Raw genomic sequence first — 57,671 nt, 5'->3', positions numbered from 1 at the left:
TAATACTCTATCGCATGGCGAAGTTCTCACCAAAGAGAGAGTCGATACGCTCATAGAAGAGTCGAAAGCAAATCTGGGCGCTGTGCTCGAAGATTTCGCAAAGAACACTCTCACATATGTCACCAAAGAAAAGTCACTGCTGCTTGACCCCGCTACGCTGCCCGACGTAAAAACGGATATCAATAACCGTCATGTGCTTGTGGTCGTTCGGGGTGAAACATACAAGCAGGACCTCGCAATTATCAGGCACTATATCCGCGAAATGAAGCCCGTTCTGATCGGAGTCGACGGCGGCGCTGATGCCCTTCGTGAGATGGGCCTCAAGCCTGATATCATAATAGGAGACATGGACAGTGTCTCTGATGCAACGCTCAAATGCGGAGCCGAACTCATAGTTCACGCTTACACCAGCGGCAAAGCTCCGGGCCTGCCCCGCGTGCAGTCACTCGGGCTAGAACCTCATGTGTGTGCGATACCGGGCACGAGTGAAGACCTGGCGCTGCTGTTGGCGTATGAGAAGGGCGCCGAGTTGATAGTCGCCGTAGGCACTCACTCGCACCTGATCGACTTCCTGGACAAAGGCCGCAAAGGTATGTCGAGCACATTTCTTGTCAGGCTTAAAGTCGGAAACAGGTTAGTCGACGCAAAAGGTGTAAGTAAGTTATATCGGGCACAGCCCAGCGTTAAGTATGTCGGGATTCTGGCGCTGGCGGCACTGGTTGTAATGGCGACCGTTTTTGCGCTATCACCCACAATGCAAGAGCGGGTCCAGGCAATGGTAGACAACTTAAGGTCGCAGTTCTGGCAGTTTTATACAAAAACCCGCCCATGGGAGTGGAAAAGATAAAATGATAGATATACGCTATCACATATACAGTCTGGCCGCAGTTTTCTTCGCGCTGGCAGTCGGAATAGTCATTGGAACGTCTTTTGCAAAGAGGACTCCAATCACCGGCACGGAGCGCAGCACAATTACGCGCTATGAGAATTCCATGCGCCTGCTCAAACGTGAGATCGATATGGCCGCAGACGATGCCTCAAAAAAAGCTGAACTCGCCAAAAACTGTGAAGAGCTGTGCAGAGTGGTCCTGCCGACGGTCGTAAAGGACAGACTGGCCTGGAGAAATGTAGCGATAGTCCAGACCGGTGATTATGACGAACTCTCAGGCAATGTGAAACTTGCTCTGGAGATGGCTGGAGCGCGAGTAAACTCGGTCACTGATATCAACCGTTCATTTCCGTTTGACGATGATGCAAAGATCAGCGCAGCGTTGATAAACTGTGGTATAACCCCGCCTGGCGACCCAAAAGAAGCGAGAGATAAAATATTTTCCATGCTTGCAAACCTGCTTTATACCGGTGATTATCAGCATTTGCTCTCAAAGCTGGAAGACTCGGGCATTGCGAAGTTTACGGGTGAATATAACAGACACAACCGGTTTATTGTATTGGTCGGCGGCGCCGAATCACGGACCACTTTTAGCCCTCAGTACATTGATACTCAGTTGATTTCGCAGTTCGCGGCACCGGATGTCACCATAGTTGGGTGTGAGGGAACCAAATGCGAAGGCTCATATGTTCCGGTCTGGCATAAATCGGGAATCGCGACAGTCGACAATGTAGATTCGGCTATAGGCCAGATTGCATTGATCTGTGCGCTTAACGGCGAAAAGGCTCAGTTCGGTGTCAAAGACACAGCCGATAGACTCATCCCTCAAAGCCTGGAGAAGAAGTAATTGGCCGGAATAACAGTGCTCATACCTGCGTATAACGAGCAGGACACAATAGGCCAGACTGTGCAGGCGGCGCTCGGCATGCCCGGCGTAGATGAAGTGGTTGTAATCGACGACGGCTCTGAGGACGAAACACCTTTCGTTGCATATGATGCAGGCGCGCGCGTAATCCAGATGAACCGGAACCTCGGCAAAGGCGCGGCTATGAATCGCGGCACCGCTGAGACAGACTCCGATATTTTGCTGATAATCGATGCGGACCTGGGGCCAAGCGCGGCTGAGACATACAAACTGCTCGAACCGATTTTAGCCGACCAGGCGGACATGTCCATTGCAGTTATGAAAGCTCCACCGGGTCATAAGGGCGGGTTCGGATTTGTGTTGAAACTGGCGAGGTGGGGAATCAAGAAATACGGCGGAATGCTGGTGACAGCTCCCATCTCCGGCCAGAGAGCTATCAGGCGCAAACTGATTGAGGACATAGGCGGTTTCGAGAAGGGCTTCGGTGTCGAGACCGCTCTCACTATCGATGCTCTGAGAAAGGGCTACAAGATAGTAGAGGTTCCCCTGCCCTTGAATCACAGGGTGTCGGGACGCACCTTTAAGGGTTTTATGCATAGAGGTCAGCAGTTTATCGATATTACCAGGGCTCTTTGGAAAAGAAGACGACCGTAAATTTTGAATTCTGAGTTGTTGGAGCAGTTATGCGAGGATACACAACAAGCGATAAGATAAGATATTGGCTTTTTGAAGATAGAATACCGCTGACAAAGCTGATTATCATAGCGAATGCGGCGACTTTTATCGCGATCACCCTGTTTAAACTCGGTATATTTACATACCTGCTAGGATTCAACTCGGCAATAGCCCTGAAGATGCCATGGACATTTGTTACCTATCCCCTGGTGGCCGTCGGAGGGGACATTATCAGCCTGCTCTTTGGAGCATACTGGTTGTGGGTTGCCGGAGGCAGCCTGGAGAGGTCATGGGACACCGGCCGGTATGCGCTGTACTTTTTCCTAATGTGCGCAATAACAGCATGCGGACTTTGGATAGGCTATGTCCTATTGAACATACAAATCTCGCTTATCGGCTTATGGCTTCCGCTGGCGGGTGTCACAATTGCATGGGCAATGATGAACCCCGAACAGCAGATATTGTTCTTCTTTATCATCCCTATGAAGCTCAAGTACCTGGCGCTGCTTGATGTCGTGCTTGTGCTGATATCCTATGGTCAGGTTAACTTGCTCTTGGGCCTGTTTGCTTTGCTGGGCTGCGCTTTTTCATATTGGTATATCCTGCCTCACGACTTCGGCGTGCGGACCAGGCAAGACAGGGGTCAGGTCGTGCGTGTCCACAGGCGCCAAAGCATAATGCATAAGTTAAACCCATTCGGATGGATCAAAGAGAAGCGCGACAAAGACCGCCTGCGCAAGCTCTTTGATGATTCGTATGGTGATGATGACACGAGGAACCGGTAGCGCGCTTTGAACCATATCATTCCTGCAATTTTAGGGCTGTTCGCCATACTATGGTACGCTGCTGTCTTCAGCCTTGCTCCCAAAGTCGGACTTGTAAAACTCAATTATAAAAAGACCCCGATCATGGCCTCGTACGGAATAGTATCGTTCGTTTATATGGCGGCCGTAATGATAGGCCTCGCCCAAATGCATTACGTCCACATGAAGAGCGTTTGGACCTATCTTGCACCTATGGGCGCGATGTGGGCGCTTGGGATAATCGATGACATATGGGGCACGCGCGAAGTCGGCGGGTTTAAGGGTCACTTCAAACGGCTTCTCTTTGAACGCAGGCTCACCACGGGGGCAGTCAAGGCAATCGGCGGCGGAATCGTAGGGATAGCGGCCGGCTGGTATATCTCCGGCGGCGCTCCGCTGAAGTGGGTTCTAGCAGCCATACTGGTCCCTCTGGCATCGAACATTCTCAACCTGTTTGATCTGCGCCCGGGCAGGGCTGTGGCTGTATTTTTTGTCGGATTAGGTGTAATATGTATTGCAGTGGGTGGCCACATTGCGGACCCCTGGCTTGTGGGAGCCGTAGTCGCCGTCACACTAATGTTTTCGGTCATCGATTCTAAAGGCAAGGCAATGATGGGCGATTCGGGGTCAAACACCCTCGGCGCGGCTTTGGGGCTGATAATGGTCCAAAGCACCGGACCCGTTTTTCAGGCCTGCGCTATTGTCATTATTATTGCAATACATCTTTACTCAGAAAAGCATTCTATGTCGGCGCTGATCGAGCGCAATAGCGTGCTTAGATTTATCGACCGTAGATTGGGGGTGCGCTGATTGGCAGGCACAATCAAGATCGACCGCGAAAGATGCAAGGGCTGTGAGCTGTGCGTTCACTTCTGTCCTAACGGCTGCATCACGATGGAGGATTCATTCAACCACAAGGGTTACCGTCCATCGTGTTTTATCAAAAAGGACGAGTGCACAGGCTGCGCCATATGTGCGCGCATGTGCCCGGATGTCGCGATCGAGGTATGGAGATAACTTATGGCGACAAAGAAATTGACTAAGGGCAACGCTGCCCTGTGTTACGGAGCGATAGCAGCAGGATGCAAAGCATTCTTTGGCTACCCGATCACTCCACAAAATGAAGTTCCCGAGTATATGTCCGAACTTATGCCCGCAAATGGCGGAGTATTTATACAGGCCGAAAGTGAAGTCTCGGCCATCAACATGGTCTACGGCGCGGCATGCGCCGGCAAGAGAGCTATGACTTCATCCTCAAGCCCGGGAGTCAGCCTCAAACAGGAAGGAATCTCCTATATAGCCGCATGTGAGCTGCCGTGCGTTATTGTCAATGTTCAACGCGGTGGACCGGGTCTGGGAAACACACTTCCCGGCCAGGCGGACTATTTCCAAGCAACAAAGGGCGGCGGGCACGGAGACTATAAGCTGCTGGTTCTAGCTCCATGGAGCGTGCAGGAGTGCTATGAGTTCATGCCGCTTGCATTCGACTTGGCGGATAAATATCGCAACCCGGCAATGATCCTTATGGACGCCATCATCGGCCAGATGCTCGAACCGTTGGATATGCATGATAACTTCGATATAGTCGAGTATCCGAAGCCATGGGCCACAAACGGCGCCAGAGGACGCGCTCATAATATCATCAACTCTCTCTGGATCGACCCTGAGGTGCTGGAAGGCCTTAACCAGCGCATTCAGGCAAAATATGCTGCCGCGCAGATGCATGAGGTCAGGTTCAAGGAATATCAGACCGAAGATGCCGAGCTTGTAATGGTTGCATACGGCTGCCCTGCGCGCATTTGCCGAAGCGTGGTCGACATGGCGCGCGACGAAGGAATGAAAGTCGGGCTGCTGCGCCCTATCACTCTCTTCCCGTTCCCTACCCTGCAGATCGCCGATCTCGCCAAAGACGGCAAGCGATTCCTGGTGGTCGAGATGAACTGCGGTCAGATGGTAGAGGATGTAAGGCTGGCTGTGAACGGAGCGTCCGAGGTAGAGTTCTATGGACGCAGCGGCGGAGCTGTCCCGACGCCGACCGAGATACTAAACGAAGTGCGCGCAAGGTTCGGCAAGCCGCCTGTAGTATCGCACTATTCGAGCAGGAAGGAGACAGCCAACTGATGCAAAAGGTATTTGAACGACCAAAAGGACTTACGGATGCTGAGTTCTCTTACTGTGCTGGATGTCTCCACAGCACGACCCATCGCCTTATAGCCGAGGTCATGGACGAACTTGATATCATTCACCAAACCGTCGGAGTATGTCCCGTCGGCTGTGCGGTTTTCATGTATGAATATATGTCGTGCGATATTATTGAGGCCTCTCATGGCAGAGCGCCATCTGTTGCGACGGGTGTAAAGCGGATGCTGCCGGACAGAGTCGTATGGTCATATCAGGGTGACGGCGACCTGGCATCTATAGGCACCGCTGAGATCGTCCATGCGGCAGGCAGAGGCGAGAATATATCGGTTATCTTTATCAACAACACTACATACGGTATGACAGGCGGGCAGATGGCTCCGACCACACTGATCGGCCAGAAGACGACTACCTGCCCGACCGGTAGAGACCCGCATGTGAACGGCTACCCAATACGTGTATGTGAGATGCTGGCGACTTTGGACGGACCGTCTTATATCGAAAGAGTCGCGCCTACAAGCCCGGCGGGTCTTGTCAAGACAAAAAAGGCGATCAAACACGCATTTCAGAATCAGATCGACGGCAAAGGCTTCTCTCTGGTGGAAGTGCTCAGCAACTGCCCCACAAACTGGAGAATGACACCTATCGAATCATTTAAGTGGATCGATGAGAAAATGAGTGAAGTCTTTCCTGTCGGAGTATTTGTAGATAGATAATTAGAGCTGGAATTAATTTATCACGAAAACACGAAAAGACGAAATCACGAAATTTATTTTCGTGTTTCCTTTCTTTCGTGATTTCGTGTGAAGAATTCCATTTGTCTTGCATTGGATACACACGGAGAAATATATGCATCAGGAAGTTAGAATAGCGGGCATTGGCGGCCAGGGAATTATGTTGATAGGTCAACTCCTGGCATACGCGACAGTGCTTGAAGATAGAAATGTGGTGTGGTTTCCGTCATATGGTCCCGAGACCAGAGGCGGATCGGCTGAGTGCACGGTTATAATGTCGACTGACGAAATCGGTTCGCCGGTCTCATCATCGCCGCACACTCTCATAGCGCTGACCCAGGATATGCTTGATAAATTCGCTCCGTCTGTTCGGCGAGAAGGGTTGATAGTAGTCAACACATCCCTTGCCGAAAAACCAGGCTATCGTGATGACTGCGATATAGTCGGAATCGACGCTGGCAACATTGCAGAAGAACTCGGCAGCTCAAAGGCTGCAAATATGGTGATGCTTGGAGCTTATGCGCAGCTTGTCAAACCGGTTTCGCTGGAATCCATAGCAAAATCCATGGCCCAGGCGCTGCCCAAGCGTAACCATAAGTTCATACCTTTGAACACAGCCGCGCTTGAAAAAGGCGCACAAATTATCGACGCAACTATGCGTTGACACAGGCTCCCACATGCTGTTAAAATATCTTTAGGTGAAACACGCTTATGCCATCGATAAGACCAACTAATTTCGTCGGCGGCTCCAGGGCGCACTCGCTGCGAGTCCTGGAAGACGGCTTGTGCGTGCGTGAACACTATCAACATTGGCTGTACGGCATTAATAATAAAAGCCCACGCTGACTTCGTGTCAGGCGTGGGCTTTTTTATTGGGAGAGATCGGTATTATGAATCATGAGGTCCTCGTCCTAAACAGCGACTACGAGCCGCTCAATATCTGCAACATCAGGCGGGCGATATCGCTTGTGTTTCTCGGCAAAGTCGATGTGCTCCATGAAAGTCCAAGAGAATTGCACACGATAAGCACCGCATATGTGGCGCCTTCGGTCGTCAGGCTCAGAAACCATGTCAGACGGCCGATGCCGCAGATCAAGCTCTCCAGACGCAGCATCCTCGCGAGGGATCACTATACCTGCCAGTATTGCGGGCATAAGGGCAGCGATCTGACGGTGGACCACGTGATTCCGCGCAGACTAGGAGGCCAAAATACTTGGGACAACCTTGTGGCATGCTGCAAGAAGTGCAACACAAAGAAAGGCGATAAGACCCTCTCGCAGCTAAATTATACTCTCAATCAGCAGCCCAAAAAGCCGAAGTATGTGCCGTTCATAAGCCTGACCAAGTTCATGGCGGGCGCAAACAATGAGGTTTGGAGAGATTATCTGCCCGTATTTGACCACCCGTCAAACACTCAGACGACTGAAAGAGAGACTGTGCCGACCGCAGCAGGATAAGAAGTGTGATGTATGGTGGAGTGGTAGCGGAGGTCGGGCTCGAACCGACGACGCCCCGGGTATGAGCCGGGTCCTCTAACCAACTGAGGTACTCCGCCACGCAGGAATATTTTACCAGGGAAAGCCGTTATTAGTCAATAGGCGCAACTTGCCAAAAATGTTCCGTATGCTGCATGGAACGGCTTTATTGATTCAACGCGGTCAAGAGTTACCGCAACATGTCCAATCCACGATCAACGAATAGACGATACACGATTACGAACCTCAAAGCCACTTGATCCGTCTGAACCACCACAGCATTCCCAATGTTATGGCAATCATCAGGATCGTGATGTTACGAAATGCGTTCGGCGCGTGAAGCCACGGCAGATGCGTGAAGTTCATGCCATAGAAGCCGGTGATGAATGAGAGCGTCATCAGGATCGTAGCGGCGACTGTCAGCGCCATCATCACCTGGTTGAGACGGTTCGAGACAGTGGATAGATATATATCCAAACTCCCGCTCAATATCTCACGTATGGTATCCAACATATCGAAAATACGTATCATCCGGTTGTATACATCCTGAAAGTATACCTGGTTCTCACCCTCGATAAATGAAAAGTCTCGTCTGGCCAGCTCACTAAAGATATCCCTCTGCGGACCAAGCAGCCTCCGAAGCTCAAATGCATTTCTCTTTAGCCCAAAGAGCCTGTGCAGCGATTTTTTGGTCGCATTGTTGAGCATTTGAGACTCTATCTCATCCGCCTGATTGTCCAGGTTCTCTACAATTGGAAAATAGCTCTCTACCAAATCCTCCGCAAGCAGATACACGCCGTACATCGGTCCGCGCGAGCAAAGCCCCGGCGTATCCTGATACTCTTTAATCGCATTGTTTACGGCGTCGCTGGTCTTCTCTTTCGATGCGGTAATGATAAACTTGCCGCCTACAAATAAATGCATTTCACCCGGCTTTATGCCATGGTTTTTATGATTGCGCGGGCTGATAAGGGTCATGTTGACGTAGAAATGGTCTTCGAACTCATACAAATGCGGCCTGCGGTATCCATCCAGGCACGACTCAATAGCTAACTGGTGCAGACCGAACTTGCCTGCGATATCTTCGATTTCATTCTTGTCAAACTCGCTTATATCGACCCACAGCAGAGCGCAATCACCGCTGACCAGTGAGCGCCAGTCATCAAGAGGCACATCCTGCTTGAACTTGCCTTCAGTGAATAGATATGTTTTGATCATCGCCCATCTCCCAAGAATAACAAATAGCAGATAGCCAAGAGCGCGGAACTCTATTGCCCAGAGCTCACTCGTAGGATCGCTAAGATTTCTTCCACTGTCTCCTCAACCGATAGTTGCGTCGTATCAATTACCGGATTTCTCAAATTCTCATATAGATGACGTGTTTGCAAACCCCTTTGTATTCTCTCGTCATTTCTTCCGTCTTGAATCATCCGCCATACATTCTCTTCTTCGCTGCAAACAAGTGTAATCGGCAATAGGTGAAACGATATATCCTGAAGATTGCTGATTACATTGTCGAAGATACGTTTCCTTGGCCCATGAAGGCCATAACTAAAGATAACATAGTCCACAAGACTGCACTGGAGATAGTTTCTCAGCAGCGTTGACATATTGTCTTCAGTCATCGCTGCAATCTCCGGCGTTAAGTCAAACGGATTAATACACCTGCACCATTCACTCTCAAGCCAGCTCGTATGAGGCAGCCGCCTTAATAACGCCGCACAGACTGTGGACTTTCCGACACCGTTGGGTCCATTTATAAAGATTATTGTTTTCATCAGTTAGATATGCTACATGTTCGAGCCGCTGAGACTACGTCTGCAGTTGTTTCATTCGCATTCTGCTTTTCTACTTTCAGCTTTCAACTCTCCACCCTCCAGAAGTCTCAGAGCATCGAGATAGGGTCTACATCCACACTAATTTGCCTGCGCAGAGCAGGACTAGACTCGAATGTCGCATTCAACAGATCGAGCATCTTTTGACGGTCTGCCGAACGCAGCACCATGTGCCAGCGATACTCACCGCGCAACTTAGAGAGCACCGCCTGCTGAGGCCCCAGTATCCTGATTCCCATTCGCTCAGCCATCTTGCCTGACTTGATCGCAGCGAGGAGCCGTTCTAGTCTCACCTTGGCTTCATTGTCATCCTTATCACGAGAGAGAATATTGACTAATGAGCCGAATGGCGGGTAACCCAGTTCGCGCCTGTTTTCCAGTTCTATCTCATAAAAAGCAGTGTAATCGTGCGTGACTGCACACTTGATGGCATATTGCTCCGGGTCAAATGTCTGGATCACGACCTCACCGGGCCGCTTTCCCCTGCCCGACCTGCCCGCCACCTGCGAGACGAGCTGATATGTGCGCTCGGACGCCCTGAAATCAGGCAGATTGAGAGATGTGTCCGCACTTATCACACCGACCAGAGTCACGTTCGGGAAGTCCAGACCTTTTGCGATCATCTGAGTGCCGACGAGTATATCAGCCTCACCTGCCCTGAACGTGGCTAGAATCGAGCCGTGCGCGCCCTTGCGCGCAGTTGTGTCACGGTCCATCCTGAGCACGCGAGCGCCGGGAAAAGTCTTCTTGACCTCTTCTTCAACGCGTTCCGTTCCTATCCCGAACCGACCAATCCTGATGCTTTCACACTTCGGGCACTTATCCGGCGCGGGCATCTCAAAATCGCAGTGGTGACAACTAAGCTTCTTAGCAGCCGCATGAAACTTTAGAGAGACCGCGCAGTTTGGGCATCGCTCCACGTATCCGCAGTCACGGCACAGTAGAAAAGTCGAATATGCGCGCCTGTTCTGAAAGAGCATCACCTGCTCACCGCGAGCCAAACGTTCTTTTATAGCTTCTTCAAGACGGGTGCTGAATATTGTGAGCTTGCCCTTGGAATACTCCTCGCGCAGATCGGCGATATGGACCGTGGGCATCGGGCGGTTCTCTATTCGGCTGGGCATCGTAAGGAGCCTGTAGTGCTCATTTCGTGCGAGGGTGAATGTCTCTATGCTCGGCGTCGCACTGCCCAAAACAAGCGCAGCTCCGGCCTGGTTGGCGCGGCGTATGGCAACGTCACGACCGTTATAACGCGGAGGATTGTCCTGCTTATAGCTTGGCTCATGCTCCTCGTCTACTATCACCAGTCCAAGGTCAGTAAGCGGTGCAAAGACAGCAGACCTTGCGCCCAGCACAACCCGCGCCTCGCCTGATTCGATGCGCGCCCATTCATCGAACCTCTCACCAGCGGATAGCGCACTGTGCAGCACAGCCACCCGGTCGCCGAACCGGCTCTTGAATATGTTCATAACCTGCGTGGTGAGAGCTATCTCAGGAAGCAAGACCAGACTGGTGCGGTTCATAGCCAGCACGCGCTCAATGCACCGCAGATAGACCTCTGTCTTACCGCTCGCGGTAACTCCAAATAGCAAAAACGGGTTGAATGTAGATGAGTCGATTGCGCGAGTGATCTCATCGACGGCAGCCTTCTGCTCCTCGCTAAGATTGACACGCACCTGCTCGACTTTGGAGAATGCGGGCGCGCGCCGAAAAGTCATCTCTGTACGTTCCAGGCAGCCTTTCTTCTCAAGAGCAGCAACTACAGCCGCCGACGCGCCGTATCTCTGCGTAAGCTCGGCTACTGATATATCACGGTCCAGTCCCTTTATAAGTTCCAGCAGCTCTGACTGCTTCTTCGTCAGGCTGATATCCGACTCTCCACTCTCCACTCTCAACTTTCCACTAACTCTCACTCCGCGCATAACACGCGGCTTGCCTGTAGGAGCGATAAGGCGCCACTCTCGCTTGATTGCGCCCTTGGATTCGAGCTGTCTGAGCAGTCGTTGGACTGAAGATTTATCATCGTCATTGTAGAGGCTCTCGACTGTGGGTTCATCGCCCATTGTCTCAATCTTCTGCATCAGGCGCGTTTCGGAGGGAGTAAGATGCGGATGAGTCTGGGACGATGCGGTTAAAATAACCTTCGCCTGAGCTTTATACTGCATCCCGCCGGGAAGCATTGCGCTTACGACCCTGGGCAGCGAACATATATACTGCTCGGATATCCACCGCGCAAGGTCGAGCATATCAGATGAAAGATGAACAGGGCCGTCTATCTCTGCTATGATCGGGCGTGTCTTCTCAACATCAGAAGTCCGTTCCAATCCTATTATATAGCCAATGGCCTGACGAGAGCCTATCGGCGCCAGCACACATGAGCCGACACCGACAGTATTCATCAGGCCATCAGGTATCTCATAGGTCAGTGAATCGAGCGGGCTGGATGCCCCTGTGTCCACCAAAACCCTTGCATACAACTAGATACCGGCTTCTTTCTTCAATAGATCGACCATGTCGGTCTCTTCCCACGGCACGTCGAGGTCCGTGCGGCCAAAGTGGCCGTAAGCTGCCGTCTGCTTATAAATAGGCCGTCTGAGGTTGAGCCTGTCGATGATCCCGCGAGGCGTAAGATCGAAGTATTTTAGGATAAGATCAGCAATCTTGTCCTCAGGTATGGCATTCGTCCGCCATGTGTCGACCATGATCCCCATCGGCTCAGCCTTACCAATTGCGTAGGCAACCTGGACTTCGCACTTCTTGGCAAGCCCCGCAGCAACCACATTCTTTGCCACATAGCGCATCATATAGGCTGCCGAACGGTCAACCTTGGTCGGGTCCTTGCCGGAGAAAGCGCCGCCACCGTGCTTTGCCATGCCGCCGTAGGTGTCAACAATGATCTTGCGACCTGTAAGGCCCGTATCGCCCTGCGGTCCGCCAACGGAGAAGACACCGGTCGGATTTACGAAAAACTCGATCTTGTCATCGATCATCTCAGGCGGCAGGATCGGTTTGATTACATGCTCGATCATGTCCGCTCGGATTGTGCTCTGAGGAATATTCGGCTGGTGCTGAGTAGAAACGACGACCTTGTCGATGCGGACCGGCCTGCCGCCCTCATACTGCACGGTCACCTGAGTCTTGCCGTCCGGGCGAAGGTAGCCGATCTGGCCGTCCTTGCGGACAGCAGTGAGCCTCCGCGCCATTTTGTGGGCAAGCATAATCGGCATAGGCATAAGCTCGGGAGTCTCGTCACAGGCAAATCCGAACATCATGCCCTGGTCTCCCGCGCCGCCTGTATCGACACCCATCGCGATGTCCGGTGACTGAGACTGAATAGCCGTCAGCACGCCGCAAGTCTCGAAGTCGAACCCGTATTTCGCCCGTGAGTAACCGATCTGCTCGATCGTTCGGCGTACAATTCCTGGAATATCGACATATGCGCGAGTTGTGATCTCACCCGCGACCAACACCATACCTGTTGTAAGTAGAGCCTCACACGCAACTCTGCCCATAGGATCCTGTTCCATGATCGCATCAAGCACGGCATCTGAAATCTGATCGGCCATTTTGTCCGGATGTCCCTCGGTGACCGATTCCGAGGTGAACATGTGCGCTTGAGAACTCAATGTAATTCCTCCAAGAAATGATTTTTTACATAATCGAGAATCGCATTCGCGACTTCCCGTTTCGACATTCTGGGCCATGACACTTTATCACCGGTTCGTGAGTATAACGTGACCTGGTTCGTATCACTTCCGAACACGTCACTGCCCGGCGAAACATCATTTGCCACGATCAAATCCAAGTTTTTGCGTTCCAGTTTGCCCCTGGCATGCTCTTCAATGTTCTCTGTCTCGGCGGCAAAGCCCACAAGTATCATCCTGCCCTTCTTGTGCCCGACTTCCTCGAGGATATCATCCGCTTTATCCAGCTCAAGAGTCCATTTTGCCGACTTTTTTACTTTCTGTTCGTGGACCTGAGCCGGCGTGAAGTCAGCAGGAGCGGCTGCCGATACCATGACATTGATTTCTTGTAAACGCGTCACCACAGCATCGTGCATTTCGTGCACAGTGGTTACACTTACCATCTCGACTCCATCCGGCACGAGCAGATCGGTAGGACCACTGACCAGGGTCACGTTAGCGCCTCGCTTCGCCGCCATCTCGGCAATCGCGTAGCCCATCTTCCCCGAGGAACGGTTTGTAATGAACCTGACGGGGTCAATAGGTTCCTGAGTCGGTCCGGCAGTCACCATGAGATTGACCATCGAGTAGTCCCTCCTGCCGCCTGTAAGAACCTCTTCCACTCGCCGCACGATCTTATCCGGGTCGACCAAGCGCCCAATGCCTTCGTCACCGCATGCGAGCATGCCTTCTTCGGGTTCCATAACGATGTATTCATACTGCCGCAGACGGTCGATATTGGCAACCACAATCGGGTTCGTATACATATTCACGTTCATCGCAGGGGCGATTATAACCGGACACCTGACCGCAAGAGCCATTGTGGAAAGCATATCGTCTGCAATACCATTGGCCATCTTGCCTATGATGTTTGCCGTAGCAGGCGCTATCAGCAGCAAGTCAGCGCCTACGGTGAGTGAGACGTGTTTGATCTCGGGTTTGTCAGGCTCATCAAACAGACCGCATAAAACAGGGTTTTTGGTCAGCGACCAGAATGTAGGCGCACCGATAAGATTCTTTGCATGCTCGGTCATTACTACATGCACATCAGCGCCGCATTGGACGAGCGCGCTCGCAAGGTATGCAGACTTATATGCAGCTATGCCGCCAGTCACTCCAAGGATTATCTTTTTGCCGGCAAGCGGGGCTTTATGTCCGTTATTGTTTGATTCTGCAGTGTTCTGCAATGATTACCGCCTTCAACTCCTGAGCCGTCTTAGCCAGAGAGTCATTTTCGATAATATATTCATAATGCGGGATCTGATCAAGTTCCCTGCGCGCATTTAACAGACGTTTTGTAAGGTCGTTTTCAGATTCGGTAAGCCGGCCTCGAAGCCTTTTCTCCAACTCTTCAATAGATGGCGGGGTAAGGAAAATCATCACCGCAGAGGGCATTTGTTTTTTTACTGCGAGGCCGCCCTGAACATCTATCTTGAGGATAACATCCACACCCTCGGCAAGCCGCTGCTCAACCCATTTGCGAGGAGTGCCGTACAGATTGCCGTGAACATTTGCATACTCCAAAAAATCGCCCGTATCGGCGCGGCGGCGAAACTCATTGACAGATATAAAAGTGTAGTCTATGCCGTCGACTTCGCTCTCTCTTGGCTCACGTGTGGTGGTAGTCACACACCGGCTGAAGTTGGAGTAAATTTCGGCCAGCTCAAGCAATACGGCGTCTTTTCCTACACCCGACGGGCCGGAGAGCACTATCAACAGCCCCTCTTTCCGTATATGCCTCTCCCAAGACCGCATCATACTCCTCGCGCCAATACCTCATCATAATTTAACAGAGTATAGCACGGCGGCTGCAAGGTGTCAACGCACGCAAGAGTATCGGTCAGCCCAAATCTTCTGCAAATTTGCAAAAACAGCTCATGCATATGATACAATGAGTTATATGTATTGATTGATGATAATTCGAGATATTATTGGTATGATTATCAGACTGATACAGTCGTGGTAAATAAAAAATGACACCGGAGGTGATATAGAAAGCCATTTTGCTATGGTTCGGAAAAGGAGCTTGCGTTCGGCAAGCCTAATACATTGGTGGTGCGCGTATTTTCGGCGAGGTATAAACCACCAGTTTACATTACAAAGTCAGACAATAAGTCGGAATTGGAGAAGTGAGAAATGAGAGTATTTCCATTCATCACGGCGGCTTTGTTTCTTACAGCGGCTGCCGTGCAGGCAAGCGCGGATATCGAACTTGTCAAGGACGGCAGGACAAAGTACTGCATCGTTTTGGCCAAGGACGCATCGCCATCCGAACACTGGGCGGCAAGTGAACTCAAGCTCTTTATGAGGCAGATGTCGGGAGTTGTGCTGTCTTATGCGCCGGACGGTGAGAACGTCCCCGAGAAAGCGATTTTGCTCGGCAACTGCGAGGCGCTGAAGTCTCTTGGCGTCAACATCGATTTCAATGACCTTGGTGATGAGGGATTTATAATCAAGACAGTCGGCGACCGAATTGTAATTGCAGGTGGCAAACTTCGCGGCACTATGTATGGCGTTCATAGCTTTCTTGAATCGCTCGGGTGCAGATTTCTTACCAACACCGTGAACAAAGTGCCGAAGAAATCCGACATAACCCTCGGCAATATCGATACAAAAGAAAAACCGGCTTTTGAATATCGTGAGGTGCTCATCAGAGAAGCGATGCAGCCCGATTACGCAGCGCGCAACCGCTGCAACAGCAATTCTGCCGGTCTCGATGCTAAGCGCGGCTTGGGTGTGTTCTATTATCCGTTCGTGCATTCGTTTTATCAACTCGTGCCGGGGGAGATTTATTGGGACACTCACCCGGAATATTACTCGATGGTCAAGGGCGAGCGTGTGAAGCAGCCTACGCAGCTTTGTATGTCGAACCCTGAAGTGGTCAAGATCGCAACTCAGACAGTCCTCGACTGGATGCGTGATCATCCTGAGGCTAAGATTTACTCAGTATCGCAAAATGACTGCCAGAACAGGTGTGAATGCCCTGCGTGCAAAGCTATCGAAGAGGAAGAAGGCAGTCCGTCAGGTCTGCTGCTTAGATTTGTGAATGCGATCGCCGCCGAGACCGCCAAGGTCTACCCCGACAAGTTGGTCGACACATTGGCATATATGTGGACTGAAAAACCGTGCAAGATCACCAAACCCCTGCCTAATGTTCGGGTAAGGCTCTGCCCGATATATTGCTGTGAGGCACATCCATACGAAACTTGTGACTTCAAGTCCAATGTGGACTATATGGACAACCTCAAGGCATGGTCGCAGATCACGAATAATTTGTACATCTGGCATTACAACACCGATTTCTCGCACTATCTGATGCCTTTCCCGGACTACCGACAGCTCATGGACACAGCCAAGCTCTACAAAAAATATGGCGTCAAAGGTATTTTCTGGGAGGGCAATTATAACGGCGGCATTTCTGAATTGGGCGAACTGCGCTCCTATCTGCTTGCCAAGATATCATGGAACCCTGATATAGACGGTGACGCAGTCATGAGAGAGTTTTGCGATGATTATTACGGCAAGTCCGGCAAATATATCTATGAGTACATCCAGACTCTTGAGGACAAGGTGACCAACGACAATATACACATGCGGATTTGGTCTGACCCCAATTCTCAATATGTATCGCCGGATATCATTGCCAAGCTCGACACGATAATGAATAGCGCTATTGCTGTTGCAGATTCTCCAGATATCTTATACAGAGTTAAGCAGGCGTGCCTGCCTCTCAAGTATGTAAAGCTTATGCAGCCGATCATGCGCAAAGAGATCAAAGGTAACAAAACCGAGTATGAGAAAAAAGTTGATGAGTTCATCGAAGAGTGCAGTTCTTTCGGTGTAACAAGGATCAACGAATGGAGACCGAATGATAAGTGGGTTGCTGATACCAAAGCTTTGATTAACAAACAATAGCAGTTGCATTTTCGTATCCCTCCAGGTATCATAATCACGCTTGGAGGGATACAAACTGAGAGCTAAGAGCATTAAATACTGCTCACATGGAGGGATGCATTGTTACCGGAACTGCTGATAATAGGTTTGATTATAGCTTGGCTTTCAGGCGGCAAACTGGACAGACTTGCCGATCTACGGATTCGATGCGGTTGGGTGCTGATTCTGGCTGTAGCGCTGAGCTTTACTTCATGGGCATTTCGATTCTCCCCCACACTCAAGGAAATGCACTGGCTCGCGGGAATAGTCCAGATGGCAGAGAAGTTCGCATTTTTAGGCTTTGTGTTGGCTAATTTGCGGATAGCTGGAGCAAGGCTGGTCATCGTGGGTATGGTAACCAACCTCCTGGCTCTGAGTGTCAACGGCGGACTGATGCCTGCTTCTGCACGCGCAGTCGCATTTGTCTTCGGCAAGAAAGCCGCAACCATGCCCATTCATAACTCCTTGATGGACGCAGGCACAAGGCTGGCCTTCTTGTGCGATATCATACCTATGCGATGGCCTTACGCGCTGCTGCCTGAAATCTGCAGCATAGGCGATATATTGATAACACTCGGGATCGTCGTGGCGATAATAGTAGGAATGCGCGCGCCATCTCCAAAAGAGACCAAGACGCCTGCCGAGGCATAGATTGAGTGTCAGATCTGTTCGAGACAATTGGCGCACGCTGTTACCTCTCGCGTGCATTCTGATATTGGCGGCTGCGCTGAGGCTGGTCGGTCTCAGATGGGGTCTGCCGAACGAACTGCACTCTTACTCATACCACCCCGACGAATTCCTGATCCTGGGTGCAGCGTTTTTTGTATATCTAAACCGTTCACTGGACACGAAGCTCTATAATTACCCCTCTCTCTATATATATCTATGCACTATTGCAATTGCGGTTACGATCGCATACGGACTGTCAAACAGCCCTGACGGAGTTTATCTATCAGCCCGTGCAATAACCGTTACCATGGCTGTCGGCGCTGTGGCTGCCACATACTGGGCAGGCCGTGAGTTTTTCGGCAAGGCGCAGGGCCTGCTGGCAGCGCTTATAATTTCTGTTGCGCCTCTGCATGTTCAGCACTCTCACTTTGCCACGGTAGATGTCCCCAGTACATTATTTATAGCGCTATCACTAGGATACGCCGCTCTGGTCTACAAGCGCGGCAACTGGCGTGATTATATATGGGCCGGTATTATGACCGGTCTTGCCGCAGGGACCAAGTATAACGCCGTAATAGTGGTTTTCTCTGTAATCACAGCCCATTTCCTTCGCGCAAAGTTAAACCGGTCATCAATTCTTTCGGGCAAGCTCTGGGCATCTTTGGGATGTGTTATTGCTACATTTCTAATTTCGACACCCGGCTGTATTTTGCATACAAACGAGTTCATTCATGGCCTGACCTATGAGATGAAGCACGTGAGCAGCGGACATGGGCTGGTTTTCGCCGGGACGGGCAATGGGTTTATATACACGTTTACCAATTCTCTCATCTCCGGCCTCGGGCCGCCATTGGCACTGGCTTTTCTGATTGCAATAATTGCGGCGATAGCAAAGCGCGATAAGCAGGCATTGATAGTACTTGCCTTCGCGGTCCCGTATTATGCACTTATCTCGCTCTCTCAAGTCAGGTTCGCTCGATACACTCTGCCTATGTACCCTGCGATTGCTATATTGTGCGGATGGCTGATGTGCCGATGGTGGGATGGTCTGAAGGGAAATCCACTGCTGAATGTCGGCCGATGGATATGTGGAGCATTCTGCGTTGGCGCTATATTTTATGCTCTACTCTTCAGTACGCTTCTCGATATACTATTTGTATTACCGACCCCGCAAGATTGTGCAGCGAGATGGATATTTAATCATGTGCCCAAACAATCGAGTATCGGCATGATTGACATGCCATGGTTTTATAGCCCGCCTCTAACTAAAGACTTCGGCTTCGGCACTCTGCCGCAGCGGGAAGCAGCAATCACCAAAACGCCGTATAATATCGTTGTATTCTCCGGCTATAACAAGCCGGGCGAATGGTATTCTCAGAGCGCACCTGATTGGGTAATTGTCTCAGAATATGAGACGCGCGACGCCTTACGCCTGCGCAACAATAAGAATCTCACCAAGGATCAAATGGCACAGGTCGAGAGCACACTTGCCGATCTTAAGATGATTAAGGACCACTATGCCATGCGTGCAGCTTATGGCGGAATGTGGGATGGTTTGGAACTTTATACAGAAAACCTCCCGCACGACATGCGCTATGTGAGCCCCGAGATCACGATATACGAGCGTAAGAAATGATTGATTTTCACATTCAAAGGTTTCTGGACTATATCGCAGTAGAACGGGGTTTGTCAGCCAATACGGTGGCATCATATGGGCGTGATCTGTCTCAGTTCGCATCATTCCTTCAAAAGCGGAATATAACAGAGCCCGGCAAAATAGATAACAACTGCATGGTAGCTTTTCTCGACCTGCTGAGTAAAGAAAAATACGCCTCTACCAGCACTGCACGCAAAGTGTCGTCTATCCGGGGCTTTATTAAGTATCTTTGTGCAGAACGCATTATAGAGAAGAGTCCGCTCCGTGCGTTCGATACACACAGGCCTCCTCGCCGTCTTCCAAAATTTCTAGACGTGGATGAACTGACCCGCCTGCTTGATTCGCCCGATATACATGATGATCTGGGTCTGCGCGATAAAGCGATGTTCGAGACTCTATACGCCAGCGGCCTGCGCGTATCCGAGCTTATTTCTCTTAAAGCAGAGGATGTAAACCCGCGGATGGGTTTTCTCAAGTGTCTGGGAAAGGGCAACAAGGAACGTGTCGTCCCGATAGGCGAGATTGCGGGCGAGTATATCGGCGCTTATGTCGACCGCGTGCGCGGCAGGCTTGCCGGCATAAATCGATCAGAATATCTATTTCTGTCTATTCAGGGCAGACCTATGTCGCGCGTTATGTTCTGGAAGATCATCAAGAAATATGCCGCGAAGGCGGGTATTACCAAGTCTATAACGCCTCACATGCTCAGGCATTCATTCGCTACTCATCTGATCGAACGTGGAGCTGATCTACGCAGTGTCCAGGAGATGCTCGGCCATGCCAGTATTGCGACTACACAGGTCTACACTCATGTAACTCGCGATCACCTGCGTGAGGTGTATAAAGAGACACACCCGCGAGCGTGAAAATACAATATTTTGAGTTGGAAGTGAAATGGCTGACTCTGATCTTCAGTGAGGTTAATTAATGACAATCAATCGCTGCATTATAATAGTCCTCGATTCTGTCGGCATAGGCGCACTGCCTGACGCCGCGGAGTATGGCGATGCGGGGTGCAATACTCTGGGACATATTGCCGATTCCGTGGGTGGGCTAAAGCTCCCGAACCTGGCCAGGCTCGGTCTTGGAAACATTGCGCCTATAATGGGTGTCGAGCCTGCAAAAGAGCCAGCCGGATGCTTTGGTAAGATGGCCGAAGTGTCACAAGGCAAGGACACAACCACCGGCCACTGGGAGATGATGGGAATTGTGACCGAGCGCGCTTTTCCGGTTTACCCACACGGTTTTCCTGATGATGTAGTTAATGAGTTCATCTCCAAAACAGGGCGTGGAATACTCGGAAACAAGGCGGCGTCCGGCACTGAGATAATCAAAGAACTCGGCGAAGAGCACATGCGCACAGGTTGGCCGATTGTATATACCTCGGCAGACAGCGTCTTTCAAATCGCCTGCCATGAAGATGTGGTTCCTGTTAATCAACTCTACGAATGGTGCCGGATAGCGCGAGATATGCTTATAGCGCCACATAATGTCCAACGAGTAATAGCCAGGCCGTTTACGGGTGAACCGGGGTCATTCACACGTACCGAGCGCCGTAAAGATTTCTCTCTGGAACCGCCCAGCTTGACATTGCTCGATCTGATCACAAAAGCTGGAGGCAGCGTCATTGCTATCGGCAAGATCAATGACATATATGCAGGCAGAGGGATCAGCACGACTATCCACACAGGCAATAACCACGAGGGTATCGGCGCGATAATTGCCGCAATTGCCGGAGGCGAAGGCTCGCTTGTATTTACAAACCTGGTGGACTTCGATATGGTCTACGGTCACCGCAACAATCCAAAAGGCTATGCAGGTGCCCTGGTCGAATTCGATGCAGCGCTGCCTTCGATCATGGGCGCAATGGCCGACGATGATTTGCTGTTCATAACAGCCGACCATGGCTGCGACCCAACGACTCCAAGCACTGACCACACACGCGAATACGTACCTCTGCTGGTCTACGGAAAGCAAATCGCATGTGGAGTCGATCTGGGGATCAGGTCATGTTTTTGCGATTTGTCTGCAACGATAGCCGATGTTCTCTCCATTGAATACGATCTGCCAGGCACTTCGTTCTATAATTGTTTGTGATCGATAGAGAGTCAATCATCGATGAGAAGGTCCACGCACACCTCTTCTTCCTCAACGACATGCGTGTTCCACCACTGCGCTATAACACTGTCTACCGTGAGCACCAGCAGGTAATACACAATCCCCGGCAATATAGCCATTCCGAATGAGGCGCTGTTTCCCGCAAAGATGTGTTCGCACAGCAGCACGTTAAATACGAATGATTTTTGTGCGCTGCAGAAGGTCAGTGCGCGCTTTTCCGGCTCGTCAATTCCGATCAATATTCCACCGAACCTGCCTATCAGCAAAAGAACGGCATGCAGCGCGACACACCCAATTACTGCTGCCGTGAGCACTGATGGAGAGATCACGGATCGAGGCAGGGCGGAAATGCCTGTTACTATAAAGAGCAGGATAGTGCACTGTGATGCGACTGTAATGAGTTTGGCGTGCCTTTCTGCCCAGACTTCCCAGCGTTTGCGAGCCAGTTGACCGGCTATTGTTGGCAGAAGCACTGTCAGCATCATACTCCCGATCATCGATGTCGGGTTCAAGTGAGAACTACTTGCGCCCAGTGTGAGCCTCACAATAATCGGGGTGATAAAGATCGCCAACATATTTGACGACACCGTTAGGTTAAGAGCCACAGCCGCATTCCCCCTAGCCACACGGGTGAGCACTACCGCGGACACAAACAGCGTCGGCACCAGCGATACTATCTGGAATCCATGAGCGAGCAGGCTGTCGCCGCCGGGAATAACGAGCCGCACAGCATATACCAGCGCTGGAGAAATGCAGAATGTAATGAGCAGGGCAGTAAGAAGTATCCGCCACTGTCTCATGCTCTCCAGCAGTGAATCACTGGAGAGCGCAAAACCGTTCAGAAAGAATGCAAGCACAATGAGATATGTGCTGAGGTTTATCGACTTCATCCACAAGCCGACAGAAGGCCAGTGCCAGCCCACCAGGAACATAATGACAATGCCTGCATAATACCAGTATTTCTCCAGTGCGCTCGGCACTTTTGTTTTGCGAAATACCGCATGCACAAAAACTTCTGCAGACAACGTCAATTACTCCATTTCAGATTAAACAACAAACTCAAGAATCTTATCTAGTGAATCTATCACCGGGCCGCGCCACTCTGTAGCATCAATTCGATTGACGCCATAGTCTCTGTCATACTCCATCTGAATCAGCACCGGGTGCATGCCGACCTCCAGCGCTCCTGTCAGCTCGCGGCAACTGCCGTCACCCACATATAGACAATTCTCAGGCTTCACATCAAGCCGCTCACAAGAAAGATGATATATACGCGGGTCCGGCTTGGTTATCCCCTCTCGGCATGAGAACACGCAATCATCCATCAGCGGCGCGAACGGGGTCTCTTCCCATATCAGAGGAACCTCGCCTCCACAGACCGTAATCAAGCCGACTTTATGGCCCGAATCGCGTAAAGACTTAATCGTTTCGATTGCACCCGATCTTGGCTGAACCTCTCGACGAGTATAGTCCAGCCTGGCATCAATAATCTTGTCGATCTGTTCGCGGCTCGGCTCGATGTCAAGCAGAGCGCATGCCCGCTTGACATCACCCTCGATTCCGCCATGTTTACCCAAGTCTCTACTTGGCATGATCTCCCGCCATGCGCGCTTATACGGCTCATATTCAACCGACAAAATCTCGGCTATTTCCTCATGCGTACGCTGCCACTCACTGGCCGGCAGGTAATCTACAAGAGTCCCGAACAAATCGAAAATCACGGCATCGTATTTCACTACTGCCTCCCGCGTTCTATGATTGAATCCCTCTCGGGACCGACGGACACCATTGATATAGGCACACCGGCCAGCCTTTCCAGTTCCTCAACGTATTCCTGTGCTGCTTTCGGCAGTTCGGACATCTTTCGGGCGGATGTGGTCTTTTCAGACCAGCCCGGCATCTCTTTATATACGGGCTTCACACGAGCCATGGCATCGGTTGTCGGGAATGAGTCGAGAGTCTTGTCGCCGTCCTTGTAGTCTACGCATATAGGCAGTGTAGGCTCACCGTCGAGCACGTCGATCTTAGTAAGCGCTAACTCGGTAAATCCGGCTACCCTGCATGCCCACTTTACCGCGACCGCATCGAACCAGCCGCACCGTCTGGGTCTGCCTGTCGTCGCGCCGAACTCACCGCCTTTCTCGCGAAGATCATCGCCCTTTGAGTCGAAAAGCTCTGTCGGGAAGGGTCCCGCGCCGACCGCAGTCGTGTAGGCTTTCACCACGCCAATCACCCTTTCGACACTTCTGGACGGAACACCAGCCCCCGCGACCATACCTGCCGGTGTAGGGCAGGAAGACGTCACGAAGGGATATGCGCCCCAGTCGAGATCGCGCATAACCCCAAGCTGACCCTCGAGCAAAACCTGCTTGCCCGCATCCAGAGCGTCACAGATCGGGTTTATGGTATCGCCTATCATCGGCCTTAAAAAGTCCGCAGCTTCCTCTACCTGCGCCAGCACTTCTTCTATAGTAATCGACGGATGATCATACGTTGCCAGAAGTCTGTTTTGCCATGCGAGCGTGTCCGCCAGCTTTGCTCTAAAGACATTCATATCCAGCAGGTCACCGGCGCGCAGCCCACGGCGAGAGGCCTTATCGGAATATGCCTGCGCGATCCCCTGCCCTGTCGTGCCTATCTTCGAACCACCCTTGCGGTGCTGCTCGTCAAGGCCGTCCATCAGCTTGTGATACGGCATTATCAGATGCGCACGATCGGATATAAGGACCCGATTAATATCAGCGCCAGCCTTGGCGACTGTTTTAAGCTCCTCGACCATACCCGATGGATTTATTACAGTGCCTGCGCCTACTATACAAATAGCCTTTGGGTTAAATATTCCCGAGGGGACTCCATGCAGTGCGAACTTGCCGAACTCGTTGACGATGGTATGCCCGGCATTCGGACCGCCCTGACAGCGAATTACGATATCCGCCTGCGAAGCCATCAAGTCGACTATTCGACCCTTGCCCTCGTCTCCCCATTGAACTCCAGCTACTACTGTGACCGGCATATTGCTGCTCCTTAGTTCGGGTGTGTACCATTCGTATTCGGGCGAGTAATTAGCAGTACTACGTCTAGTTTGGGCGAAGCATTTGCGGCATAATATGATGACTCAACCAAATTTGATGGGCAATTGCTTCGCCCCTACAGCTATTAATTTGTGCACCCAATTGATTTTGTACACCCGGTTGGTTCAAACGAAGGTATTCTACCTCCGATTATGGTATAATTCAAATTGATTGTTGTTATGATTCTCATAAGGCAGGCTAATACAATGGAACTTTTTCAACTACGCAGTTTTCTGAAAGTGGCTCAAGAAGGCAGCATCACTCGCGCCGCTGAGGGGCTTTTTCTCACCCAGCCCGCCGTCACGCAGCACATACAGTCGCTCGAAAAGGAGCTTGGAGCATCTCTGTTAGACCGCACAGGCCGTGGTGTCCAGCTCACAGAAGCAGGACATGCTCTGGCGGATTATGCAAGAAAGTCTCTGTCGATCCTTGATGAGTGCAAGCAAGTCATAGCCGATCTAGGCTCATGCAAAGCAGGAACGCTGATAATCGGCGCGGGAGTTACTACAAGCATCTTTCGCCTGCCGAGGTGGCTGGGCATATTCAGAAAGAACTACCCCAATGTGGAGATGATTGTGCGCACTGGTCGCAGTAAGGAAGTCGCGGCTATGGCTCTCAACAGGGAGATTGATCTTGGATTTGTAACATCATCCGTCGAGCATGCAGATTTGCGGATTACAGGCCTTTATGACGAGAGTATTCAGCTTGTAGTATCCCCTAACTGGACAGAGAAAAGAGACTCCATTACGGCGCATGATCTATGCGAGGCTCCACTTATACTATTTCAAAAGAACAGCGGCTTTAGAGACTACCTGGACAGAGTCTTTGCCGATGGCGGCATAACTCCAAAGATAAAGATGGAATCGGACAGCCTGGAAGCAATAAAGAGTTTCGTAGAGTCCGGACTTGGCGTATCATTCCTGCCAACGAGTGCAGTCGAGGAAGAGATTGCATCAGGTGCGCTGATAGCTGTTGAGACAAGCTGCCTGCCAAAACTGATACGTAAAACATCGGCCATATATCGCGTCGACCGCTATCTGAGCGCATCCGCGCGGGCATTTCTTGATATTTGTGCCGGCCGGAAGCCGAAAAAGCTGATCTGATTCCTCCAAGATGCCACCATTTGACACAGTATCGGCCCCGATGCTACACTTTGCACTGTTGCTATAAGCTCGAGGAGGATGAAAGTGTACGTTGGACGAATAGTGGCGGTCGGCAAAACAGATACGCCGTTTGTGGCATACAGGGTATCTTCCAGGTCATTTCCGAACAGAGTGGCGAGGATCACAGGCATCGGAACTGCGATCCAGCCTCTGGACCCTGAGGATATGAAAAAGAACCCATATATCGCATACAACTGCATTCGAGTGTCGAAAAACGGTGTGGTTGTATCGAACGGTTCTCACACGGACCCGATTTTCGAAAAGATCGAAGCAGGAATTGTGCCCGATGTGGCACTGCAGACCGTGCTCACTGAGATGGGGTTTGAAAAAGACGAGTATAATACCCCTCGCATCGCGGGTGTAGTGACTGACGCAGTCGGATACATAGGAACCGTGCGGGCCGATGGAGTAGAAGTGTCCAGTTTTGATCTGGAGGACAACTCATGCCATGTCATCTGCACATATGAGATGGACAGAGTTGAGAGCAGGAGCTATCCGTTCGTCGCCGATAACGCATGTGACGCCGCGAAATATGTCATAGATGGCGGAGTCTTCAAGGATTTGGAGAAGCCGATCTGCGCTGCGGCGTGGATGGGTGAGCTGGCGATTTGTAACCCGCATGAGTAATCTGTCCATTGCAAATCATGGCCTTACTGAAAATAGAGAATGCGCTGTTTTTTATACTCAGTGAGGGTTTTGAGAACCAAATGCTCAAAGTTCAGAGAGTTAAGCATAAGGTCTGAGATAATTTCGTCGAGTTCTTCTTGAGATCGAGCGTGGACCATGGTATAGAGGGAATACGGCCAATCAGGATATGTAGGGCGCTGATAGCAGTGGCTAACACTCGAATGTTGAGAGATTTTTTCACCGACCTCACTTATCATATCGGTCGAAACACGCCAGCATATCATTGCATTGAATGTGTAGCCGGCTCTTCCATGGCGAAGCACTGCCGAATATCTACGCATAACTCCATTTTGAAGAAACACCAGTGCCATATTTAGAAGCTTGTCTTCCGAGAGGCCGTATTCGTTTGCAAGATCAGAAAAAGGTCTCGCAACAAGCGGCAGGTCAGCCTGGAGCGCCCGGACGGCTGCTTTGACCTCTGCGTTTTCTATGTTTAGTGGGAGAGCGCCCTCACCCCGGCCCTCTCCCCCAGGAGAGGGAGTAACTTGTCTGGCTGCTGTCAGCTTTTCTGCATCCATTGTCTGCTCTCCACCTTCAACTCTTCCCTCTCCACTTATTTTCAAAAAGACACCTATCTTGAAGACTCTCACAGTGGGAAGCAGCATATGGCTCAGCACACCGTCAATCACGGCAAGCCTAGCAACTTCAGACTGGAGATTGTATTCGGGAGCGAGTGTAAGTGTAAACCAGAGGTTGTAATCAGCGTCGCGAGAATAGCAGTGGCTGACACCATCGTGCTCGGATACTTCTGATGCCACACGGTCAAGTAATTCAGACAACACCCTGAATGCGACAAGTGCACTATGATAACCCAGCGAGGCAGAGTCAAATATCGCGCTTATCTGCCTGATAATGCCATCAGACTTCAGTCGGGCTATCCGCGCGAGCACATCATCAGAATCGATCGAGAGCCTCCTGCCGATTACATCGAACGGCATCGGATCAAGCGGGAACTCGCTCTGAATCAAGTCCAGTATGCGTGCGTCGATATCGTCTATTTGTGCCTTCATCAGTTACATCATAACATATCAGCCTTGAGATTGCGCGCTCTACCTGATCAACACCGACTAAAAAAATATCCCCAAAAACCGCAATAGCGTGTTATAATAAGATAACGCTTCTGTACCCGGGGCTTATACCGGGCCTGGGAGCTGGGCTCATAGATATGGCAATAGGGAAGTTTAGTCCTTGGGTTCCCATTTCGAAAAGTCCTTTCGTTCCACAGAAGTCATCAAAACATACCCAGGGGGTAAACAAGTGTCCCAAGACAAAGAAATCAAGTGCAAGGATTGCGGTCAGAACTTCATCTTCACCGCAGGTGAACAGGAGTTCTTCCAGTCCCGAGGTTTCAGCGAACCGATTCGCTGCAAGTCCTGCAGGGAAATCCGCAAGTCCCAGAAGAATGATGGTGGCTACGGTGGCGGCGGTGGCCGCTGGTAGTTGCTCTCATACTTGATGTATGAAGCGAAGAGGTCGTCTCAAAACAATGTCTTGAGACGACCTTTTTTACATTTAGCCTTTCTGGTAAAACCATCTGTAGTCAATTGAGGTCAGTTTTAGGTTAGCGGCGTCACCGTTCCAATACGTGAGCAGAATCTTATCATTAACCGGTGTAATGCTTATATATGCAAAGCCCCAAAAAGTGACTTCACCGTCATCGACTACCCTAAAATTCTCCCATGTGGCGCCATCATCTTTGGAAATAGCCGATGTCAGCGGTCGCCGATCCATAGTCTTACTGTTGTTCCAGATAAGCAGCAGATCGCCTGTCTGAGGAAGCCTTACGATAGATGCTGGAGAAAGCGAAGCTTCAAGCTCCTTGACCTGCTCGAAACGGCTCCATGTTTCACCCCGGTCAGTAGAATAGGACCGCCCGAGACAGCCCAGATTGTTGCGTATGATCATCATCATACGGCCGTCCTTCAGCTCGATCACACATGGCTCCTGAGCGCCATGCCTGTTTGCCGGATCGATCACGCGTATATCTATATCGTTGCTCTTGGCCCACGTATCACCATTATCGTCCGAATATATCGTGAAGGAAATCATCGGATCGCCCTTGACATACGCACCGTCAAATGCAGCTCCAACAATCCGACCGCTCTTGAGCTGGATTAACCGGTTGTTGTTCATACCAGTATAGCCGGAATATTCCGGTGGAATCTCATACTTAATGCGCTGACTCCAGGTTTTGCACTCATCAGCGGACTTGCGGAAGAAGATCGAGCAGTCATCCGTTGAGTTCTTCACCAGGTAAGCCATCAATATCTCACCGCTTTGAAGCCTTAGAAGGGAGACTGAGAATGTCGTGACTTTGCCCTCATTGGACACGAGTACGCGGTCATTGCCCCATGTCTTGCCACCATCGGTCGATGTTTTGCACCAGACTTCTGCTGAGTCGAAGTCGTCCTGGCCGCCATTCCACCTACCATATGCAAGTAAAAGGCTGCCGTCCTCAAGCTGGATTATATCAGCTTCACCGTTTCTTGTATGCTCCGGTGAGTATGGAGCTACAATTTGCGATTCAGGATCAGGAATTATCTCGGACATTTGAAATTAGCTCCTATCATATGCAGCCATCTGGCTGATAAAACCATCTATAATCGATTCTAGCCATCTTCAAGCTTGAAGCATCGCCATTCCAGTAAGTGAGGATAACCATATCATCGAGCGGGGTTATACTGGTATACGCAAATCCCCATGATGTTACTTCATGGTCATCGACAACTTTAATATTCTCCCAGGTTTCGCCATCGTCCTTTGAGATTGCTGAGTTTAATGGGCGGCGAGCGGTTTGATTGTTATTCCATACGATGAGCAGATCGCCGGTCTGGGGTAGTCTCTTGATACTGGCAGGAGCAAGAGGCGCTTTTAGCTGCTTTATGAGTTCCGGTTTGCTCCATGTCTCGCCCTGATCTGTTGAATATGCCTTTGCTACATAGCCGAGACTGTTACGTATCCACATCATGATCCTGCCGTCTTTAAGCTCTATAACACCCGGTTCCTGTGCACCATCCTTGTTTGTGGACTCAAGATCTAGAATATTGACATAGTTCTTGCTTGCGCGCCATGTATCGCCGTTATCATCCGATATAAGCGAAAACGCGATGAATGGACGACCATTCACCCATCCATCAAAGCCTGCGCCAAGTATTCGCCCACTCTTTAGCTGGATTAGGCGGCCGTTGTTCATGCCTGTGTAGTTGGAGTAGCCTTCAGGCGTCTCAAACTTGATGCGAGGAGTCCAAGTTTTACACTCATCACTGGACTTCCGCAGGAAAATCGAGCAGTCCTCCATTGAGTCTTTGCTCAGAGATGACATTAGTATCTCACCATTTGCCAGCCGTAGAAGACCAGTCGAAAATGTCGTTACTTTACCTTCATTCGGGACAATTACGCGGTCGTTGCCCCATTTCCTGCCGCCATCTGTCGATGTCTTACTCCAGACCTCCGCGAAGTCGAAGTCATCTCCACCGCCACTCCACTTGCCATATGCAAGCAAGAGGCTGCCGTCTTTGAGAGCAATGATATCCCCTTCTCCGTTTCTCGGATGCTCGGGCGAATATGGAGCCACGATCTGGTATTCTGGCTCCGGGATTGTCTGGGACATTTGAGGTTAACTCCTTATTATACAAATACGCGCATAGAGTAACGCTGTATACTTCGTTCGGTAAACAGACTTCTAAGTCCTTCCAGCCACAAAAAAACTGGTGGGGACAATTTGTCCCCACCAGTTTTGCGGTTGCCCGCATTTGTTGTTTTGCGTCTAACTTACAGTCCAGGGTTAAGCGAATAGCCCAGGCCAGTGGCTGCGTACGGGTTGTAACCGCCGTAACCAGTGCCTCCATAAGTTTCCACATCAGTGAACTGGCTGTTAATACCAAAGCCAGTTTGACCATTGACAACCTTGAACAGTATGCTGTTCAGTCCCTGATGAAGAGTGATGGCTGTAGGTCCATCCTGACCGATTGTAACGCCACGGCCCGTAGGATAAGCAGTTTCATCCTTCGTATACTGCAGGGATCCATTGACATATACCTTCAGCCAGTCATCAGAGCCAGTCGTTATCGCCACAGTAGGCGCCTCTGTCTCAGACCACAGATACAAGTGTGCATATGCTGCTGAAACGCTAGTGACGACTCCAAATACTTTGTTGAAGTCCAGTATGCCAGCAGCGCTGCTCGCAGAAGAAGCAAACCAAGTCTTACCTGCAGTCACAAGACCCGCAGCGGGCATAACTGATGTGCCGATGGTAGTCTCACCGATGAAGTCCACACCAAGCAGGTCGTAAGCATTGGTCGGAGCAGGATCAGTGGTGAACGGACCAAGCACCAGGTACTCAACCGGATACTTGGAGTTGCCGGTAAACGGCAGTGCCTGTATATTATCTGAGCCATAAGCCCAGTCGGCACGCTCATTTCTCATATAGAGAACCGGACCGTCGGCGTCCTTGCCCACAACACCACGAACTCTGATGTAGTTGTCATTCACAGGCAGGCTGATCGCACCGGTGCTGTCACACAGCACCTTGATCGGAGCAGCGGAACCATCACTGATCTTGAAGCTGCCGGTTGCAGAGTCGGAGACCTTGCCCCATGTCTTGATAAACAGACCCTGGGAAACACTGTCCGCTACGGCCTTGTTATTCATGCTAAGCTCGGCAAGTGCCGGATTTGCAGGACATGCCGTTGAATCCAGGCGTGTAACAGCAGTCGCCTGAATGTATCTCTCAGTGGTAACAGGATCTGTGGCAACTCTTCCAACCACTGCGACTTTGTCACCAAACTGGATCGTCGTCGGTAGACCGGTGAATTTAACCTTGATACCGGCAGTGCGATCCGCGGTCTCGACAAAGAGTGTGTCTGTGGGTACACCGCCACCCGCGACAGCAGTCACGCGCAGGTTGCTTACCGCAACTCCATCACCATCGTCCGCAGCCTTAACAGATGCAATCGTATTAGGAGTCGGTTCGCCGGCCTTGGTGCTGTCTCTGAGTTCGACATCCCAGATTGAAGCATAAGTGGCAGTTGAACCGTAAACCGTTGCGCCACCCTTGTAGCTGTCACCGTAGAAGTTCTTGACTGATGTAAAGTTCACTTTCCAATACCGCGCAGCGATTGGCGTCGAGAACTTTATAACATCAGCGCTTTTTACAGGACCACCACAGTAACCATTAGTAATAGCATCATTCGGAATAAATGCCAGCGGGAAACCACCATTACCGGTTGTGGTTTGATAAGCTACTGGTGTAGCCCAGGTAGTACCATCAGTACTGTATTCCAGCGTATAGGCCTTGCCGTAGTTATACCACCAGTAAATTACGGCCTCAGCTATTGTCTTCTCTGAACCAAGATCAATAGTCAATGCAGAAGAAGCTGCCGTAGAAGCATAGCGGCTTGTAAGATCACCATCGCATGCCAAAGCAGCCGGATATGAAGCATTCACACTGGTTGCTGATGCGGATGCACCAAGCGCCCAGTTGTACTTCGCAGGGCTGAGAGTGAAGTCTACAGCCGTAACGCTGGTAGTGGTAGTCGTGAACGCTGCAGTCTGATTCGCACTGCTCTCATAACCCTGAGCAGCCGCTGCGACATTGTATGTTCCGGCGGCATTCGGTGTTATCTGATAGGTGCCGTCTGAGTTTGTCTTTGTCCACAAACGATTGGCATTATCGGCGAGCGGGTACACCGATGTTGAGGCTACCGCAGCTACCCATGCATTTGCAATCGGGTTGCCTTCGGCATCCTTGACGGTGCCGCTGATGCCTACAGGACTGCCGGCATTATAGCCAGGCTCAAACGCATACAAGTTGTTCTTCCAACCAGTGTAGATCGTTCCATCATCAGCAACTACAATATTGGCCGGTGTAAAGCCATGTCCCCACACACCGCACCAGCGAGTTGAAAATGCCTGCCAAGTCCAGAGGATCTTGGCATAAGTGCCCATATCCTGGACGCAGTATACTCTACCATTACCGGTTGCCACATACATAGTGGTAGGCGTAGTGCTTATAACTGCAACACGTGTGGTATCTGATGTCTCATCGTCAGGCAGAGGTAGAGACCACTTGACTTCACCTGTTGAACCGTTATCCTTAATGGCGACGAGCACACCGGGATTCGCAGTTGGCATAACATCAGGCGTAGCCGCCAGGTTCTGATTCGCGGTTCTGAAGTATCCGCCGCAGACATATATCATGTTGTTGGGACCCAGAGTCGGCGAGAACGCATGGCGTGCGCCGGTGCTCAGGGACCATTTCTTAACGCCTGTATCGGCTTCGAACGCAAAGAAAGTGTCGCAATATGAGCCGACTGTAATGCCGCCTGTGCCAGTAGAAAGAGGACGAGTATCGCGACCCGCCACATACAGAGTGTTACCGTCACTTGAAAGAACAGGCTGAGAAGTGGTAAATCCCATATTCGCGCTCCAAAGCAGAGAGGCCGAAGTGCCGTCGTCCTGGAGAGCTAGTATATTCGGGACTGCCGGATAGCCGGCATACGCACCTGTGGCATCATTATGAGTGATTCCGCTGGCGGTATAAATGATGTTCTTCCCATTCAACTGCTTTATTGCAGCGGAACCATAGGTGTCGCCCTGTCCATACTGGTTCCAAGCCCACTTTCGAGCGCCAGTCTTGTCAAGGGCAAATACTGAACCGACTGGGTCAAAGTAAGAATCTCGGAAGTTGCCGGTATAGATTGAGCCGTCAGGCCCAATTGATGTGGTAACATTGGTAGTCATACCGGTTCTTGCAGTGTTAGTATGTGACACATACCAAGAATCATTTAAGAGCCCGGACGACCAGGAAGCTGCTCCGGTACTCGGGTTTATGGCATATACTTTTCTGTCATCCCATGAGCCGGATTTCCACTGCTGCGGTCCCGCAATGGCATACTGGTTTACGCCATCGTCAAACAAGGACAAACCATAATACATATAATAGTTGTTATGGCTTGTGATAGAAGCTCCATAGGGTGATGCCCATGGATAAGTGCCTGTAGGACTTATCTTTATTACCGAGAACTCATCATCGCCCTGGACATAGAGATTGCCCTGCGGGTCGATCTGAATCCCATCAAATGTAAAGTCCAACCAGTAATAAGGTGAGGCATTGTAGCCTGTTACCGCCTTCGGCGCCCATGACTTGAGCACAGGCTTTGCGATAACTGTTGCCGGGCTGAGCCCGCTGTTGTGGTAATCGCGTCCAGGTCTCGGCCAGTTGCCCGATGCGAGCTGCGCCATTGAAGGCAGCGACAGCGCAAGGATGCTGACTACGACCAACAACACGATCAATCTTGATTTCTGCATTGTTAATTCTCTCCTCTCTGAATCCAAATACATATAGTGTAAGTGTGAGTGTAAGTGTGAGTACCAAAACAATTGTCACGCCGCTTTAGCCCCAATACATCTAGACTCCGCTGCGTGTTCATCTGCATCGGTTCACCCCCTGTGTTTGATTGGCACTGAGCTTTCTCCGAAACCCTATGCACCATTTTCAAGAAACACCACCCCGCCCTGGGCGAGGCGGCGCTCCTCGAACTTTTTCCGGCCACTAACAATGAGCTAGTGCATAATATATATCATCCGCTAGCTCAACCACTATATTGAAACATACCACACTATTACTGCTGCGTCAAGGGTATTTTTAATAATGCATGAGTGTTGGCATATATGCAATGACATACGCGGCCAGATGTGCAGTTTTTTACTCGGGAGACCTCAAGCGCCGTAGTCTATTCCATTTTCGGCTTTCTGCCCGGCTGTCATTAGGTTTATAATCGAAGAAGGAAAGAGGAGTTTTTTTGTGATACAAAAACAAAAATGCCCCTCGACAATAAACAATCGAGGGGTGCCTAACTATGAAATGCATAAGAATACTAGGTGCCCGGAACGTAGAGACAACTGTCCATACTGTTTTGATTCGCCAGCTTCTTCTGTCCACGCATGTAAGCCTGGGATTTATACGCTACATGACCATCAGCATATGCATTGTTTCCACCTGCAAGGTGAATGATGCTGAAATCTTGGTACTCATTTCCCCACATAAAGTAAGAATCATCAGGTTTTAATTCTTCAATCAAAACAACAACACGAGAAGAACGGCCTGCTGTTATAGTCTCCAGAATGCAATGCTTTCTATAGTATCTAAGACTTGCGATTTTCCAATTCATGGCATATGGGCATTTATTCCGATAAGCGGAATTCGATGGACACTCAAATACTTTGGTATTTCTAATATAGCGCAATATTGTCGCATCCTGCAAGTTCCAAGTTCCACCAGCGGCATTATGGCACCCTGACCAGTCACATGCTTCAGGTGTCCCTATAATATAGGTACACAGCGGCATCCCTCCGTTAAAATCATCACAATATGAGCGGATACCCATCATCAACTGCTTCAAATTGCTGGCACAAGTGGACTGCTGCGCTTTCTTTTTTGCATTCGTCATAACTGGAAACAGGATCGCTGCCAATATCGCTATAATGGCAATTACAACAAGCAGCTCAATTAACGTAAACCCTCTTTTTTTCATAATAAACAACCCCTTCTTGGTTAGTTGCCCCTCCCCGCTACTTGGTTGCCTGCCAGCACCATTAGCCAATATTTGTCTGATGTTTTCTATGATGTATTTCTTGCCACATCACAACTAACAGTAATATTATGGGTTGGAAATGGTAGTTTGTCAAGGGGTATATTTTTTGCAATTTATCCACAGCTTCAGGTTCGAAGCAGATTCATCAAACTCGTTCGGGCGGTTGGTTCCTAATAGTCAGAAATGAAAAATCCCTCCAGCTATATTAGCCAGAGGGATTTGCAGACATTTATCACGACACCATATTTAATGGAACTTTAAGTGGTTGGAAGTCCAATTACCGCTTTTGTATTCGTTCACCAACTGAGCTTTTGTCTTGTACTTGACATGGCCGTCACTATAGGCAAGATTCGCTCCCTTGAAATGAATTACGGTGGGCTGGTCGGCAGGATCATTATATGCGCAATTGCCATCGTTATTATTTTCCTCATCAAGCAGCATCATTATCTGGCTTGTACGCCCGGCTGTATCTACTGCTAAAATTTGGCCATTAAGATCCTGATTCAGCCCATAGGAGGTTTGCCTATGATTCTTGGGATATGTAGTAGGACAATGAAATGTATCTATATTGTTTACATACTTGTAGAGGCTGGCATTTTCTATATGCCAGTCATAACCTGCTCCACTTGGCCCTACTCCGCACCAAGTATACGAACCGTTATGCGGTATAGTGGCAGGCATACGCCCATTGTTTGAATCACAATACATAAACAAACCTGTTGACAACTGCTTTAGGTTATTCAAACACCTTGTGGCATTTGCATGCTCCTTTGCAGTCGTATAGACGGGGAACAATATTGCCGCCAAAATTGCTATGATCGCGATTACGACCAACAGTTCAATTAAAGTAAACCCTCTCCTCATTGTAAACATCCTCCCAGGCAAATATTCGCCCGCCCGCAGTGCGACTTCAAAAACATTAGAACATATCTGCCTGCCAAGCTTATGGTGTCCCTCAGTGTTTTTATTATCACCGTAACGCACTTACATGCACATTATGGGTTAATATTGGCAACTTGTCAAGGGTTAAAAAGTTCTTTTTGCACAAAAAGACGGACCCATGCCAAGGAGAATGCAGACAAAGAAAAGCAAAAAGAGCCCTCCGACATTAGCCGGAAGGCTCAATTACATACATTTTTTGGTTTAGCAGCTAATCTTTTACTTGCAGCAGCTTCACATCAAGAGGCTGAAGATTTATTATGCCGCGCACAACCTTTCCTGTCAAAACATCTACTGCGCTGACATTCTTGCCTTTATCAGACAATCTGAAGCTTATTGGTTCGTTCAGATAATTGCAGAGATTGACCAGCGTCCCATCGGCTGTATCTGCCTCTTTCCATTCCACTCCCCACACAGGGTTCGATTTGCCGTCAAGGAGCATGATCTTTGGAGCGATTCCCCACCCCGACAACTTAGCCAGAAACAGCTTATGAAGATCTTGCTCACTTGTAACACTTGGAGTATATGCAATTCTCTCAGCATTGAGACTCTCTGATCTCTTCTTGTCATACTCGTTATATGCGAGCAAGTCATCGCCGCCGAGAGCAACTATCCGGCCTTTGTATGCCTGCAGAGTCTTAAACGCTGCGTCAGAGAGATGCTTGGCATAGGGAACCATAACGACAGGCGCATTCGGCACAACTCCGGCCTCCAACTGGCGCTCGGTGACAAACCCCATCTTCACACCGCAAAAGCCAAGAGCCATATATGCTTTCTTGGAACAGGTATCATATGGCTCTCCGTCGTAGACCATTGCGGACGTATCGTGCAGGATCAGCACCTGCGCGGGAGCCTGTTGAAGCGCTGTGATCTCATCGGCGGCCCGGTTCATATCATAGTTTGCAATGCCTACCGCCTCCGCGCATTCCGGCCTGTGCATAATGCTGGCCGCAAAGTCATGATTCCTGTCATATGTGCGTTCCCATACCCAGATCGTGGTCGCGCTCTGGCCATGGATCGCCTGCTGCCACAGAGCCGCTCGAACCACCTGCCCCGGAATATATCTGGTGTCTCTGTCGCCGATTATGTGGTTCTCAGAGTCAAAGACCGGAGCGTCTTTCACTGACCGCTGGAGATCTTCACCCCTGGCGTTAGTCATCCAGCTCTGAGCAAACTCGCCACCGCCGAAACTGGGCCAGTTCACGGAGTCGTTTCCATTGATATCGTTTACACGCCCGACCAGGTAAGGGTCATTGCCTGCCTGGACTTCGGCAAAGCCAAGCAGGGTCGGAGTCTGGACTTTCATATGCACAGCCAGATTTGGAGCAATTTCATGTACATCATCGGCAAGCATCTGATACCAGCCGGCCATAAACTCATGGTTCCAGCGCACGCAGTCCAACCATCTGCCCATCGGGCTCTTTTCGGTCTCACCCTGGGCATACGGAAGCTTAATATCATCGAAACTCGCATAATCCGTATCCCAGCGATCATTCAGAGTTTTGATGTCGCCGTGCCTGTCCTTTAGCCATGCGTGCCAGTCGGCAACGGCGTAGTCAGAATTGTCACCAAAAACAGTCGGTTCATTGGCAAGACATATGCTGTGGAGCGCAGGGTGGTCCTTAATCGGTGTTATAAGCGCTGAAATGTGACGTTTGATCATTTCATGGCTGATCGGGTCACGATTGATATAGTGCAGGAACGCTGATGCGGACTTGCTTCGCATTTTATCCGTTACCCATCCCGGAACATAATGCGGGCTTATCAGCAGGTTCACGCAGACTCCCGACTTTTGAGCTCTGTCGAGGAGTTTCAGCAAATCGCGCGCAGGCTCATCATTCACCTTGTTCTCATCCGGCAGAGTGCTTGACGGCCCGATCTCGATCTGTATGATATTAGTCCCATAATTCGGCCATTTTTCCATATCGGCGCGAACCTGGGCAAAGTGACCGTATCCGGTGAAGAATACAGGACGCATCTCGCGACCTGGCTTACCCGGCGTGACCGTGGGCGCAATGAAAGAACTGCTCTTTATCACCGGGCGAGTATCACCGGTCCATCTCGGAACGGCTGCAAATGTTCGCTTACCCGCCAAAGCCTCGGACAACTCTTTATCCAGCCTTGATTTAATCAAGTCCATATCTGAAAGAGCATCGGATGCGCGCTTGACCTCGTTCTTGTCAGTATCTTCCATCGCGTAACCTATGAAGTTTTCGAGGACTGTATAGGTCACCATGGGATATGAAACATCCTGACCTCGGGACTTCAGTTGTTCAAGTTTAGCCCTTAAACCTGGTAGTTCATGTTCAAGACGCTGCAGACCGGCCTTCGTATATGACTGAGAATGGAACAGAATGTCGGTCTTGGCCGAAACGAGTTCCTTATCACCATCAAGGAGGCGAAGCGTAACCGTTCTCGGAGTGTACTTTGCGCTCTTTGAACTGCCGTCGACAACAATCCGGACCATACCCGGCTCCAACCTTACATTTTTAGTGATAATCTTGCTAGATGTAGATATCTTCGCTTCAAGAGTAGCATTGATGCTCTTGGGGACGTTCAGCAGGAAAGGCACGCTGAAGCTGCCCTCGGATAAAAGCTCCATGTCTCTACTCTCGGGCCACAATTGAAGAAAACTTGCTGTGCCGTTAGGAACCTGATCATACGTAGCGGATTCACCCTGTTCGAGCTTGAAATCATCAAGCCATAAGCCCTTGGTCGGAGACTCGGACTGAACAAATATGCCGAGATTGTTCTTATCGGCATCATCAGGAGTAAATGTCATTGAAAAAGGCAGCCAGAGGCCGCCGGTGGGCTGCAGAGTCACTCTGTAGCGCCAGCCCGCACCAGCGCATATGGAAGATACGCCCGTACCATTCGACTTGATCCATGCGCTGAGAGTATAGGGCTTGCCGGGCTCTACAACAACAGATTTGGTCAGTGTAAGAAGTCCCGTATACGGCGATTCAAGGGGAGTATTGTTCGTAATTCTTAAGGATTGCCGGCCGCTGACAGCAGTTGTTTTATCCAGTGTGCAGGTTGTGTCGGCGGTCCATCTTGTGCCCCAACTCCACCACTTGGCCGACCCGTTCCCACCAGGCTGTTCAAAACTGCCGTTGGGTATGAGATTCGGATTCGCTTCGGCAGACCTCACATTGACGGATGCAATATCCACGTCAGCGCCGTATGCGCATGTGCATACTACACACAAAGCAAAAAAAGTCGAAAGGAAACGGTACATCAAATGCCTCCATGTCTGTGTCCTGTCAGGTACCACACCTGCAGGTATCCCTAAAACATTTACGCGATAGCCCACCCGACTCCGCTAAATTTACATGCCAGTGTTTTATTCAGCTTCCACTTAGTGTTATTATGAAGAAAGGTGTAGAGCTTGTCAAGGAAACATTCGACTCGATCTGAGGGAGAAATCAGTGAAACTAGACACAACCAATATAAGGCTGCCGGGGAACTTACCGCCGGTAATCGGTACATGGTTTTGGTGGGAGAAAGAGTTTGAAGCGCAGGGATATCGTGCGTTTATCGATCATGCAGCAAAGCATTCTCCGTTTAATATCTTGACAACCAGTATCCGCGCTCCAAAAGAATTAACCGACCCTGCAGTAATCGAGCATATACGCCAGGCTGCGGTTTACGCGCGAGAGCGCGGAATAGGTCTGGCGATGGACCTGGATGCGCGGCTTGCGCGTTCATCTTTCATGGAAAAATACCCGAATGAACTTCAGGAAATGCTCCGAATCACTGAGATAAAACTACACTCCACGCAGCGCACAAAAGTCAGCATCAACCCCATATCTCTGGAAGACCACTATACGGTAGATAATACTCCATACGTAGCTATGTCAGGAAGCCTGATAAGAGTCTATTCATATATAAAGGGCTCCAGTGGGATCAAAGCAGGCAGCGTTTGCGATATCACGGATAATTGCGAGATTGAAGAAGAATCGCAATTGTGTGTAAGTGTCTCGCTTCCCGAAAGCGAGTCCGAAAAGGAAGTAGCTGCCTGCGTCATGGCCGCGTTTGCGCACTTTACGCCTGATGTTTTTGCTCCACATTTGTTAGAGTTCCAACGCGATATCTTAGACATGTATAAACACATTCCGTTAGCCGGTGCGTGCAAAGACGAATGGGGGTTTCCCCCATGCTTTAATGGCTGGCCGGAGAAAAACAACTTCTGGTTCTCAAGGTATCGAGCCGAGGCTTACCACAAGATCACAGGCGGGCGCGATCTTGTACGCGATTGCCTGCTGATGTATGCAGGCGAAGAAGGCAGGCAGGGCGAACGCGAGATGGCAATCAATCAGTTTATGCAAATGGCCTGGCAGCGCAATGGCGAGATCGAAGCCGACTTCTACGACGCCGTAAAGCAGACATGGGGACCCTCGGCTCTTGTGTGCACCCACCCTACCTGGTGGCCGGTGCCGGATTCGCATGAGATCATGAAAAACGGCCTTCACTGGTGGGTGGCAAAACGCGACTATGCGCAGACAGATGAGATAACCCCGCATTGCGTGCGTACGGCTCTGGCAAAGAAATGGGGCAGCCCGCTCTGGTACAACATGTTCTACTCCAGCAACAAATATGACTACGCCAGAGAGTTGTGGTCGAACTGTCTGGCAGGGGGGCGGGTTAATTATCATCCTGTATTTCCCCTTCCAGATGGTATATCACCGGACTCGGAGCAGGTCGATATTTTACAAGGCAGACTTATGCGCGCAGAGAGCCGCATTCGCATGCTCAATTTCATAACAAAGGCTCCGCTGGATTGCCCAGTTGCTGTTGTATTCGGTCATGCATGTGCAATGAACTGGGCCGGGCCCGGCTACGACGATGTCGGGCTAAAACTTGCCGAAGAGCTTTGGAAAGCTGGTTACCCGGCTGACTTGATACCGACGGATGAGATAGACAGCGGCAGTCTTAAGTTAGGCGAAGACGGCTGCGTGCGATATGGCGCCCAGGCTTACTCGACGCTGATCATATATCATCCCGAGTATCAGGGAAACAGTCTGGCCGATTTCATAAACAGAGCATCTACCGGCAAGACTAAACTCTTCTATAACGGCTTCTGGACAAAAGACTTTTCAGGCAATCGGTTCGATGCGAGCCGGGCTCTTTCCGGGCTGCAGGCTCTGCCGGATGATCTGACTGAAGCAGCGCGAATGGTCGCCGATTATCAGCGCAGTGCAGGTGTCGAGCAGCAGACCCCTTCTGTTGACACACAGAACGCCGTATGGTTCAAATATGCAGCGCCGCCGGTGAAAGGCCATTGCCGCCTGCTGGATGGAACGCATGTATTTGTATCCGCTGAAAATGATCCTGAAGGAGACCCTATCATCGAAACAATTTCGATAGGCGGACACCAGATAGATATAGATACAATTGGTCTTTCTGCAGTAAAGCTGGATGCTGATGGTAATGTGCTTGCTGTGGCTGCCGGTGGGTTAAAATTACTGAGCGGTGGTGGGTTGGATATCCGGCTGGAAGACAGGGTAGATATTGCTCTCTGGAAAGATGAGCAGGACAACATGCACGCAGCGATCCAGGGGCTTTATGGCGAGATACCCGATAGTCTGGCTGAGATTACAACTGACTGGACAATACTATCCCTGCCCGAAGTATAGCATGGAGTATCGGGATATGATATCCCGCATTTCTGTTTCAAAATATAGGCGGCGAGTTCGAATCTCGCCGCCTATCTGTTCAAGTAATCAATGAAAAACCGTATATTGAAAAGTGAACTTCTAAATGAGCATTCATGCTTTCCACTTTCAGCTTTCCACCGTTTTTTCTATTTCTTTATTTTCAGCAGCCGCACATCCAGAGGCTTAAGAGTCATCAAGCCCGACACTTTCTGGCCGGTAAGCACATCTACTGCCTTAACATCTTTTCCGTTTGAAAGCAGCTTAATAGTGACAGGAGTATTCATATAGTTGCACAAATTAACAACTGTCCCATTCGCTGTCTTGGCTTCTCGCCACTCCACTCCCCAGACTGCATTGCCCTTTGCGTCCACAACCATTATCTTTGGACAGACTTTCCATGCAGCCAGCTTTGGCTTAAGAGCCTTATAAATATCTCTTTCCCATACGTCTTTCCTACTGAACGGGATTACTTCGCCCTTAATGGACCCACTTCTCGGTCTGTTATACTCATCGTATGCCAGGCACTCACTGCCCAACATAACAATATGGCCTTTATATTTTTTCAGAGTATTAAATGCCGCGTTGGATATATGTTTTGCGTTGGGAATGCAGAGCACCGATCCCTTCGGTAAAATACCGTCCTCCAACTGCCGCTCAGTGATAAAGCCTACTTTCATGCCGAAGAAGTTGAGCGCAAGATAGGTCCTGAACATACATCTGTCGCACTCCTCTTTATCATAGATGAGCGCGCTGGTGTCATGCAGAATATAAACCTGCGCCGGAGACTGCTGAATGGCAGTAACCTCATATGCGGCACGGTTTAGATCGCAGTTAACGATTCCCACAGCTCTTGCGCAAGCGGGCCGGTGCATGATGTTGCCGTATAGGTCGTCAGTAGGATTGAAAGCGCGCTGCCACACCCATATTGTGGTTGCGCTCTGTCCGTGGATCGCTTGCTGCCAGAGAGCGGTGCGAACATGCTCGGCAGGCACGACTCTGGTGTCGCGGTCCCGAATTATGTGATTTTCAGAATTGAAGACAGGTGCATCTTTTACCGACCTCAGCAGATCATAGTAAATGCCGTTCTCCAAGAACGAGCTGTTATAGTCTTCTTTCTTATCAAAGTCATAGTAGTTAGTGCCGTCGTTGCCGTCGATATCGAAAATCTTGCCATAAAGATAGGCATCGTTACCGCATTTGAGCTCAGCAGCAGAGCCCAGGGTAAAACACTGAACCTTGGCTTGTGTGGGTAAGTTTGGAGCGACCTCATGAACCGCATCAGACAGCATCTTATGCCACTGCGCAAAGAACTCCTGGTTCCAGCGGACAAACTCCGCCCACCTGCACATAGGATTTTGAGCGTTCGCTTCGTCGAACGGATTAGGAACTGTTATATCTTCAAAGCCGGCATAACTGGTTCCCCACAGATTATTGAGTGTGGCTATATCCCCATGGCGATCTTTTAGCCAGGCACGAAACTGAACATTTGCATATTCGCACGGCTCCTCGACATTGCGTGGTTCATTTGATACACATATACTGTTCAGAGCCGGATGATCCTTGATCGGCCCAACAACCAGTTTGACATAGCGCTTGAGCAGTTCCTGACTCTCGGGAGCATGCAGGCACATAGGTAGAAAATATTCCCGGTGCTTCTTTAGCTCAGGATACTTGCTGAACATCCAGTTCGGAAAATAGTGCGGACTGAGCAGAAGATTGACTGCAACACCTGCCTTTTGCGCTCTATCCAGAGTTTTCAGCAGACCTGCGCTGGGGTCATTAACCTTCCCCTCCTCTGGAAACACATTCCAGGGACCAACCTCAAACTGAATAATGTTAGTTCCATAGTTCGGCCATTTTTCTATGTCATCCTGAACCTGCCCGAAGTGGCCATAACCATTGAAGAAGACCGGACGCATCTCGCGACCCGACTTACCAGGAATTGTTGTGGGAGCAATAAAAGAGCTGCCCTTGATTACCGGCCTGGTATCACCGGTCCATCTTGGAACAGCGTGGAATTTGCACTTGCCGGCTAAAGCTGCAGATATATCCGACTGGAGCTTGCGCTGTATCCATTGAAGCTCGGAAAGCTGATCTACCGCACGCTTCATCTCGCCATGATCGACTTCCTCCCTGGAATAGCCTACGAAGTTTTGCAAAACCGTATAGCTCACCATAGGATAGGAGATATCCTGGCCGCCGACTCTTAACTCGTCCAAATTGGCCTTTATGGACGGCAGCGAACTTTCGATAGCCAGCAGGCCATCTTTTATGGTTGCAGCCTGAGCCGCTGTAGCGTCAATCTTGGCTTCATCCGCAATAGCAACTATTGGGCATGCGAAGCACAGGGCAATCGCAATCAAAAGAAATCTGTACATTTAATTACCTCACTCTCAATAGCCGAACTTCCAGCGGCTGGAGCTTTATTATAGCCGCTACCGATTTACCGGTGAGCACATCAGTCGTGTTAGCAGCCTTACCTTTGTATATTAGCTTAACACTAATAGGTTTATTTAGATAGTTGATAATATTGACAACGGTCCCGTTCGCAGTATTGGCTTCTCGCCACTCAACTCCCCAGACCGGGCTGCCGTTCTCGTCCACCAACTCTGCCTTCGGACAGACTTTCCAGGCATTCAGCTTGGCCATCAATAAATTATGGACATCTCTTGCCGGATTGTCTTTTCTGGAAAACGGAATCACGTCACCCGAAAGCTTTTCGGACCTGGGATTATCGAACTCATCATATGCCAGAGACTCATTGCCCAGCATTATAACATGACCCTTGTATTTCTTAAGCGCGCTGAACGCTGCATTCGAGATATGTCTGGCATTAGGTATGCACAAGACCGAAGTGGTCGGGACCAGACCCGCCTCCAACTGCCGCTCGGTCACAAAACCGATCTTAAGTCCGCAGAAGTTGAGCGCGATATACGTTCTGAACATGCACCTGTCGAACTCTTCTTTATCATAAATCAAAGCGCTGGTGTCATGCAAAATAAGAACCTGCGGCGGAGCCTGCTGCAGAGCAGTGACCTCGTATGCGGCGCGGTTCAGGTCAAGGTTAACTATCCCCACTGCCCGTGCGCACCCAGGCCGTTGCATTATGCTGCCGTACAGATCGCTGCCATGGTCGAACGTGCGCTCCCACACCCAGATAGTGGTCGCGCTCTGCCCATGGATCGCCTCCTGCCATAGAGCGGCACGAATATGCTCCGGCGGCACATATCTGGTCTCGCGGTCACGAATAATGTGGTTTTCGGAATTGACGACCGGAGCGTCCTTTACAGACCTCTGCAGATCGTAATATATGCCGTTCTCCAACCATTCGTTGGCATATCCGTCCTCATCGCCACCGAAGGCATAGTAGCAGTTGCTGTCATTGCCGTTGATATCGGAAATAGTCCCATACAGATAAGCGTCATTGCCGCACTTCAATTCGCTTGCGCATCCAAAAGTCATACTCTGAACCTTGGCATGCACCGGCAACTTCGGCGCAACTTCATGAACTGCGTCGGCAAGCATCTTGTGAAAGGCAGTGAAATATTCCTGGTTCCATCGGACAAAATCAGCCCATCGCCCCATAGGCTTTTCGGCATCAGCGCCCGCAAACGGGTTCGGAACCGTTATCTCATCAAAACTGGCATAAGTGGTTCCCCAACGACTGTTCAGAGTTGCAATATCACCGTGACGAGCCTTAAGCCAGGTGCGGAACTGCTCATCGGCATATTTACACGGCTCCTCGACATTGCGCGGCTCATTGGAGATACAGATACTCTGCAGCGCGGGGTGATCCTTGATCGGCTCGACGACCAGTTTGACGTATCGCTTGAGCAGTTCCTGAGTCTCAGGCGCATGCAGGCACATCGGAAAGAAATACTCACGCGCTTTTCTGAGTTCGGGGTACTTCGCGAACATCCAATCTGGAAAATAGTGTGGGCTGAGCAGGAAATTCACTGCCACACCTGCCTTTTGCGCCCTGTCCAGGATTTTCAATATACCCGGGCTTGCATCGACCACTTTTCCCTCTTCAGGAAACACGACTGTGGGACCGGTCTCAAACTGGATAATATTGGTGCCGTAGCTCGGCCATTTTTCGATGGACTCGCAGACCTCTGAAAAGTGACCGAAGCCGTTGAAGAACACAGGCCTCATCTGGTGACCCGGCTTGCCGGGCGTTGTAGTAGGCGCAATAAAAGAGCTGCCTTTGATGACAGGACGAGTGTCTCCAGTCCATCTGGGTACCGCGGGGAGTTTGCATTTGCCGGACAGAGCATCTGACATATCCGATTCGAGCTTGCGCTTTATCCATTCCATATCGGAGAGAGCATAAGACGCCCTTTGGACCTCATTCTTATCGACATCTTCTTTTGCGTAGCCGACAAAGTTCGCCAGCACAGTATAGCTCACCATCGGGTAAGATATATCCTGACCTCCGGCCTTGAGCTTGTCCAGATCGGCCTTGATGGACGGCAGCGATTTCTCTATAACATCCAGGCCGGACTTTATCTGTGCTGCGCTTTTCGCGTCGGCGGCAGCTTCATCAGCCCAGGCGGATGCCTGGCAGACGGCAAATATAGCTATCGCAATCAATAATAATCTGCGCATTACTTTCCTCCGGTCTGTGCGATCTTCAGCAGCCGGACTTCGAGAGGCTGGAGCTTTATTACGCCCGAAACGGACTTGCCCGTAAGCACATCCACTGCTTTCACGGCCTTGCCGCCACTTGATAGTTTGACGTTTTCGGCATTATTTAGATAGTTGCACATATTGACAATCGTTCCGTTTGAGGTACACGCTTGCAGGTACTCGACACCCCAGACAGGCTTGCCCTTTGCATCAGTCAGCTTTACTTGATTTTTTACATTCCAGCCAGGCAGCTTGGATAATAGCGACTTCCATAAATCGTCTGCGTAAGTCTTGCCGGGAGTATACTCAATAATATCCGAAGCAAGCTTTGTCTGCCTCGACTGGCCATATTCGTTATATGCCAACGGCTCGCCTCCCAGAGTCACCAACCTGCCCTTATATCCATGCAGTGTCTTGAACGCCGAATCGGATAAATAAGAGGCATTAGGTATAAACAACACCGGCGCGCTGGGCATGATCCCATCTTCCAACTGGCGTTCAGTCACGAATCCTATCTTCACGCCTGTAAAGCTCAGCGCCATATATAGCTTCATCGCGCAGGGGCTGTAACCGTCCCCATCGAGAGTGAGCGCGCTGGTATCGTGCAGAATTTGCACCTGCACGGGAGTCTGCTGGATTGCGGTGACCTCCTTCGCTGCACGGTTCAAATCGCAGTTGACTATCCCGACCGCTCTCGCGCATGCTGGCCGGTGCATTATGTTGCCATAAAAGTCGCTGGCCTGGTCAAGTGTGCGCTCCCAGACCCATATAGTTGTGGCGCTCTGGCCGTGAATAGCCCCCTGCCACAGCGCCGCTCTTACTTGCGACGCAGGTACATATCTGGAGTCCTTATCCCCCATTATGTGGTTTTCTGAATTGAAGACCGGAGCATCCTTTACCGATCTTTGAAGATCATGTCCCCTGGCTTCAGTCATCCAGCCCTGAGCAAAATCGCCGCTGCCGAAATTGCACCAGTCCATTGTGTCGTTGCCGTTGATGTCGCACACACTCCCAAAAAGATATGCATCTACCCCGAACCTTATACTGTTAGGATCAGAGAATGTATATGTCATAGCTTTGGCATGAACGGGGACATTGGGAGCTGCGGCATGCACGGCGTCGGCAAGCATCTTGTGCCAACCCGCGAAGAACTCTTGGTTCCAACGGACGTAGTCCACCCATCTACCGATCGGTTTCTTGCAGTCTGCGTCGAACGGGTTAGGGAGCTTTACATCATCAAAGCTCGCATAATTCGTCTGCCATCTGGCATTTAGTGTGGCGATATCGCCGTGACGCTTCTCGAGCCAGCTATGCCAGCCAAGCTCGGCATATTCACATGGCTCTTCCACATTGATCGGTTCATTGGAAATACATATGCTGTGCAGAGCAGGATGATCTTTGATCGGTGTGACGACTGCCGAGATATATTTCTTGAGCAGTTCCTGGCCGTCCGGGTCATGCGTACAATATTGTATAAAGCTCTCACGTTTCTTTTTCAGGTCAGGATATTTCTCATATGCCCAAGCAGGCATGTAGTGCGGGCTCAGCAGGAGATTGACGGCAACTCCGGCGCTGCGCGCCCTGTCAAGCAGTTTCAGCACCGAACGAGCAGGCTCGTCATTCACAACTCCGTCGGACGGCAGCACATTACCAGGAGATGTTTCCATCTGAATAATATTTGTGCCGTAGCCGGGGAATTTCTCCAGATCGCTTTGAACCTGGCTGAAGTGACCGTAACCGGTAAAGAAGACCGGGCGAACCTGCCGCCCCGGTTTGCCTGGTGTGGTCGTGGGTGCAATGAACGAACTGCCCTTTACGACCGGACGTGTGTCGCCCGTCCATCTTGGGACCGCTGGGAACTTGCGCTTACCCGCAAGAGCCTCGGAGACATCCGTTTCGAGTCTTGTCAGGATGGCCTTCATATCGTTTGCTTGCTCGATCATGCGCTCTGCCTCGCCCTTCTCGCCGTCCTCCCGAGCATAACCGACAAAGTTTTCGAGCACGGTGTATGAGACTTGAGGGTAAGATATGTCCTGGCCGCGGGCATTAAGCAGTTCCAGATTGGTCTTGAGGCCGGGCAGCTTCTGATCTATCTCATCGAGGCATGCCTTTGCGTACTTCTCTGAATAGAACCTTACATTCGTGCTTGCCGATGCTGTCTGCTTACCTTCGATCAAGCGGAGGTTTACCTGTCTGGGGATAAAGACGGCGCTAGCCGCCAAACCGTCCACATCTATCTGATATATCCCCCTTGCCAGGCTGACCATCCGGCTGATGCGCGACTTGGACGTCGAGATACTCGCTTCGAGTGTACCGGAAATGTCTTTGGGGACGTAAAGGACAAAAGGAACAACAAACTCCCCTTCGCCATTCACCTGCATATGGCTGCTTGCCGACCACAGCCCAACCCTGTCGCTCAACTCATCGGGAACAGCGTCAAACGTGGCGCGCGGACCTGCTTCGAGCTTCACCTCATCGAGCAATATGCCTTTAGTCGCACTCTCGATCTGAAAATACGTATGAACCTCTTTGCTCAGCTCACCGGGCACAAACGTGAGCGAAAAAGGCTCCCACTTACCGCCCGTCGGCTCCAGGCTCAGCCTGTATTGCCACGCATTGCCCGTGATAATCGATGCAAGCCCGGGGTCGGTCGTCTTCGCCCATGCGCTTATGGTGTACAGCTTGCCCGGCTCGATCTTAATGATGCCGGAACCCGTCAGCAGAGCGGTATATGCTGCCTCCATCGGAGTAGTGCTAACAAATTTCAGCGACCTCTGCCCACCGGCAGCCGATGCTGTGTCTAAAACACAACTTGCATCAGTGTTGTTTCTATTCCAGCTCCAACCGGTTGGAAAAGAATTCTCTCCGATCTGCTCGAAGCCGCCGTTTGCAATGAGATTGGCGTTGACGCTGTTGGGGCGAACGCTGATTGCAGCCAGCTTGACATCGTCACCATTGGCGGCGCAGCAAGCCATGCCTAGTATTGTTGCAATAATAAGAAATCGATACACGTATTCACCTCATAACCCGCGGGCTTAGTTGTTTGCCTTCAGCAGCCTATAGTCGAGCGGCTCAAGCCGAAGAATTGACACACTCTTGCCTGTGAGCACGTCAACAGCTTTTATCTCTTTTTCATTTGAGCTGAGCTTGACGCAAACAGGCTTGTTAAGATAATTGCATAGGTTAATCACTGTGCCGCCGGATATAATGGCCTCTTTGGACTCCACACCCCAAACCGGATTGCCCTTCGCATCCACCAGCTCTATATTTGGGCTCACACCCCACTCTGAGAGCTTGGCAAGCAGCGACTTCCATAGATCGTGAGCTGTTGTCTTTGTCGGGGTATACGGCATTGTGTCTGCAGAAATATTCATATCTCTGCGACGGCCATATTCGTCGCAGGTAAGCAGTCCATCGCCGACCATTACTACGCGGCCCTTGTAGTTTTGCAGTGTGCGAAATGCCGCATCAGATAAATGCCTGGCGTTAGGCACAAATACAACCGGTGCGGTCGGCAATATTCCGTCTTCCAACTGCCTCTCAGTGATATAGCCTATCTTGACGCAGCAAAATCCCAGAGCCATATATGTCTTGATCGAGCATGTGTCATAGCTTTCGCCTTCATAGACAGATGCGCTCGTATCTTGTAGAATCTGCACCTGCGCAGGAGCCTGTTGCAAGGCCGTAACCTCATATGCTGCTCGGTTAAGATCGAGGTTTACCAAACCTGCGGCGGCGGCGCATGCCGGGCGGTGCATTATGCTACCCGCGAAATCATAGAGCCTGTCGAATGTGCGCTCCCAGACCCAGATAGTAGTTGCGCTTTGGCCGTGAATCGCCTCCTGCCAGAGAGTCGTGCGAACCTGCGCTCCCGGAATGTATCTGATCTCCTTGTCACCTATCGGATGGTTCTCCGAGTTGAAAACAGGAGCATCCTTTACAGACCTCTGCAGATCGTGACCCCTGGTGTGCTGCATCCAGCCCTGGGCGAACTCTCCGCGCCCGAAGCTGTACCAGTTCATGCTGTCGTTGCCGTTGATGTCTGTCGCCTGGCTATACAGATAGGCGTCATTACCGAAGTCTGCATACATATAATCGAGCGTTGTAAATGTCTGGACCTTGGCATGCACGGGCAGATTCGGCGCGACCTTATGAATAATATCACCAACCCACTTGTGCCAGCCTGCCAAAAACTCCTGGTTCCAGCGAACACAGTCCAAACGTCTGCCTGCCGGATTATCAGGGTCCTTGTCATTATACGGCAGTTTGATATCATCAAAGCTCGCGTAGTTTGTCCCCCAACGGCTGTTGAGAGTATTGATATCACCGTGGCGCTTAGCAAGGTACGCATGCCAGTCTCGAACCGCATACTCGCTGGTATCTCCGCCATAGCCCGGCTCGTTTGTTAGGCATATGCTGTGAAGAGCCGGATGGTCCTTTATAAGCGGGATCAATTCCTGCAAGTAGCGTTCGGTCAGTTCCATGCACTCAGGCGAGCGCAGATAATGATCCGCATCACCGCCGCGCGCGCGAATCTTCTGGACATCCCACGCGGGAATCCACGGCAGGCTTATCAGCACATTAGCTGCGACCCCTGCCTTTTGAGCACGATCCAACAAATCCCTGATCGACCTGGAATGGCTTGCATCGACTCTGCCCTCCTCGGGAAATACACACCAGGGTCCGGCAATAATTTGAACTATATTGATGCCATAGTTGGGGAATTTTTCGATATCCGCCTGCACCTGGCTGAAGTGACCGTAGCCCGTAAAAAACACCGGTCTCATCTCACGTCCCGGTTTGCCGGGCGTGACTGTCGGCGCTATGAACGAACTGCTTTTTATTATGGGGCGTGTGTCTCCCGTCCAGCGAGGGACCGCAGCGAACGTAAGCTTACCGTCCAGCGCTTGAGTCAGTTCCTGCTCAAGCTGGGTCTCCATCTTCTCCATATCATATAGCTGCAGCACAGCGCGTCTGAGCTCGTCCTTGTCCGCGTCCAACTCGGCGTAACCGGTGAAGTTCTCCAGAACAGTATAGCTCACCATCGGATAGGATACGTCCTGCCCGCGCTTTTTCAGTTCGTCGAGTTTGGCCTTCAGACAAGGCAGCTTCTGCTCCAAGCTCTGCAAATGAAACTTGGTATACGCATGAGAATAAAACTGAACACTTGTCGCAGCCGCGGCAAGTCCGTGTTTGCCGTCAAGAAGACGGACTTTTACGATCCTCGGCTGATATCCTGCGCTGATCGAACTGCCGTTTACTGTAATCCGATAAATTCCCGGCTTCATATTCACTCGCTGCAGAATTTGCTTCCTGGATGTGGAAAGGCTTACATCTACTGTTCCGGAAAACATCTTGGACACTTTGAGGGCAAACGGCACACTGAACGCGCCGTCAGTCATGACTTCAACGTTTTTACTTTCCGGCCATACCTGAACCGATTTTGCCGGTTCACCGGGAAGAGCATCGTATGTAGCGCAGCCGCCTTCCTCGAACTTGACATCGTCAAGCCACAGACCCGTTGTCGGGCTTTCAATCTGCAGGAACGGGCTGAAGCTCGTATCCGCTTTGTCCGCGCTAAATGTCACCGACACAGGCTCCCATTTGCCGCCAGTATTCGGAAGCAGCGCACGATACCGCCAGCCTTTGTCGCCGCATATCAGACCGAGCATCGCATCATTCGATTTGACCCATGCGCTCAGGGTATAGGTCTTGCCGGGTTCGATCACAATATCTTTGGTCATCGACAGCAGCGCCGTATGGCCCGGTTCGAGAGGAACAGTGTTTGTAAACTTCAGGCACCTCTTCCCACCAATAGCCGTGCTCTCATCCACGATGCAGACGGCATCCGTATTACGCTTGTTCCAGTTCCAGCCAATCGGCATTCCGTTCGCATCAATAGACTCGAAACCGCCGTTAGGCAGCAGATTGACGTTCACCTTTGCGGGTTGCACTTTAATAGACGAAAGGCGCACATCATCGCCGTATGCGATAGCGCAGCATGCGCAAAGCAGAAAAACCGCCAGAGACAACACTCTTTTGGTCATTATTGATTCCTCACTCTCAAAAGCCGCGTCTCAAGCGGCTGGAGCTTAGTTACTCCCGACACGATCTCACCTGTCAGGACATCGACGGCTTTCACGCCCTTTCCTTTTATATGGAGTTTTACGCTGACCGGGTTATTCAGATAATTGCACATATTGATTAGAGTCCCATCGGCTGTATCGGCCTGACGCCACTCTACTCCCCACACATAGCCGCCCTTGTCGTCCAGCACCTCCACGCGAGGTCGTAAATTCAGTTTGACCGTCTCAGAGACGAGCGATTTCCACAAATCGTGCAGGGCAGTTGCCCTACTATATAATATGGAAGTAGAAGCGAGTCGATCCGACCTTGGCTTATCGTATTCATCAAACCCAAGTGATTGGTCGCCCAGCATAACTATTCGACCCTTATAATTCTTCAATGCTGCAAACGCCGCATTCGAGAGATGCCTGACGTCCGGCACAAAGAGCACCGATGTTTGGGGCATAATGCCGCCCTCCAATTGCCTTTCGGTGACGAACCCGACCTTGACGCCGCTAAAGTCCAGAGCGGTATAGAGGTTCTTAAAACAAGACTCATATCCTCTCTCGCGATACGCCATTGCGCTGGTTGAGTGCAGAATCTGCACCTGGAAAGGAGCCTCCTGCAGCGCAGTGACCTCTTTGGCTGCACGGTTCAAATCATTATTTACTATGCCGACTGCTCTTGCACAGGCAGGCCGATACAAGATGCATCCGTAAAAAGGCCTCGCCTCTATATCCGGAGAATCCGCAGTCTCCCAGACCCACAGAGTAGTAGCGCTCTGACCGTGGATTGCCTGCTGCCACAACGCCGTATGAATGTGCCGGGAAGGAACTGTCCTGTAATCCTCCTCCCACATAATGTGGTTTTCTGAATTGTATATAGGAGCGTCTTTCATCGATCTCTGCAAGTCGTAAGTGAGAGCGTTCGAGAGCCATTCGCTTGCAAACTGCTGCTCACCGTATGTGTAAACATTGATGCCGTCGTTGCCGCTTATATTCATGATCGACGAATATAGATAAGGATCGTTGCCGTAAATAACCTCGGGAGTGGTCCACATGGTCGTCGACTGGACCTTGGGATGAACGGGCAGGTTCGGCGCAATGGCATGAACCGCATCCGCCAGCATCTTGTGCCAACTCGTGAAGAACTCCTGGTTCCAGCGAATATAGTCCGACCATATTGGCGTCGGGACCTCATGCTCCAGCTTGAACGGATCGGGAAGCTCTATATCGTCAAAACTTGCATAATGAGTCCCCCAATGGGAGTTGAGAGTAGCGATATCACCATGACGAGTTTTAAGCCATACGCGCCACTCGCTTGTCGCATACTCGCACGGCTCCTCTTCATTTTGAGGCTCATTGGAAAGACATATGCTGTGGAGCGCCGGCTTATCCTTGATCGGATTTATTATCAGCGCTATATGACGCTTGAGCAGTTCCATCCCCTTAGGAGAGTGAAGACAATACTGAATGAAGCCCTCACGCTTTTTCCTAAGCTCGGGATACTTGGTGAACATCCAGTCGGGTATGTAGTGAGGAGAAAGCAGGAGATTGACTGCAACCCCGGCTTGCTGTGCCCTGTCGAGAGTTTTTACCAGTCCAGCGCCGGGATCATTGACTTTGCCTTCATCTCGAAAAACGTCCAAAGGCACAATTTCCATTTGAATGATGTTTATCCCATAACCTGGAAACTTCTCGATATCCGATTGAGCAAGGGCAAAGTGACCGTATCCGTTGAAAAAGACCGGGCGCATATCACGACCAGGCTTTCCGAAGGTGGTTGTGGGCGCGATAAAAGAACTGCCTTTGATAACGGGACGGGTGTCACCGGTCCATTTTGGCACAGATGGAAATACAAGCTTGCCCGCCATTGCCCTACTCAAATCACTGCTTAGCTGCTTTTCAATTTGATCCAGATCCGATAGCTGTGAAATTGCGCGCTTTGTGCGGCCGTTGTCGACATCTTTGACGGCATAGTCGGTTGAGTTTTGCAGCACACTATAGCTCACCATTGGATAGGAAGCATCCTGCCCGCGCGCTTTTAGCTGTCCGAGTTTTGCCATTAGTCTTGGCAATTTTTGCCCAAGTGCTTTGAGGCGAGACTTCGCATACGGCGTAGAATAAAACTGAACGTTTGCGTAAGCCGAGGATATCACTTTGTTTGCTTCCAGAAGCCGCAGTGTGATTTTTCTCGTACCATATTCCGCGCTATCCGACATGCCATTCACGACTATCCTAGAAAACCCCGGCTTCAGGTCAACACGCTTTGCGAAGCTCTTGCCGGACATGTCGGCCTCAATCACACCCAAAAAAGCCTTTGGAACACACACTAAGAAAGGAACGCTGAAAGCGCCCTCAGTCAATATTTCTATATCTCTGTTGTCCGCACAGAGACGAAAGCCAGGCCTCGAACCAGGGCTGGGATTGCTGAGAGCGGCGCTGCCGCCCTGCTCCAGCCTTATGTCATCGAGCCAGACACCGTTTGTCTCGCCCCTGGAAAGAATGCTTATCTCGAAGTCTTTGTCTTTTTCTGTGGGGGTGAATGTGCAAGATACACGCTCCCATTTACCGCTTGTTGCGGGAATGGAGATACGGTATTTTAGATCCATGTTGCCAAATATACGGGTAAAACCCGGATTATACGATTTGGTCCATGCGCTTAGTGTATATTGTCTGCCGGGTTCAAGTGAAATAGGCTTGGAAACAACAATCTGAGCGTTAATACCAGCCTGTGCAGGAGTGGTATTTGTAATCTTGAGAGAAATACGTCCATCCAGAGCCGATTTTGTATCGACTTTGCAGGATGCATCTACATCGCCCTTGTCCCATCGCCATCCTTTGGGCATGCCGCCCGCTTCCAACTCTTCGAAGCTGCCGTTTGAAACAAGGTTGACATTGGACTGGCAGGATTGTATATCAATTGAGGAGAGGCTTACCTCATCACATGAAACGCTTGGGAACGTGAGAAGGGCAAGAAAGAGAAGACAATACACCAAATCTACCTCCATGTAGGGCTAAACTAAAAACCTTTGCAATGACTGTGTACAGCCGCCGTAAATTCGGTCGGCGCTCACAGTGTGGCATATTGATGAGGCTTTGTCAATACATTCAGAGCTGCCGACTAAAAATCAATAATCACCATTGACAATTTGCTGCAATCAACCCATAATGCAAATGGTAAGCTGCCGGGATCAATATAATATGTGCGTTAGTGTGTGGTTGTGGGCGCTATTACACATATATGGGTATCCCTGGAAAATCGGTTCTAATGTGCTGGCAGGCAATTTGGACCGGGGTGGGCAAGTCTGACTCTAAGATCAGACCATAGTTCACGAAAAGAGGGATTAATATGGGGAAAAAGCATCAAGGTTTCACACTTATCGAACTGCTGGTTGTTATTGCAATTATAGCAATACTGGCAGCAATTCTGTTTCCGGTGTATACAGGCGCAAAAGAACAAGCTAACAAAACCAGGTGTCTCAACAACATGTCTCAGATCAGCAAAGCAATAAGCATGTACTGCGATGACAATAACGGCAACACGCCATTTGCATGGAATACTACTCAGGGGATGGGTATATGGACAAATAGCACATGGAGGACCCGCCTGGAAGGCAAATATCTGAAAAACCACTCCGTGTTGTTGTGTCCGGTACAGGTACATACTATAAAGCCACAGCATTATGATGCGGCTGATATAAATGCCAAAGGAATGCCTGGTCCTCTGATAACCGGCCACTATGGAATCAACGTCTACATTACAATGAATAATGGGGGCTCAGCATACGTTGGATACAGAAAAATTACCACTGTCCCTCAACTTACCAGAACTATTCTAGTATCCGAAAATATAGACGGTGACTGGTCCGCGGAGCCATGGAGTAATGGGGCAACTGGCGACGATGGAGAGTTTTACTATTATCATTCCGGCGGATCCAACAAGGGCGGGAATTTCTGCTTCTGCGATGGGCATGTCTCGTTCATGACAGTAGCAAAGACTGAGTCCGATGGCTACTATTATTGGCGCATACTTAAGGGCTGATCACGTAATATGCAAGTTCAGGCCGGAACTATCTCCGGCCTTTTAAGTTTTTGAACAGTCACCCGGGGATAAGACACTACGTCACTATATCAATCCAAATCGACTATCCTGCCGGACGTAGTAGTAATAACTGTAGTGCCTATCGAGTTATCCAGCGCTCCCCAGACTATAACCGTATCTCCCTGATCGATTCCGCTGAAGCCTGGAGCGATAACCTTTACCATATTACCGCCACCGTCATCCACCCAGAATGAATTGGCGCCGTCTGGAACAAACTTTCCCCAAACCATAAACCATTTCTGCAGGGCGGCGGTTCCAGTGACGCTGTCTGCCGCGCCTCGGTTGTTGACTCCGTAAGGAACAGTCGCTGCTGCAACGGCATACCAGCCTTTTGCTACTCTCTGCCGACCTGTTGAGTTCAGATGACCGCCGTCGGAGGTATAACTGCTGAAAAGCCTCTGATAAGTATTGCCGCCATACTGAAAAGTCTGCTCTACTCCATTAGGATCGTGAGCCTCAATATCGGCAATATCCAGCAGCAGTTTCTTGTTTATGCAGCAATATGCTCTAACGGCATCGTTATACTGGTTTCTAAGCACATTGTCCGAATCTTCTGAGGTCATCAACGGCATAGTCGTATATACAAAGATCGTTTTGGGACTATACGTCTCCAGCCCCGACATAACAGATAAGTACTGGGAAGCACTCGCATTTTGGTCTATATAGCAGAGTTTGTCCATACACAAATCCACACTCGGGTAGCGCCAACCTGCCAATCTGACTGAGTTATCGAATATGGTAAACTTAGACGACCAGCCGGGGTTTCCGCGATTGCATTCGTAAATACAGCCCGACGTTGTGGGACTGGGAGGAGCAGACGCCTGCATGCCGGAATAGCCAACGCTGGATACCGTCAGTTGATAGCGGTTTTTGTTCATACTGTGAAGATCGTTCATGCCGTCTATCATGTTGGCTCCGACTGATGCATGTGTGAAGAACCACTTCTGACGGCCCACTGAATCCATCACAGACTGTGGTGTTTTGTCCACCAGGTCAACCGCAGTATGGTCAATGATCTGACATTGAGCGGCTGTCGCCATCATTAAGACAAGTATTGACAAGCGTAACACACATCTCATATTTGCCTCCATTGATTTCAGATGCAGCATTATAGCATGGAGACACATATATTCAATTCCGTCACACACAAAATAGCCTACTGTTCTTGATGAACAGCAGGCTATTTTCAAATAAAACCTGGCGACGATCTATTTTCCCGGGGCCTAACGCCCAAGTATTGTCGACCCTGGTGGGCTTAACTTCCGTGTTCGGAATGGGAACGGGTG

The 57,671-nt window shown here is 50.4% G+C and carries 41 protein-coding genes, 1 tRNA gene and 1 rRNA gene (1 of these 43 running past the window's edge); 20 read left to right on the top strand and 23 right to left on the bottom strand.

Translation table 11 applies throughout. The features are described 5' to 3' along the window. From steA to ABFD83_12635, 10 genes are all read left to right on the top strand, one after another. Positions 1-847, top strand: the 3' portion of a protein-coding gene (gene steA / locus ABFD83_12680) for a putative cytokinetic ring protein SteA (GenBank protein ID MEN6357924.1). 311 nt of this gene lie to the left of the window's left edge; only the last 847 of its 1,158 coding nucleotides appear in the window; the start codon falls outside the window, past its left edge; it ends in the stop codon at positions 845-847. 1 nt (position 848) lies between these two features. Continuing rightward, entirely contained in the window at positions 849-1,736 is an 888-nt protein-coding gene (locus ABFD83_12675) for a copper transporter (protein ID MEN6357923.1), read from the top strand. Further along, positions 1,737-2,408: a glycosyltransferase gene (locus ABFD83_12670; GenBank protein ID MEN6357922.1), complete on the top strand. Its 672-nt coding sequence runs from the start codon at positions 1,737-1,739 to the stop codon at positions 2,406-2,408. 29 nt (positions 2,409-2,437) lie between these two features. Beyond that, on the top strand, positions 2,438-3,214 hold the full coding sequence (locus ABFD83_12665; GenBank protein MEN6357921.1) for a rhomboid family intramembrane serine protease: 777 nt from the start codon (positions 2,438-2,440) through the stop codon (positions 3,212-3,214). A gap of 6 nt (positions 3,215-3,220) precedes the next feature. Then, entirely contained in the window at positions 3,221-4,042 is an 822-nt protein-coding gene (locus tag ABFD83_12660; protein MEN6357920.1) for a hypothetical protein, read from the top strand. Continuing rightward, complete coding sequence (locus tag ABFD83_12655; GenBank protein ID MEN6357919.1) at positions 4,043-4,249, top strand: ferredoxin family protein; 207 nt, start codon at positions 4,043-4,045, stop codon at positions 4,247-4,249. Between the two features lie 3 nt (positions 4,250-4,252). Continuing rightward, a complete protein-coding gene (locus ABFD83_12650; GenBank protein ID MEN6357918.1) occupies positions 4,253-5,353 on the top strand; it encodes a 3-methyl-2-oxobutanoate dehydrogenase subunit VorB in 1,101 nt (366 codons plus the stop codon). After that, positions 5,353-6,087, top strand: a complete 735-nt coding sequence (locus tag ABFD83_12645; protein MEN6357917.1) for a thiamine pyrophosphate-dependent enzyme — start codon at positions 5,353-5,355, stop codon at positions 6,085-6,087. The genes ABFD83_12650 and ABFD83_12645 overlap by 1 nt, the downstream gene beginning before the upstream one ends. A gap of 133 nt (positions 6,088-6,220) precedes the next feature. Further along, a complete protein-coding gene (locus ABFD83_12640) occupies positions 6,221-6,769 on the top strand; it encodes a 2-oxoacid:acceptor oxidoreductase family protein (protein ID MEN6357916.1) in 549 nt (182 codons plus the stop codon). A gap of 226 nt (positions 6,770-6,995) precedes the next feature. Continuing rightward, positions 6,996-7,562 (top strand): HNH endonuclease, encoded by a 567-nt coding sequence (locus ABFD83_12635; GenBank protein ID MEN6357915.1) that lies wholly within the window; start codon positions 6,996-6,998, stop codon positions 7,560-7,562. 21 nt (positions 7,563-7,583) lie between these two features. On the opposite strand, the gene ABFD83_12630 is transcribed toward ABFD83_12635, so the two are convergent. The 6 genes from ABFD83_12630 to gmk all read right to left on the bottom strand — a co-directional run bounded on the left by ABFD83_12630 (position 7,584) and on the right by gmk (position 14,808). After that, a tRNA-Met gene (locus ABFD83_12630) sits at positions 7,584-7,660 on the bottom strand. Between the two features lie 166 nt (positions 7,661-7,826). Beyond that, positions 7,827-8,798: a magnesium/cobalt transporter CorA gene (gene corA, locus ABFD83_12625; protein MEN6357914.1), complete on the bottom strand. Its 972-nt coding sequence runs from the start codon at positions 8,796-8,798 to the stop codon at positions 7,827-7,829. A gap of 667 nt (positions 8,799-9,465) precedes the next feature. Further along, entirely contained in the window at positions 9,466-11,877 is a 2,412-nt protein-coding gene (gene priA / locus ABFD83_12620; protein ID MEN6357913.1) for a primosomal protein N', read from the bottom strand. A gap of 15 nt (positions 11,878-11,892) precedes the next feature. Then, a complete protein-coding gene (gene metK, locus ABFD83_12615) occupies positions 11,893-13,023 on the bottom strand; it encodes a methionine adenosyltransferase (protein MEN6357912.1) in 1,131 nt (376 codons plus the stop codon). A gap of 14 nt (positions 13,024-13,037) precedes the next feature. Next, the gene (gene coaBC, locus ABFD83_12610; GenBank protein ID MEN6357911.1) at positions 13,038-14,285 is read right to left on the bottom strand and encodes a bifunctional phosphopantothenoylcysteine decarboxylase/phosphopantothenate--cysteine ligase CoaBC; all 1,248 of its coding nucleotides are present in this window, start codon (positions 14,283-14,285) and stop codon (positions 13,038-13,040) included. Further along, the gene (gene gmk / locus ABFD83_12605) at positions 14,257-14,808 is read right to left on the bottom strand and encodes a guanylate kinase (GenBank protein ID MEN6357910.1); all 552 of its coding nucleotides are present in this window, start codon (positions 14,806-14,808) and stop codon (positions 14,257-14,259) included. The genes coaBC and gmk overlap by 29 nt, the downstream gene beginning before the upstream one ends. A 426-nt stretch (positions 14,809-15,234) precedes the next feature. On the opposite strand from gmk, the gene ABFD83_12600 reads away from it, so the two are divergent. The 5 genes from ABFD83_12600 (at position 15,235) to ABFD83_12580 (ending at position 21,454) form a co-directional block, all read left to right on the top strand. After that, complete coding sequence (locus tag ABFD83_12600) at positions 15,235-17,013, top strand: DUF4838 domain-containing protein (protein ID MEN6357909.1); 1,779 nt, start codon at positions 15,235-15,237, stop codon at positions 17,011-17,013. 99 nt (positions 17,014-17,112) lie between these two features. Next, on the top strand, positions 17,113-17,682 hold the full coding sequence (locus ABFD83_12595; GenBank protein ID MEN6357908.1) for a DUF5317 family protein: 570 nt from the start codon (positions 17,113-17,115) through the stop codon (positions 17,680-17,682). Position 17,683: 1 nt separating this feature from the next. Continuing rightward, on the top strand, positions 17,684-19,336 hold the full coding sequence (locus ABFD83_12590; protein MEN6357907.1) for a glycosyltransferase family 39 protein: 1,653 nt from the start codon (positions 17,684-17,686) through the stop codon (positions 19,334-19,336). Further along, positions 19,336-20,223, top strand: a complete 888-nt coding sequence (xerD, locus tag ABFD83_12585) for a site-specific tyrosine recombinase XerD (GenBank protein MEN6357906.1) — start codon at positions 19,336-19,338, stop codon at positions 20,221-20,223. Before ABFD83_12590 ends, xerD begins: the two co-directional genes overlap by 1 nt. 61 nt (positions 20,224-20,284) lie before the next feature. Further along, on the top strand, positions 20,285-21,454 hold the full coding sequence (locus tag ABFD83_12580; GenBank protein MEN6357905.1) for a phosphopentomutase: 1,170 nt from the start codon (positions 20,285-20,287) through the stop codon (positions 21,452-21,454). Positions 21,455-21,465: 11 nt separating this feature from the next. On the opposite strand, the gene ABFD83_12575 is transcribed toward ABFD83_12580, so the two are convergent. From ABFD83_12575 to ABFD83_12565, 3 genes are read right to left on the bottom strand one after another with little or no spacing between them, the layout of a single operon-like run. Further along, positions 21,466-22,500: a bile acid:sodium symporter gene (locus ABFD83_12575; protein ID MEN6357904.1), complete on the bottom strand. Its 1,035-nt coding sequence runs from the start codon at positions 22,498-22,500 to the stop codon at positions 21,466-21,468. A gap of 21 nt (positions 22,501-22,521) precedes the next feature. Next, positions 22,522-23,211 (bottom strand): HAD-IA family hydrolase, encoded by a 690-nt coding sequence (locus tag ABFD83_12570; protein ID MEN6357903.1) that lies wholly within the window; start codon positions 23,209-23,211, stop codon positions 22,522-22,524. Further along, complete coding sequence (locus ABFD83_12565) at positions 23,211-24,488, bottom strand: adenylosuccinate synthase (GenBank protein MEN6357902.1); 1,278 nt, start codon at positions 24,486-24,488, stop codon at positions 23,211-23,213. The genes ABFD83_12570 and ABFD83_12565 overlap by 1 nt, the downstream gene beginning before the upstream one ends. 264 nt (positions 24,489-24,752) lie before the next feature. Here ABFD83_12565 and ABFD83_12560 point away from each other — a divergent pair, with 264 nt between their 5' ends. Continuing rightward, positions 24,753-25,649, top strand: coding sequence for a LysR family transcriptional regulator (locus ABFD83_12560; GenBank protein MEN6357901.1), 897 nt, complete (start codon positions 24,753-24,755; stop codon positions 25,647-25,649). A gap of 84 nt (positions 25,650-25,733) precedes the next feature. After that, entirely contained in the window at positions 25,734-26,336 is a 603-nt protein-coding gene (locus ABFD83_12555; protein MEN6357900.1) for an IMP cyclohydrolase, read from the top strand. Positions 26,337-26,359: 23 nt separating this feature from the next. On the opposite strand, the gene ABFD83_12550 is transcribed toward ABFD83_12555, so the two are convergent. Continuing rightward, the gene (locus ABFD83_12550; protein MEN6357899.1) at positions 26,360-27,406 is read right to left on the bottom strand and encodes an Lrp/AsnC family transcriptional regulator; all 1,047 of its coding nucleotides are present in this window, start codon (positions 27,404-27,406) and stop codon (positions 26,360-26,362) included. 247 nt (positions 27,407-27,653) lie between these two features. Between ABFD83_12550 and ABFD83_12545 the strand changes: the two genes are divergently transcribed. Further along, positions 27,654-27,836, top strand: coding sequence for a zinc-ribbon domain-containing protein (locus ABFD83_12545; GenBank protein MEN6357898.1), 183 nt, complete (start codon positions 27,654-27,656; stop codon positions 27,834-27,836). Between the two features lie 72 nt (positions 27,837-27,908). Here the strand turns inward: ABFD83_12545 and ABFD83_12540 are convergent, their stop codons facing one another. From ABFD83_12540 to ABFD83_12515, 6 genes are all read right to left on the bottom strand, one after another. Then, positions 27,909-28,946, bottom strand: a complete 1,038-nt coding sequence (locus ABFD83_12540; protein MEN6357897.1) for a sialidase family protein — start codon at positions 28,944-28,946, stop codon at positions 27,909-27,911. Between the two features lie 16 nt (positions 28,947-28,962). Further along, positions 28,963-30,006 carry a sialidase family protein gene (locus ABFD83_12535; protein ID MEN6357896.1) on the bottom strand — a complete coding sequence of 348 codons (1,044 nt, stop codon included), beginning with the start codon at positions 30,004-30,006 and terminating at the stop codon, positions 28,963-28,965. Between the two features lie 161 nt (positions 30,007-30,167). Next, positions 30,168-33,704 (bottom strand): discoidin domain-containing protein, encoded by a 3,537-nt coding sequence (locus tag ABFD83_12530; protein MEN6357895.1) that lies wholly within the window; start codon positions 33,702-33,704, stop codon positions 30,168-30,170. Positions 33,705-34,273: 569 nt separating this feature from the next. Beyond that, positions 34,274-34,930, bottom strand: coding sequence for a prepilin-type N-terminal cleavage/methylation domain-containing protein (locus ABFD83_12525; protein ID MEN6357894.1), 657 nt, complete (start codon positions 34,928-34,930; stop codon positions 34,274-34,276). A gap of 306 nt (positions 34,931-35,236) precedes the next feature. Beyond that, the gene (locus ABFD83_12520) at positions 35,237-35,854 is read right to left on the bottom strand and encodes a prepilin-type N-terminal cleavage/methylation domain-containing protein (GenBank protein MEN6357893.1); all 618 of its coding nucleotides are present in this window, start codon (positions 35,852-35,854) and stop codon (positions 35,237-35,239) included. A 286-nt stretch (positions 35,855-36,140) separates the two neighbouring features. After that, on the bottom strand, positions 36,141-39,167 hold the full coding sequence (locus ABFD83_12515; GenBank protein MEN6357892.1) for a beta-galactosidase: 3,027 nt from the start codon (positions 39,165-39,167) through the stop codon (positions 36,141-36,143). Between the two features lie 190 nt (positions 39,168-39,357). Here ABFD83_12515 and ABFD83_12510 point away from each other — a divergent pair, with 190 nt between their 5' ends. Then, the gene (locus tag ABFD83_12510; GenBank protein MEN6357891.1) at positions 39,358-41,565 is read left to right on the top strand and encodes a hypothetical protein; all 2,208 of its coding nucleotides are present in this window, start codon (positions 39,358-39,360) and stop codon (positions 41,563-41,565) included. Between the two features lie 167 nt (positions 41,566-41,732). On the opposite strand, the gene ABFD83_12505 is transcribed toward ABFD83_12510, so the two are convergent. Genes ABFD83_12505 through ABFD83_12485 form a run of 5 tightly spaced genes read right to left on the bottom strand, consistent with a single transcriptional unit; the run spans position 41,733 to position 55,276 of the window. Next, positions 41,733-43,964, bottom strand: coding sequence for a beta-galactosidase (locus ABFD83_12505; GenBank protein MEN6357890.1), 2,232 nt, complete (start codon positions 43,962-43,964; stop codon positions 41,733-41,735). 4 nt (positions 43,965-43,968) lie between these two features. Continuing rightward, positions 43,969-46,194, bottom strand: a complete 2,226-nt coding sequence (locus ABFD83_12500; protein MEN6357889.1) for a beta-galactosidase — start codon at positions 46,192-46,194, stop codon at positions 43,969-43,971. Further along, the gene (locus ABFD83_12495; protein MEN6357888.1) at positions 46,194-49,226 is read right to left on the bottom strand and encodes a beta-galactosidase; all 3,033 of its coding nucleotides are present in this window, start codon (positions 49,224-49,226) and stop codon (positions 46,194-46,196) included. Before ABFD83_12495 ends, ABFD83_12500 begins: the two co-directional genes overlap by 1 nt. Before the next feature lie 24 nt (positions 49,227-49,250). Further along, positions 49,251-52,262: a beta-galactosidase gene (locus ABFD83_12490; protein MEN6357887.1), complete on the bottom strand. Its 3,012-nt coding sequence runs from the start codon at positions 52,260-52,262 to the stop codon at positions 49,251-49,253. Next, on the bottom strand, positions 52,262-55,276 hold the full coding sequence (locus tag ABFD83_12485; GenBank protein ID MEN6357886.1) for a beta-galactosidase: 3,015 nt from the start codon (positions 55,274-55,276) through the stop codon (positions 52,262-52,264). Before ABFD83_12485 ends, ABFD83_12490 begins: the two co-directional genes overlap by 1 nt. 356 nt (positions 55,277-55,632) lie before the next feature. On the opposite strand from ABFD83_12485, the gene ABFD83_12480 reads away from it, so the two are divergent. After that, complete coding sequence (locus ABFD83_12480; protein ID MEN6357885.1) at positions 55,633-56,325, top strand: prepilin-type N-terminal cleavage/methylation domain-containing protein; 693 nt, start codon at positions 55,633-55,635, stop codon at positions 56,323-56,325. An 89-nt stretch (positions 56,326-56,414) separates the two neighbouring features. On the opposite strand, the gene ABFD83_12475 is transcribed toward ABFD83_12480, so the two are convergent. Both ABFD83_12475 and rrf read right to left on the bottom strand, forming a co-directional pair. Beyond that, positions 56,415-57,464 carry a hypothetical protein gene (locus tag ABFD83_12475; GenBank protein MEN6357884.1) on the bottom strand — a complete coding sequence of 350 codons (1,050 nt, stop codon included), beginning with the start codon at positions 57,462-57,464 and terminating at the stop codon, positions 56,415-56,417. Positions 57,465-57,580: 116 nt separating this feature from the next. Further along, positions 57,581-57,671: ribosomal RNA gene (gene rrf / locus ABFD83_12470) — 5S ribosomal RNA — on the bottom strand; the annotation flags it as partial.

It is taken from the genome of Armatimonadota bacterium, from assembly GCA_039679645.1.
GTDB lineage: Bacteria > Armatimonadota > UBA5829 > UBA5829 > UBA5829 > UBA5829.
This window is presented reverse-complemented; position numbering and strand designations above follow the sequence as displayed.

Excerpts from the sequence above, each read along its gene's own strand:
- ABFD83_12475 (MEN6357884.1), bottom strand. The coding sequence starts at position 57,464 with ATGAGATGTGTGTTACGCTTGTCAATACTTGTCTTAATGATGGCGACA.
- ABFD83_12515 (MEN6357892.1), bottom strand. The coding sequence starts at position 39,167 with ATGTACCGTTTCCTTTCGACTTTTTTTGCTTTGTGTGTAGTATGCACA.
- ABFD83_12540 (MEN6357897.1), bottom strand. The coding sequence starts at position 28,946 with ATGTCCGAGATAATTCCTGATCCTGAATCGCAAATTGTAGCTCCATAC.
- ABFD83_12560 (MEN6357901.1), top strand. The coding sequence starts at position 24,753 with ATGGAACTTTTTCAACTACGCAGTTTTCTGAAAGTGGCTCAAGAAGGC.
- ABFD83_12635 (MEN6357915.1), top strand. The coding sequence starts at position 6,996 with ATGAATCATGAGGTCCTCGTCCTAAACAGCGACTACGAGCCGCTCAAT.
- metK (MEN6357912.1), bottom strand. The coding sequence starts at position 13,023 with ATGTTCACCTCGGAATCGGTCACCGAGGGACATCCGGACAAAATGGCC.
- ABFD83_12525 (MEN6357894.1), bottom strand. The coding sequence starts at position 34,930 with ATGAAAAAAAGAGGGTTTACGTTAATTGAGCTGCTTGTTGTAATTGCC.
- ABFD83_12550 (MEN6357899.1), bottom strand. The coding sequence starts at position 27,406 with ATGAAGGCACAAATAGACGATATCGACGCACGCATACTGGACTTGATT.
- ABFD83_12480 (MEN6357885.1), top strand. The coding sequence starts at position 55,633 with ATGGGGAAAAAGCATCAAGGTTTCACACTTATCGAACTGCTGGTTGTT.
- ABFD83_12665 (MEN6357921.1), top strand. The coding sequence starts at position 2,438 with ATGCGAGGATACACAACAAGCGATAAGATAAGATATTGGCTTTTTGAA.
- ABFD83_12505 (MEN6357890.1), bottom strand. The coding sequence starts at position 43,964 with ATGTACAGATTTCTTTTGATTGCGATTGCCCTGTGCTTCGCATGCCCA.
- corA (MEN6357914.1), bottom strand. The coding sequence starts at position 8,798 with ATGATCAAAACATATCTATTCACTGAAGGCAAGTTCAAGCAGGATGTG.
- ABFD83_12535 (MEN6357896.1), bottom strand. The coding sequence starts at position 30,006 with ATGTCCCAGACAATCCCGGAGCCAGAATACCAGATCGTGGCTCCATAT.
- ABFD83_12530 (MEN6357895.1), bottom strand. The coding sequence starts at position 33,704 with ATGCAGAAATCAAGATTGATCGTGTTGTTGGTCGTAGTCAGCATCCTT.
- ABFD83_12645 (MEN6357917.1), top strand. The coding sequence starts at position 5,353 with ATGCAAAAGGTATTTGAACGACCAAAAGGACTTACGGATGCTGAGTTC.
- ABFD83_12490 (MEN6357887.1), bottom strand. The coding sequence starts at position 52,262 with ATGACCAAAAGAGTGTTGTCTCTGGCGGTTTTTCTGCTTTGCGCATGC.
- ABFD83_12580 (MEN6357905.1), top strand. The coding sequence starts at position 20,285 with ATGACAATCAATCGCTGCATTATAATAGTCCTCGATTCTGTCGGCATA.
- ABFD83_12600 (MEN6357909.1), top strand. The coding sequence starts at position 15,235 with ATGAGAGTATTTCCATTCATCACGGCGGCTTTGTTTCTTACAGCGGCT.
- ABFD83_12675 (MEN6357923.1), top strand. The coding sequence starts at position 849 with ATGATAGATATACGCTATCACATATACAGTCTGGCCGCAGTTTTCTTC.
- ABFD83_12640 (MEN6357916.1), top strand. The coding sequence starts at position 6,221 with ATGCATCAGGAAGTTAGAATAGCGGGCATTGGCGGCCAGGGAATTATG.
- ABFD83_12500 (MEN6357889.1), bottom strand. The coding sequence starts at position 46,194 with ATGCGCAGATTATTATTGATTGCGATAGCTATATTTGCCGTCTGCCAG.
- ABFD83_12650 (MEN6357918.1), top strand. The coding sequence starts at position 4,253 with ATGGCGACAAAGAAATTGACTAAGGGCAACGCTGCCCTGTGTTACGGA.
- ABFD83_12520 (MEN6357893.1), bottom strand. The coding sequence starts at position 35,854 with ATGAGGAGAGGGTTTACTTTAATTGAACTGTTGGTCGTAATCGCGATC.
- ABFD83_12565 (MEN6357902.1), bottom strand. The coding sequence starts at position 24,488 with ATGCCGGTCACAGTAGTAGCTGGAGTTCAATGGGGAGACGAGGGCAAG.